Raw genomic sequence first — 56,285 nt, 5'->3', positions numbered from 1 at the left:
GCCGCCCTTGCCGATCACCATGCCCTTATGGGACTCCCGCTCGCAGATGATGTTGGCGTCGATATCGAAGCCGCCGTCCTCTCGCTCTTTCATGCGCTCGACCGTGACGGCGACGCCGTGCGGCACCTCGTCGCGGAGTAAGCGCAGGGTCTGCTCCCGGATCAGCTCGCCCGCGAGTTCCCGCATCGGCGCCTCGGTCACGGTGTCCTCGCTGTAGAAGAACGGTCCCTCCGGCAGATAGCGGTACAGGGTGTCGAGCAAGAGCTCTATGTTCTCGCTCTTTAAGGCCGCGACCGCGACCAGATCCTTCGGACGGCAAAAGTCCTCATAGGCCTTGACCTGCGCGGCGAGCCGCGCCTTGTCGGTGATCTTGTCGATTTTGTTGACCGCGAGAATCAGCGGCTGACGGCACTTTTTAAGCCGCTCGGCAAGTTCCCGCTCCGCAGCCCCTATGTGCTCGCTCACATCGACAATCCAGAGAATCACATCCGCCTCTTCGATGGTCTTCTCGGCGACGCCGACCATGAAACGCCCGAGCTTATTTTTCGCGCGTGTCAGTCCCGGCGTGTCCTCGAACACAATCTGTCCGCGCTCATCCGTGTAGACGGTGCGAATCTGATTCCGCGTGGTCTGCGCCTTCTCCGAGGTAATCGCGATTTTCTGCCCGATCAGATGATTCATGAGGGTCGACTTCCCGACATTCGGGCGCCCGATCAGCGCGACAAATCCTGCTTTCATGCCCCTGTCTCCTCGCTCTCCTTGGCAAAGAGCTGCGGAATCTCCGTAAAGAAGTCCTCCGCCCGCTCGATTGCGCCCTCGTTTCCAATCACGCACTTTGCCTCGTATTTCAGCGCCTCCCGTACCAGCGGCGCAAGCGCCCGTATGTCCTTCGGGGTCGCCGAGAGCACTTCCGCGCGCTCCTTGGCAAACATTTCATCCGTCACCTTCGAGTAATATGCAGAGAGCGCCAGAAGGCCGCTGAGCTGCGGCGTGCGCGGCGTATCCATCTCGCCGACGGCGCCGATGATGGCCTTGGTCATCTCTCTCTCGTCCGCCTCGTACCGCTCGAGATAGGCAGGTGTGCCCTCGTAGACCTTGTCGGTCTCCTCGAGCTTCGGATCTCGGTAGGAGCTGAAGACCACGCTGCCGCCGCGTCCGAAGCGGACCGCGCAGCCGTAGGCCCCGCCCTTCGAGCGGATCTCATTCCAGAGATAACCGTAGCTCAGCATGGTCTGGGCAATGCGGAGCGCACCCGTGTAACGGAAGCCGCCCGTGCGGAAATTGCCGACCCGCGCCACATAGTTTACGCGGGAAGCCGAGCGAAAGCCCTCGCGCCGGATATCTTCCACGAGACGGAAGCGGCTTTCGCCCTTGCCGCCCGCCGGATAGCGCTCTCCGAGCGTTCTAAGCAGCGGCAACAGCGCCTCCTTGCCCGCCTCCTCCGCGGTCAGATGCACAAGCAGGCGACCGCGCACGACAGTCTCTCGAAGGAGTTTTTGCGCGCGCTCACAGAAAGCGCGGCGCGCGGACTCTGCCGAGAGGCGCTCTAAGAAGCGGTAGTAGGCGATGCCCCGTGTCACATCCCGGAAGAGACCGTTTTCGCTGAAATAGGAGGCCGCGCGGTTTGCCGCGGCGACATCGCCCGCGGAGAGGAGCGTGTCCTTTAAGCCCGCGCGAATTTCGCCGATCAGATTGCGGATTCTCGCCTCGTCCGTAAAGAGTGTCTGCAGGAGCTGCTCGTTGACAAGATTCAGCGCCTGTTCCGCCTTTTCCGTCAGGAACTTGACCGAAGCCGAGAAAATTCTCCGGTCGCCCTGAAAATCCGCAAGGTCCGGGTAGTTGTCAATGCCGAATTGAATGCCGCCGGTGTGAAGATTGACAAGCGTCGAGAGTTCGGTGTAGCTGTGGGCCTCCGTGCTCAGATAGCCGAGCAGATCCTTGATTAACGCGAGCGCCGAGAGATCTTCGACCGGTAAATCGCTCACGTCAAAGTCGAGGCGGAGATAGTCGATGCCTGTCGTGTTCCGCGCCGCGTAGTGGAAGGGCATCTCGCCGAGCGTACCCATCTCGTAGCAAAGCGGTGTGTTTTCCGCAGCGAGATCTTCGCGGGACAGCATCGGAATCGTCCGGAGTGCCGCCTCGCTGTCCGGCGCATCCTGGTAAACCTTCATCTCTTTGCCGAAGCGAACCAGCGCCTCTCTCTCTTCCGCTGTCATGGCCGCCTTGACGGCCGCGAGCTTTTCGGCATCCTCGGCCTCGCGCTTTGCCGTGAGACCGCGCACCGGATAGAGCTCTGCGACCGCGTAATCCTCGTTGTTGAGGAGCTGCTCCCGGATCAGCTGCTCAAAGTAGTTATCTCCCACTTTGCCGCGGAGTGCGTCAAAGAGACCCGCAAACTTTAAGTGCAGGCAGGGATCGCCGTCGTAAATCCAGCTTTCAAAGCTCTGCAGGCCGTACATCAGGCCCTTCGGATAGGAACCGAAATTCGCCTCGCGCGCGCGGAACTCGGCCATATTGATTGCCGCGAGCAGCATCTCGTGGTCAAGTCCGTCTTCCGCAAGCTCTGTGAGCAGTTCCCGGACGCGGCACACGAAAGCGTCCTTCTGCTCGCGTCTTAAGTGCTTCGCCGTAATCTGGAAATAGGGTTCGCGGATGCCGTTTGCATAGCCGCCGTAGACATCATCCCCGAAGCCCTCCTCAATCAGCCTGTCGTGCAGGATGGCACCGGACGCCTTTAAGAGCACATAGTCGAGCGCCTGAAACGCATTGTAAGGCACCGGCTCGAGCTGTCCGCCGACACGGATGTTCAGCGAGACATAGGCCGCATTCTCTTCGCTCTCGGCATCGCCGATCGAATACGGACGCGATACCGAGACCGGCGCGGCGAGCGGCTTCGGCACCGGAACGGCCGAGTCGATTGCGAGACGCTCGTACTTCGAGAGATAGTTTTCATCGAGAAAACGGAGACGCTCCGCCATGTCGAGGTCACCGTAGAGGTAGATAAAGGCATTGCTCGGGTGGTAATAACGGCGGTGAAAATCGAGATACGCCTCGTAGGTCAGATCCGGAATGAAATCGGGATCGCCGCCGGATTCCTCGGCATAGGGGTGTCCCGGGAACAGCGCTTCATTGACCGCGCGCGCCATCACCTCATCCGGGTCCGAATACACGCCTTTCATCTCATTGTAGACGACGCCGTTCCGGCTGAGTTTTCCGTCTTCGCTCTCCAGTTCGTATCTCCAGCCCTCCTGCCGGAAAATCTTCTCCTCTTTGTAGAACAGCGGGTGGAAGACCGCGTCGAGATAGACATCCATCAGGTTCTCAAAGTCCTTCGGGTTGCAGCTCGCAACCGGGTAGACCGTGCGGTCCGGGTAGGTCATCGCATTCAGGAAGGTGTTGAGTGAGCCCTTCACAAGCTCCATGAACGGCTCTTTGACCGGATACTTCTCCGAGCCGCAGAGCACGGTGTGCTCGATAATGTGGGCGACGCCGGTCGAATCCTGCGACGGCGTCCGGAAGCCGATTGTAAAGACCTTGTTCGGATCATCCGCGAGCAGGAGAAACACGCGCGCGCCGGTCTTCTTGTGCGAGAGCACCACGCCGTCCGCGTGCAGTTCTTTCATGTCGGTGATTTGCCGGATCTCATAGGCATCCAGCCGCTTCAAGGCTTCCAGCTGTTCTTCCCGGTTCCGTTTTGCTGTCATATAAGCTCCTCTCTATATGTATGTCGTTTACAGGCGTCCCAGAAACTTATCCTTTAAGAGCGCGATGCTCTCTCGCGCGAGATAGTGCAAGAAAAGCACAGGGTCGCTCGGCGCGGAAATGCCGAGCGCCTGTATGCCGAACTGCTTTTTTAAGATTGCGGAAGCCCGGTAGAGATGAAACTCCGAGCTGACGATGCCAAGCGATACCGGCTCCGGTGAGACCAGCAAAAAGCTCTCGCCGCGCAGGTCGAAAAAGCAGGGATTGCTCTCGTTGCGGAGGCGATAGAGCAGCGCATGGCTGTATACAATGTTCTCGTAGGTGTTCTTCGACTGCATCTCAAGGAGCAGTCGGTAGCGCGGAATGCCATGCTGTTCCAGGTAGGCAGCCATTGCCTCGGCCTCGCTCCGCTGCCCCCGCCGATCGTGACCGCCGCTCAGCACGAAACTGGTGTCCGGCGATTCTTCGGCAAAGCGGAGCGCTGCGTCGAGGCGCTGTCGGAGCGTTTTGGAGAGCGTCCCGTCCGGTTTCAGTCCCGCACCGAGCACAATCGCATACTCGGGACTTCCCTTTTCCTTGGGATGCATGCCGGACGCAATCACGATGCCGGCCGCCATGAGCACAACCATGCCGAGAAGGCTGAGGGTATGCACAAAAGTCAGAATAAACAGCGAGACTCTCTCCGGGCTTTTCGCGTGCAGGTAGCGAAGCAGCGCATTCACAAGGCACACGCCCGCAAAGAAGAGCCAGATCCAGCTGCCGGACAGAAGCTGTTTTGCGTAGATCAGGAGAACCACGAAGTAAACCGCCGAGAAGCCCGCGGCACTCAGAAAAAAGGCGGTCATTTCGCGGTCTCCGTGCGGAGCAATTCGCCGACGGCCGGTACCGCCGAGAAGCGGACTGCGAGCGCCTCTTTGGGATGCGGCGCGCTCTCGACCGAGAGCCCCTCGTGATTCCGGATTTCCAGCACGGTCAGCAGCTCGTTGCTGCCGTCAAAGCACATGCGCTCAATCCGGTCTCCGACCGAAAATTTATTTTTCTGTTCAAAGTGTGCGTAGCCCTCGGCATCGACCGCTGCAATTTTTCCGAGATAGGTGTAGTTCCGCACATAAGTGTTGCTGTCGTAGATCTGCGCCTCTTCGTTCGGTTTTCCGAAGAAAAAGCCCGTCGTGTACTCCCGATACGTGCACTTTCCGATTTCCTCCCGATACGATTCGAGATTCGCCGCATATTTTTCCGGGCTCTCGAGGTAGTCGTCGATGGCACGGCGATACGCGCGCGCCGTGACGGCCGCATAGAGCGCGGTCTTCATCCTGCCCTCAATTTTAAAGCTGTCAATTCCGCTCTCGATGAGTTCCGGAATGTGGTCTATCATGCAGAGGTCCTTCGAGTTAAAGAGGAAGGTCCCTCTCTCGTTCTCAAAGACCGGCATGGACTCGCCCGGGCGTTTCTCCTCGGTCACGCTGTACTGCCAGCGGCAGGGATGCGTGCACTCGCCGTGGTTTGCGTCCCGCCCCGCCATGAAGCTCGAAAGCAGGCAGCGCCCCGAATAGGAAATACACATGGCGCCGTGCACAAAGGTCTCAATCTCCATCTCCGCCGGGATTTTTTCCCGGATTTCGCGTATCTCCGCGAGCGAGAGCTCTCTGGCCGTCACAACGCGACTCGCGCCGAGGTCCCGCCAGAAGAGGAAAGTCCCGTAGTTTGTGTTGTTCGCCTGGGTACTCACATGCAACTCAATGCCGGGACAGAGGCGCTTTGCGAGCATAAAGAGCGCCGGGTCCGAGACGATGATCGCATCCGGTCTGAGTTCCGAAAGCTCTTGAAAATACCGCTCTGCCTCGTTTAAGTCGTTGTTGTGCGCGAGGATATTTGCGGTCACATACACTCGCTTTCCTCTCTCGTGCGCAAAGCGGAGCCCCTCCGCCATCTCTTCCGGGCTGAAATTCTTTGCGTTCGCGCGGAGCCCGAAGGCCTCGCCGCCGATATAGACCGCATCCGCCCCATAGTCAAAGGCTGTCTTCAGAACTTCCAGACTGCCGGCCGGCAGCAAAAGTTCCGGTTGCTTCCTCTTCTCTCTGCTCAAATGTCTTCTCCTTTACACTGAATGCAAGTCCGTCGCCGATCGGCAGAACGGATGTCCGGATGCCCTCCGTCCGGCAGAGCTGTTCCAGGTAGGCGCGCATCCGGCTGTGAATGGTCCGGTCGCGCCGGTCAATCACAAAGCGGGACTCTGCCGTGTCGCCGCCCTGCAGTACATTGTCGGAGAGCAGCGTGCCGCCGGGGGAAAGCACCCGAAGGAGCTCGGGGAGCCACTTCACATACTGCCCCTTCGCGGCGTCCAGAAACAGGAAGTCATAGGACGCGTCCGGCTGTTCTCGCAGCACCTGAAACGCATCGCCTTCGATCAGCGTGATGCGCCCCGCCCCGTAGCGCGCTATGTTTTCCTTCGCGCAGGCAATGCGCGGTGCATAGTTCTCCACCGTCGTGATATGCGCGGACGGCGGCAGCTCTTCTGCCATGACCAGTGCAGAATAGCCCACCGCCGTTCCCAGTTCCAGCACCCGAAGCGGCCTAAGCCCTGCGAGCAGCGCGCGGAGAAAACCCTCGCTGTCCCGCCGTATGACGGGTACATCCGCCGCCTCCGCCGCCCGCCGGAGTTCTTCCAGATAGCGCCGGTTGCCGGGGTCCAGATAGTCCAGATAAGCCCGGACGCGCTCTGCTATCATCATTTTCCGCTCCTCCGCTTCTCGGGCGCGGTCGATAAAAGTTCCAGCATCTCATCAATGGTCTCGGAGGTGTTCAGACGGTACTCGCCCGCGCGCACCTTTCTTCCGAGAAACAGAGACTGCACCCGGAAAGCCCAGGTGTCCCGGATGAGACCGAGCTCCTTTAACTGCTTCGCCGTCTCCTCGGTACTCTGCCCCTCCGGAATCCGCACTTCAATGTCACGCCCCGGCGCGGCCTCGACGCTCTGCTGGTAGAAGACATCGTGCCCGAAGCGATATGCCGCAAAAACACCCCTGAAAAGCACAAAAAGCAGGCAGGCGGTAATTAATAACCGCACTGCCATGCCCAATGCCTCAGAAGACAGATGATTCAGTTTTTCTGTATTCTGCCGCACTTTCAACGTCCCGCTCTCCTCTTTCGCAAGTTCAGTTGACGCCGAGGATAATCGGCAGGATCACCGGGGTGCGCTTCATCTTCTTCCAGAAGAAATCGCTGAGCTCATCCCGCACGACATTCTTTAATTTGCTCCAGTCGTTGACGCCTGCGTCGAGGCTGTCGGTCACGGCTGTCACAGCCCGCTCTCTCGCCTCTGCCATCAAATCCTCGGAGTCCTTGACATAGACAAAGCCCCGTGACACAATTTCCGGTCCCGCGAGCAGCTGATTCGAGCCGCGCTGCAGACCTATGGTCACTATCATAATACCATTCTGGGCGAGATTCTGTCTATCGCGCAGCACGACGTTTCCGACATCGCCGACGCCGAGACCGTCCACGAGGATGCCGCCCGCCTGCACATGGCCCGTAATCTTGCAGCTGTCACCGGTCAGTGTCACGACATCGCCGGTCGACATGAAGAGAATATTTTCCTTCGGCACACCGACTGCCTCCGCAATCTCGACCTGCGCCTTTCTGTGCCGGTACTCACCGTGCACCGGCAGCGCAAACTTCGGGCGGAGCAGGGAGTACATGAGCTTGATCTCCTCCGCGCAGGCGTGGCCGGAGACATGCGTGTCCTGAAAAATGACATCCGCACCCTTGATCGAGAGCTCGTTGATGACCTTGTCGACCGCCTTCTCGTTGCCCGGAATCGGGTGGGAGCTCATGATGACCACATCGTTCGGGCTGATTGCGACCTTGCGGTGCATGCCGCTCGCCATGCGGGAGAGCGCTGCCATGCTCTCGCCCTGGGAACCCGTCGTGATGAGAACCGTCTTCTCCGGCGGGTAGTTCTTCAGCTGGTCGATTTCAATCAGCGTGCCCTCCGGAATCTTGATATAGCCGAGCTCGTTCGCAATGCCGATGACATTGACCATCGACCTGCCCTCGACCACGACTTTTCTGCCGTACTTGTAGGCGGAGTTAATGACCTGCTGCACGCGGTCCACATTCGACGCGAAGGTCGCAACGATGATGCGGTTCTTTTGGTGCTCCGCAAAGATGAGATCAAAGGTGCGGCCGACTGTCTTCTCGGACATCGTAAAGCCCGGGCGGATTGCGTTGGTCGAGTCGCAGAGCATCGCGAGCATGCCGCGTTTGCCGAGTTCCGCCATGCGCTGCAAATCCGCCGCCTCGCCGAAGACCGGCGTGTAATCGATTTTAAAGTCGCCGGTGTGGAAGATGACCCCCGCCGGGCTGAAAATCGCGAGTGCCGAGCTGTCCGAAATCGAGTGGTTCGTCTTGATGAACTCGACATTGAAATCGCCGAACGGAACGGTATCGCCGTGCTTCACGACAAAGAGTTTTGCCGAGTCCAGAAGCCTGTGCTCCTCGAGCTTATGGCGAATCAGCGCGATTGTCAGCTTGGTCGAATAGACCGGCACATTCAGCTCTTTTAAGATATAGGGCAGGGCGCCGATGTGGTCCTCGTGACCGTGCGTAATCACAAAGCCCTTGACCTTGCTCCGGTTCTCCTTCAGATAGCTGATGTCCGGAATCACACAGTCAATGCCGAGCATATCCTCGCTCGGAAAGGCGATGCCGCAGTCCACGACGATAATCGTGTCGTTACACTCAAAGGCCGTGATGTTCATGCCGATCTGCTCGAGACCGCCGAGCGGAATGATCTTGACCTTTGCCTTCGGGTCGAGGTGAATGTTGTGCGCCTTCGGGAGCTTGGCGCGCTTTAAGAGCTCCGCGAGCTGTCCGGTCGGCGCTTTCTTCCGGGGATTGCGGCGCGGGGCGCGCTTTTCTTTCTGCTCTGCCTTTTCCGCTGCCTTACCGGAGGCTGCGCTTCTCTCGCTCCCCGCTCTCTCGCCCTGCGGTTTTCTCCGCGGCTTCTTTAACGCGCGCGGCTTCTCGGCGCTCACAGCCTCCGCCGCGCTCTCATCGCTCTGCGGCTTCTCGCTGCGGCGGCGACGCGGGCGCTTCGGCTTTTCCGCCGCCGCGCTGTCAAAGACGCCTAAGCCCGCCTCTGCCGCCTCCTGTCTAAGCGCGCGGCTCTTTTCGGACAGGCGCTTAAAAAAATGCATGGGATTCTTTTCCTGTTCACTCAAATTCTTACCTCTCTCTTTCTGTTTTTTAATCTATGCTTGTCTCTTCTCACTTACAAATCACACCGGATAACACCGGGATTTTTATTCACCGAGGAGATCGATATCCGCGCCCTCATCTTCCAGTATGGTCTGAAAGATCTCGAGCATATAGCCGGCTTCCTCTTCGTTCTCCACAAATTCGTAGACTGCCTCGGCATCGTCCGCGCCGGACACATCCTTTAAAAGATAGCAAGCGCCGTCTTCGTCCGCTTCCTCACTGTCCACCGCAAGGATATAGGAGCAGCCGTTCAATCTGGTCTCCTCCAGAATATACAAGGTCACTTCCTCGCCGTTTTCATCTCTCACCACCAGCGACGCCGCCCGGAATGCCTCGGGCTCTCTCTTCTCTTCTTCCATCGTTCTCCTGCCTTTCTCTCCGTTTCAGCGCGCCTCCGGGTGCGCGTCCATGTAGTCCTGCAAAATGATTGCGGCGGCAAGTCTGTCGAGATACTGTTTTCTCTCTGCCCGCGGAATGCCGCGCTCCGCAAGACGCTCATCCGCCTCCGCCGTCGTGAGCCATTCGTCCTGCCAGACCACCGGCAGTCCCGTCCGCTGTTCCAGTTTCTCCTTAAATTGAGCACAAAAAGCGACCCGCTCTCCCTCGGAACCGTCGAGATGTGAGGGGTGTCCGAGCACAATGCGGGTGATGCCGCGCTCGGCGACAAGCACCTCGATGCGCTGCAGGGTCTTCCGGAGCTTCTTCTCCGAGTCCCTCCATATGGTTTCCAGCGGCTGTGCCGCAAGACCGAGTCCGTCGCTCACGGCAACGCCCACCGTCTTTGCGCCATAGTCCAATCCCATCAATGGCAAGTATTTTTCCTCCTGCACACCAAAAGCGCTGATACGGAATGCTCCGTATCAGTGCAGAGGTGCATGATTCATTTTCCGACCGAGCCCATAACGGTCCTTCACGCGGCTTTTATCACAAATGATGCAATCTGAAGTGTCAGTGCCGATCAATCTTATGTCTGATGTAGTAGCTCAGCAGGAGCTCCAAAATATCATCGCGCTCAACCTTCATGATTAAACTGCGCGCATTTTTATGGCTTGTGATATAAGTGGGATCTCCGCTCATCACATAACCCACAATCTGGTTGACCGGATTGTATCCTTTTTCAGACAGCGCCGTATAAACCAGTTCCAACACCTGGTCTACATCCATTTTATTCTCCTGAACTGTCTGAAAAAACTGTGTGTCGTGCAAGTTTTCATTCATGATATGCTTTCCTCTCAATTACTGTCCATTCTATCTGATTTGAAAAGAATCCACAAGGGCAAAAGCTTTACGTTTTGCTTACATTTGTCAGTAGAAGTATTTCGGAATTGAGAAATTTTTCTGCCGTCCCGCGGTACAGACAGTTCACCGCGCAATCGCCGCCGAGCGCAGAAAGCGGCGCCGCCAGTTTCACATATTCACGGCTGTTGCCGATGAGATATGCCTGTCCGTCGATTGTCACGGTTTCCTCGGAGAGCAGCTCCTGTGCGGTGCCGAGGCGGGATGTTCGAAATTCCCGCTGCCGTCCGAGATTCAACGCCTGTAAACGGGCTGCACGCCTCTTCTTCACAGCGCCCGGCACCTGCTCCGGCATTGCGGCCGCTCTGGTTCCCTCCCGCTTCGAGTAGGGGAAAATGTGCGTCTCGTAAAACCGTATTTCCTCGATAAACGAAAAGCTCTCCGAGAACTCCTCTTCGCTTTCCCCGGGAAAACCGACAATCACATCCGTGGTCATCGCAGCGTCCGGGAACGCCGCACGAAGCGCCTGTACCCCCGCTCTGAATTCCTCCGCGGTATAGCGGCGCCCCATACGACGCAAGGTCGCATTGCTCCCGCTCTGGAGAGACAGATGAAAATGCGGGCAGAAATGCCGTAAAGACGCGAGTCCCGCGGCAAATGCCGGCGTCGCGATTTTTGGCTCGAGCGAGCCGATGCGAAGTCGCTCAATGCCCTCGACACCGTCGAGGAGCGTCAGGAGCTCGAGGAGATTTGCCGCGCCGTCACCGAAATCCTCTCGCTCCGCCGCATTTTTAAAATCGCGTCCGTAGGAGGAGAGATGAATGCCGGTCAGCACGAGCTCCCGCACCCCGCTTGCCGCGAGGCGCTCTGCCTCTCTCCGCACGTCTCCCGGGCGGCGCGAGCGTATGTTTCCGCGGAGAAACGGGATGATGCAGTAAGAACAGTACTGGTTGCAGCCGTCCTGCACCTTTAAAAAAGCGCGCGTGTGCCCCTCGCTCCGGTTTGCTGCGAGGTCCTCATACTGTGTTGCCTCGCGCATATCCCCGACCGCAAAGGGCGCCTCGAGCTTGTCGGCGAAATAGGCTTCCAGAATGCGGACCAGATTCTTTTTCTCCTGATTGCCGAGCACCAGATCCACGCTGCCGTCTTCTTTCAGGCTCTCTGCCGCCGCCTGCGCGTAACAGCCCGCCGCAACGACGACCGCCCCGGGATTGAGCGTCTTCGCGCGGTGTAACATTTGCCGCGATTTCCGGTCGGCGATATTCGTGACCGAGCAGGTGTTGATGATATAGACATCCGCCGCCTCCTCAAACGAGCGGAGTTCATAACCCGCCTGCAGGAGAGCCTGCTCCATTGCCTCGGTCTCATAGGCGTTTACCTTACATCCCAGCGTGTGAAATGCCGCTGTTCTCATCTTATTCTCCTTCCTCATCTTGACTTTACACGGTCTTCCCCATAAGATGAAAGCACTACGCTATTACATCTCTAAAAGGAGGCTCTGCCATGAAAACCGTCAAGATTTCCCTAGACTCCATCGAGAAAGTGAAGTCCTTCGTCAATACCATTGCACGCTTTGATGCCGACTTTGATCTGGTGTCCGGCCGCTATGTGATCGACGCTAAGTCGATCATGGGCATTTTCAGCCTGGATCTCTCGAAGCCGATTAGCCTGAATATCCACGGCAACGAGTCGATGGACAATATCGTAGAGGCGCTGAAGCCTTATATTGTCGAGTGAGTTCTGCCTGAGAAAGAGAAAGCCGCACAACTTGTGCGGCTTTTTTCATGCCCGATTTACGCCTCGCAGAGAACCGTTTCCTCTGTGCGGAGCGCTGTTTCCACCAGTTCTTCGATCCGCTCTGCGAGTTTCTCCTCCGACTTCTTGATGCGCGATAACTCGGGATTCGTGACCGGATGTTTCGCGACAAAAATCGTACAACAGTCTTCAAACGGCAGAATCGAAGTCTCGTAACTTCCCATCTTTTCCGCGCGCTCAATGATCTCCTGCTTGTCAAAGCCGATCAGCGGACGGAACACCGGCAGCGTGCAGACCTCATTGGTCGAGAGCAGCGACGGCACCGTCTGGCTCGCAACCTGGCCTATGCTTTCACCGGTGACGAGCGCCATGCCCTTGTTCTTCTTCGCGATGGTCTCCGCAATGCGCATCATATAGCGGCGCATGATAATCGTTAGTTCCTCGCGCGGGCACTTCTCGTAGATATAGAGCTGAATGTCTGTAAAGTTCACGATGTGCAGGCGCACTGGCCCCGCATAGCGCGCCAGAATGCGCGCGAGGTCCACGACCTTCTGCTTGGCACGCTCCGAGGTATAGGGCGGCGCGTGAAAGTACGTCGCCTCGAGCTGTACGCCGCGCTTTGCGATCATATAGCCCGCGACCGGCGAATCGATACCGCCCGAGAGCAGAAGCATCGCGTGCCCCGCCGTGCCGACCGGCATGCCGCCGGGTCCCGGAATCGAGAGCGCATAGAGCAGTATCCCCTCGTTCCGGATTTCGAGATTCAGTCGAATCTCGGGATTTCTGACATCGACATGCAGATTCGGGCAGGCATCCAGCAGCACCGCGCCGAGCGATGCGCTGATTTCCTCGGAAGTACCCGGGTAGTTCTTGTCAATGCGACGCGTAAAGACTTTGAAACTCTTTGCCTCGCCCGCCGTAATTTCCCGCAGAAAACGCACCGCTTCGGCCGCAATCGCGTCCTCGCCCCGCTCCGTGAGACGGAGCACCGGGCAAATCGAAACCACGCCGAAGACCCGCTGTAGCGCCGCAATCGTATCTTCGTAGTCATAGGCGCCGTCCATGTCGACATAAATACGGCCGTGCTCCTTTACGATGTGAAAGGCAGTGCCGAGCGGCTTCAGGGCAAGGCCGAGCTGCCGCACCAGGGCGTCCTCGAACTTATAGCGGTTTTTACCCTTGACACCGATCTCGCCGTATTTGATCAAAAAAGACTTGTATTCCATCCTCTGTTCCTCACCGTCTGAATTTCCGGAGTTCCGGCACAAGCCGCCGGAAGACCTCTGAAAAGCGCTCTGCCTCCGCCTCGGTATTTTCCGCGGAGAAACTCAGGCGTATCGTCGCGTCCAAAAGCTGTTTGGGAAGTCCGATGCTCCGCAGCGTCGCGGAAATACCCGGGTGATTCGAGGCACAGGCGGAGCCGCTCGACACAAAAATCCCCTCGGCCTCGAGCGCGTGCAGCAGCACCTCGGCGCGGACCCCCTCGACCGAGAGGCTTACAATCTGCGGCGCGGAGTCCATGCCCGGCGCGCTGTTTGCGCTGACGCCCGGGATTTCGCGTGCCGCCTCGAGAATCCGGTTCTTGATTGCAAGCAGGCGCTCCCGCTTTGCAAAGAAGTCCGAATAAGCCTCCCGCGCGGCCTCTCCCATCCCCGCAATGCCCGGCGCATTCAGCGTGCCGCTTCGAAGGCCGCCCTGCTGGCCGCCGCCGAAACTCACGGGTTTTAACGAGACGCGGCGATTCTTATAGAGAAAGCCGACCCCCTTCGGTCCCGCAATCTTATGGCTACTCGCGCTCAGGAGGTCGATGCCGAGGCGCTTCGGATAAATCTCGAATTTCCCGTAGGCCTGCACGGCGTCCGTGTGAAAATAGCAGTCCGGATTCAGACGGTGCACGAGCTCCGCCGCCGCCGCAACCGGCTGAATCGTACCGATCTCATTGTTCACATACATGAGCGAGACCAGTATCGTGTCCTTCCGGACGGCAGCTTCCAGATCCGCGAGCGAGATTTTTCCGGCTGCATCGACCGGCAATACCGTCACCGAAAAATCCTGCTCCTCGAGAAAACGCATGGCTTCGAGCACCGCCGGGTGTTCGACCGCACTCGTGATGAGATGCCGCCCGTAGCCCTTTCTGCTGCGCGCCGTCCCGAGAATCGCGAGATTGTCGGACTCCGTGCCGCCCGAAGTAAAAATAAGTTCCGCCGGTTCTGCCTTCAGGGTCTTTGCAATTTGTTCCGCGGCCGTCCGAACCGCCGCCTCCGCGCGGACGCCCGCGAGATGCAGAGAGGACGGGTTGCCGTAGTCTTTTCGCGACACCCAATCCGCAATCTCCGCCGCCGCATTCCCGAGGCGTGTCGTCGCCGCATTGTCAAAATATATTTCCATCAATCTTCCTCTGTCTCCGCCATCAGAAGGGAGAGAACCACAAGGCCGGCCGTCTCCGTCCGGAGTATGCGTTTTCCGAGCGTAACGGCCGTGAAGCCGCGCTCCTCGGCCGCCGCCACCTCAGTCTCCTCAAAGCCCCCTTCCGGGCCTATCATCACGGCAATGCGCTGTCCGGGCTTTGCCGAGCGGATCAGCGCTCTGGTCTCTGCAATACCCTCCGCCCGCTCATAGGGGAGAAGGCGAAGTTCGGTCCCCTCTTCTTCTGCCTGTGCGAGCGCATCCGCAAAGCGGAGCGGCAAAGTAACTTCCGGAATGAGGCTCCGCCCCGCCTGTTTGGCCGCTGCCTCCGCGATGGCCTGCCAGCGCTTCTGCTTGGCTGCCGCCTTCTTCTCATCGAGACGCACGACCGAGCGGTGCATTGCGACCGGAACCACGCGCGCTGCGCCGAGCTCCACCGCCTTTTGCACAATGAACTCCATCTTTTCGCCCTTCGGGAGTCCCTGGTAGAGCGTAATCGATACCGGGAGTTCCCTCGTCTCCTGCCTGCCCTCCAGAATGCGGAGTTGTACAGCCTCCGTCCCGATCTCCGCAATTTCGCAGAGATAGTCCCAGTCGCCGCCCGCATTGACCATGATCTTTTCGCCAGGCTTCATCCGGAGCACCGCGCCGATATGCCGCACATCACTGCCGAGAATCACCGCGCTGTCCTCCGAAAGCTGTTCGGGTGCGATAAAAAAGTGATACATCTCAGGCCTTTCTCCGCGCGACGACGCTCGACCACTCGCCCTGGCGGTTTACTTCGAGCACCTCAAAGTGCGGATTCACCGCAATCGCCGCGCGCACTTCCTCTTCCTTTTCGTCGATGATGCCGGAGGTGATGAAGATACCGCCGATTTTTAAGTGCCGCCAGACTTCTTTCTCGAGCAGCAGAATCACGGGTGCGAGTATATTCGCGAGCGCGATGTCGTAGCACGCCTCGCCGGCCGCCGCCTGTACGGCAGGGTCATCGATCAGGTTGCCGCAGACGACCGTGAAGTCTTCGGGATTCAGGTCATTGCTCGAAAGGTTCTCCGCAACGGCTTCAAGCGCGTTGTCGTCGAGATCGGTCGCAAAAATCCGGGCAGCCCCGAGCTTCTTTGCCGCGATGCCGAGAATGCCGCTGCCCGTGCCGACATCCAGAACGCGGATATCATTGACGCCCGCCGCCTGCATGAGCTTCATGTAGCGGTTTAAGGCGCGGATGCAGAGCTGCGTGGTCTCATGCGCGCCAGTGCCGAACGCCGTGCCCGGGTCAATCTGGATGCAGGTGAGTCCCGCGCTCTCCGCCGGCACCTGCTCCCAGGTCGGCTTAATCAGAATGTCATCGACCACAAAGGGGTGAAAGAAGGTCTTCCAGTTGTTAATCCAGTCCTTGTCCTCGGTGAGACTCTCCGCAATCCGCGCTTCGCCGAGATCGGTGAACTGCGACAGTTCCTCGAGTCCCTCGCGGACACGGCAGAGCATCGCCTCTTCACCGCTGCCCGGCTCCAGATAAAAGCTCACGCGCGCTGTCCCGTCGTCCGGCGGCAGTTCCGGCAGAATGTCGATGAACATGCCCTTGGTGTCCCGCTCCGAGAGCGGCGCATTATCCTCAATCTCGATGCCCTCAATGCCGAGTTCCGCGAGCGTCGCGCTCACCAGATCCACTGCCTCTTCTGTGGTATACAGCGTATACTTTTTCCATCGCATGGGCGTTTTCCCTCCTGGCTCTGATATCGTTTAATCATAGCACAGCGCACTATGTTTGTAAAAGCGGGCTTCCGCAAAGCAAAAAAGGGCGGCTGCCCCGCGGCATCCCGCCGCCGGAACAGTCACCCTTCCGGTCACTCGTCGTTAGGAGAACAAGCCCTTCTTTTTGCCGTCGCCCCGCATTGCCTCGTCGAAGTTCTTTAAGGCCTCGCGCTGCTTTGCATTCAGCTTGGTCGGCACCTCGACGACGAGCGTCACATAGTGGTCGCCCCTCACCTTCGGATTCCGGAGTGAGGGCACTCCCTTGCCGCTCAGGCGCACGCGCGTGTCGGTCTGCGTTCCCGCCTTGACCGTGTACTCGACTTCGCCGTCCACAGTCTTAATCCGGATCGGGCCGCCGAGCGCCGCCGTCGCGAACGAAATCGGCACCGTCGAGAAAATATTCGTGTCCTGGCGCTTAAAGATCGGGTGCGGACTCACAATGCACTCGACCAGAAGATCGCCGCGCTCGCCGCCGTTCACGCCCGGCTCGCCGCCGTGCGGCATTCTGACCGAGAGACCGTTGTCGATGCCGGCCGGAATGCTGACCTCAAAACTCTTCCGGATGCGCTTATAGCCCGTGCCGTTGCAGGACGTGCACTTCTCCTTTACCACCTTGCCGCTGCCGTGGCAGGTCGGACAGGTCTGCACATTCTGCATCGTGCCGAACATGGTCTGGCTCATCTTGACAATCTTGCCCTGCCCCTTACAGGTCGGACAGGTCTCGGGCGAGGTGCCCGGCTTTGCGCCGCTGCCCTTACAGGTCTCGCACTCTTCCTTGTAGTCGATTGTGATTTTCTTCTTACAGCCGAAGATTGCCTCTTCGAAGGTAAGCCGTACGGTCGCGCGAACATTTGCCCCGCGCATCGGCGCATTGGCCGCCTGGCGCTGCGCGCCTCTGCCGCCGCCGAAAAAGCTGCCGAAAATATCGCCGCCGAACATGTCGCCGAAGATATCGCCGAAGTCGGCCGCATTGCCTTCGTAGAAACCGCCGCCGCTGCCGCCGCCGCCCATGCGCGGGTCAAAGGCAGCGTGTCCGAACTGATCGTACTGTGCCCGCTTCTTAGGATCGCTCAGAACGGAATAAGCTTCGTTGATTTCCTTAAAAGCCGCCTCCGCCTGCTTGTCGCCGGGATTCGCATCCGGATGATACTTCTTCGCGAGCATCCGATATGCCTTTTTCAGCGCCGCATCGTCCGCGTCCTTCGAAACCCCAAGCACCTCATAATAATCGCGCTTCTGTTCTGCCATCCTGATCCTTTCTCAAACGGACACGCGAGAGCCCTGCTCCCGCGTGCCATCCGTTTTCTTTAGACTTCCTTGAAATCGCCGTCCACAACACCGTCATCCGGCTTGGAGCCGCCGTTGTCCGCGGCACCCTGGCCCGCCTGGCTCTGCTGTGCGTTCTCATAGACCTTCTGGAAGAGCTGCTGCGCGCTTGCCATCAGCTTCTCCTTGTTTGCCTTGATGTCTGCGACCTGCTCATCCGTCATCGCCTCCGCCGGTGCGCGGTTCACAGCCTCCTTGAGTGCGCTGAGGTCTGCCTCAACCGCCGCCTTGTCGCTGTCGCTGAGCTTCTCACCGACCTCCTGGATTGCCTTCTCGGTCTGGAAGATCAGAGAGTCGGCGTCATTTCTCTCGTCAATTGCCTCTTTCTTCTTCTTGTCCTGTGCCTCGAACTCGGAAGCTTCCCGGACTGCCTTGTCAATGTCCTCCTGAGACATGTTGGAACCGGAAGTAATCGTGATGTGCTGCTCCTTGCCGGTGCCGAGATCCTTTGCGGAGACATTCACGATACCGTTTGCATCGATGTCGAAGGTGACCTCAATCTGCGGGACACCTCTCTTTGCCGGCAGGATGCCGTCCAGACGGAACTGGCCGAGGCTCTTGTTGTCGCGTGCAAACTCACGCTCACCCTGTACCACATGGATGTCGACAGCCGACTGGTTGTCCTCTGCGGTCGAGAAGACCTGGCTCTTCTTGGTCGGGATGGTCGTGTTTCTCTCAATCAGCTTGGTCGCAATGCCGCCCATGGTCTCAATCGAGAGGGAGAGCGGGGTGACATCGAGCAGCAGCACATCGCTTGCGCTCGAATCGCCCGCGAGCTTGCCGCCCTGCACCGCTGCGCCGATGGCAACGCACTCATCCGGATTCAGGGTCTTCGAGGGCTCCATGCCGGTGAGCTGCTTTACCTTCTCCTGCGCGTTCAGCATACGCGTGGAACCGCCTACCAGAAGAACCTTGCCGAGGTCTGCGTTCGTGATGCCGGCATCGCGCATTGCATTCTGCACCGGAATGACGGTGCGCTCAATGAGATCTGCCGTGAGCTCGTCAAACTTTGCGCGGGTCAGGGTCATTGCAAGGTGCTGCGGGCCCTCTGCGGTCGCCGTGATGAACGGAAGGTTAATCTCCGTCGTCGTCGCGGTCGAGAGCTCCTTCTTTGCCTTCTCCGCCGCTTCTTTCAGTCTCTGCAGCGCCATCTTGTCCTTGCCGAGATCCACGCCGACCTGCTTCTTGAACTCGGCAATCATCCACTCGGTAATCTTGTTGTCGAAGTCGTCGCCGCCGAGGTGCGTGTCGCCGTTGGTCGCGAGCACTTCGATGACGCCCTCGCCGATGTCGATGATCGAGACATCGAAGGTACCGCCGCCGAGGTCGTAGACCATAATCTTCTGCTCTTTGTCATTGTCGAGGCCGTAAGCGAGCGCCGCCGCCGTCGGCTCGTTGATGATACGCTTGACTTCAAGGCCCGCAATCTTGCCTGCGTCCTTGGTTGCCTGACGCTGCGCGTCGTTAAAGTACGCCGGAACCGTGATGACCGCCTCGCTGACCTTCTCACCGAGGTAGCTCTCCGCATCCGCCTTCAGCTTCTGCAGAATCATCGCCGAAATCTCCTGCGGCGTGTAGCTCTTGCCGTCGATGGTCACCTTGTAGTCCGTGCCCATGTGGCGCTTAATCGAAGCAATCGTGCGGTCCGCGTTCGTGACTGCCTGGCGCTTTGCCGGCTCGCCGACCAGACGCTCGCCGGTCTTTGTGAATGCGACCACGGACGGTGTGGTTCTGGCTCCCTCGCTGTTCGGGATCACGACCGGCTTACCGCCCTCCATGACTGCCACACAGCTGTTGGTTGTACCAAGGTCAATACCGATAATCTTACTCATTGTTTCTCCTCCTAAAATCAGCTCGTATATAAAAATCAGTTTCCTGTTGTATTCCGATTTAGTTTGCGACCTTCACCATGCTGTGGCGAAGTACGCTGTCCTTGTAGAGATACCCTTTCTGTAACTCCTCCGAGACGACATTCTCGCCGAGCGCCTCATTGTCCTCGTGCATCACCGCATTGTGATACGCCGGGTCAAAGGGCTTACCCTTCGCGTCAATCGCCTCGACGCCCGCCTCCTTCAGATTCTTCAAGAGCTGGCGGTATATCATGTCCATGCCCTCGGCATAGGCCTTGATGCTGCTGTCCTCACTCTCCGGAACCTGCGCGACGCTGCGCTCAAAATTGTCGATGACCGGCAAAAACTTCTCGAGCACCGACTTGGCACCGAGATCAAACATCTGTGCCTTTTCGCGCTCGCTCCGCTTGCGGAAATTTTCAAACTCCGCGAGCGTCCGCTTCAGACGGTCGTTCAGAGCTTCGATTTCTGCCTGTGCTGCGCTGCGCTGCCCGTCTTCGGCAGCCTCTTGGCCGGAAGCGGTCGCAGCGGTCTCTGCCGTTTCTTTTGCCTTGTCTTCCGCTTCGAATTCCGCCGCAGCAGCGGCAGCTCCCATCGCAGCGCGCTCCTCGGCGCTCTGCCGCTCCTCTCTCTCCCGCTCGTGTCTGTGCTTATCCTTAGCCATCGTCTCCTCCGAAATTCTCATCCATTTCACGCATCAGACTGTGCAACATCCTCAGCACCTTCTCATAATCCATGCGCTTGGGTCCCACGATACCGATGGTACCGCAAAGGCCGCCGCCCAGATCATAACGGGCTGTGACTATGCTGCAATCATTCATCTCAGGCACCGGAGATTCCTCTCCGATAAACACCTGAATGTTATCTTTCTCCTCTCCCGTCTGCGCCGCCGCATCCGCCACAATGCGCTTCAAGCGGTTCTTCTCCTCAAAGGTCCGGATGATGCGTTTTGCGCCGCCGCCGTCGGTGAGCTCCGGATACCGGAACACATTGGTCGCGCCGCTGGTATAAATCTGCAACTCTTCTTCCTCCGAGAGCATGCGCCGGAGTTCATCGAGAAGATAGGCGACGAACTCTTTGTTGTCCCCTGCCTCCGCGAGCAGCTTCTGCATAACGCCTTCCTCCGCCTCCTGAATGCTGACGCCGTTTAAGCGCGTATTCAGCAGAATATTGAGTTGCAGGAGCTCCGCATCACCGATCGGCTGCCGCAAGGTCAAAATGCGGTTGCTGATCAGATTGCCCTCGAGTACCAGAACAACCAAAAGGCGGTTCTCATCCATTCTGGAGAGTTGCAACAGCTTGATGCGCGCCCGGCTCGTGTCGGGACCGCTGATGACCGCTGCGTAATTGGTATGGTCCGCGGCAATGCGTGCCATTCTGCGGAGCACCAGCTCGAGGCGATCTACCCGCGCAACAAACCGGCGCTTCATGGCTTCGACCTCATTCTCGGTTTCCCGCAGAATCTCATTGACATAGAAGCGATACCCCTGATCGGAGGGAATACGCCCCGCCGAAGTGTGCGGCTGCAGAAGATAACCCATCTCCTCCAGATCGTACATCTCATTGCGTATGGTCGCACTGCTCAGCGCGCAGCCGGGAAGTTTTGAAATCGTACGGGAGCCGACCGGCTCGCCGGTCTCCATGTAGTTTTTGATCACTGCATTCAGTATCATGACTTTTCTGTCATCCAGCTCCATGATTTCCTCCTTCCCGTTGTTAGCACTCATTTGATTAGAGTGCTAACACCTGCTGTCGTTACTATAGCTGTTTTGCAAGTCCCTGTCAAGCGGGATTCAAAATTTTTTTAGAGAAATTCTCTGCCGCTCTTTCCGCTCGCTTTCCTCTGCCGCACCGGCCGCGCCGCGCGCTTCCGGCGCCGCAAGGCTCTCTGCCCCCCCCCCCTTTGTCCTATGCGTTTCCCGCACACGATTTTCTTGCGCGTTTCCCGTCTCCCATGCTATATTCTAAATTGCAGGCAGAAAAGTAACATCTCTGTAACATTTTGACGTGAAAGGAGACCTTGCATGCGACTTTTGACAAAGTTTTCCGCCCTCGGGCTCAGTATCCTGCTCGCACTCGCCGCAGCCAAGCCTGCCGCGGCCGCAGTCGTGCAAAACAACGCAACCTCCAACAGCCGGACCGAAGAAGTGACCGCTGTCATCGAGGCGCCGAGCGAGGCGCCGGAGACCGCCGTCCCGCTCCCGCCCGTCCGGAACGAGCGCTCGCTTGGCACCTTTAAGACCACGGGCTATTCCAATCCGAACGGCTCCCTCTGCGCCGACGGCTCGGTGCCGAAGGCCGCGCACACGGTCGCATCCGACTGGGGCGTGCTGCCGCGCGGCAGTAAGATCCGCTTTGCGGGCAGCGACACCATCTACACGGTCGAAGACAACGGTGTCCGCGGCCAGACTGTCGACGTCTACTACGCGACGACCGCCGAGGCCTGGGCACACGGTGTCCAGTACCGCGAGGTGTACCTGATTCTCGAGTGAGTCCCCCGCTGTTTTAATTTTAATTGACAGTCCCCCCCTCCTCTGTTTAGAATAAAGTTGTAGTTCTTACAGAATTCTTAAGAGGATACAGAACCATGCACAAACATATGAATGCCATTCAGCGGGCGTGCATCTTTCTTCTGACCCTGCTTCTGTTTCTCGTGCCGCTCAGCGCGCTGGGCGAGCCGAAAGCAGAGCCGGCCCCGGAAGCCGCTGCGGCCGAGACAGGCAGCACTGCCTTTGTCTCGCCGACAGACACTCCCTCCGCGAGCGCTGTCTTCACGGACAGCACGGTGATGGGAGATGTGCAGCACGCCGAAGAAAATCTGAGCGACCAGATTGATGTACCTGCGCTCAACGATGCTCGCGTCGCGGCGCAAAACGCGCTGATTGAGACCCGGACCAATAAAGACCGCGCCTGGCTCAGCCTGAAGCAGGAAGAACAGGCCAAGGCCGAGGCAGCCCAGCGCGCCGCCGAAGAAGCCGCGCGCGCCGCGAGTGAGGCGGCCAGAGAGCGCGCCGAGGCGGAGTCCCGCGAGGCGGCAAAAAAAGCCGCGGCAAAAAAGAACAGCGACAAGCAGAGCAAGACCACAGCCGCCGCAAACCACAGCACGAGCGTCAAGAGCGCCAAAAAAGAGAGCGGCCGGAACGGCAAAAGCCTCGGTGTCTTCAAGCTCACCGCCTACTGCCCCTGCTACGAGTGTTCCAAGGGATGGGGGCGCATGACCAGCTCGGGCAAGATTGCACAGGCCAATCACACGATTGCAACCGATCCCGCCGTGATCCCGGAGGGCACGCGCGTTGTCATCAACGGCACCGTCTATGTCGCCGAGGATGTCGGCAGCGGTGTCGCCGGCAAGCACATCGATATCTTCATGGAGAGTCACTCGAGCGCGCTGAACTTCGGCGTGCAGTACGCGGAAGTCTATCTCGCGGATTAAAAAAAACGCAGGGCGAAAATTCGCCCTGCGTTTTTTTCCGCAACTCTCGCGGCCTCAGAATTCCAGCTTGCAGTCGTGACCGCTCTCCCGGTCCAGAATAATGCCGATCAGGCGCAGCGCGGTCTCATCGCCGAGCGCCTCCCGGCTCACATCGAAATCCTTCCAGTAAAGATGAATCCGCTGCCCGTAGGCATGCTTTCCGAAGCCGCCCCGCAAAATGTCGTCAAACGCCGAGAGATTGTGTCCGGTCTTTTGCTTCCCGTCGGTCAGAACCCGGTCAATCTCCGCATAGAATGTTTCCAAATCCCGGACATGTTTCCCCTCAATCGTAAAGGTCGGCACACTCAGCGCCTCCGTGAGGAGCGGCAGGGCCTTTTCGAACTTGACGCCGTACCAGTGCGCGCTGTCTCCCTCGGTCGCGCGTATGCTCGCGACCACAAAGCGCGCGGCGAGCTTTGTCGCCTCGAAAGCGCTCTTCCCCCGCAGCATGGCGCCGGTAAATGCCGCGGCAAAGCAGTCGCCGGTTCCGTGGCTGCTTCGCGGCACGCGCGGGGTAAAGTCGTAGCGGAGGTCACCGCTCGCGCTGTCATAGACTACATTGCCGATGCGCCCTTCCTCGTAGGAAATACCTTTCAGAATCACATGTTTTGCGCCGAGCGCCGCAAGTTTCCCGAGGAGTTCCCGGATTTCCGCTTCGCTCTGCAGCCCTTCGCGGTATTCGGTGCCGGTCAGCAGGCAGGCCTCTGTGAGGTTCGGGAGAATATAATCCGCTCCGCCGCAGAGTTTCGCCATCTCTTCGACAAAGGCGAGATCAAAGCCGGTGTAGAGAGCGCCGTTGTCCGCCATCGCGGGATCCACAATTCGGAGGCCGCCGGGCGCGAGGAGTGTGTCCATAATCTCCTGCACAATCGCAATCTGTCTCCGACTTCCGAGATAGCCCGTATAAATCGCATCAAAGACAATGTGCTCTTTCTTCCACTTTGCGGCGATTTCCGGCATATCCTCGGTCAGATCCCGGAAGGTAAAGCCGTGAAAATCGGCGCCGGTGTGATTGGAGAGCACCGCCGAGGGGAGAATGCAGGTCTCCACGCCGCAGGCCGAGACGATGGGCAGGGCCACGGTGAGCGAGCATTGTCCCACACAGGAAATGTCCTGTATTGTCAATATTTTCTTATCAGCTGCCATTGTAATGCCTCCTTTTGTTCGACTTGCTGAAAGTATAGCACAGAAAAACGGCAAAGAACAGCTTGCAAAGCATTAAACCCCGTAGTAAGATAGGTTTATATGTTAGATGAGAGGAGTTCCGTATGATGATTTCAACCCGGGGCCGCTATGCACTCCGCGTCATGATCGATCTCGCCGAGCACATCGGCAGTTCTTATATTCCCCTGAAGGACATTGCCGAGCGGCAGCAAATTTCCGAAAAATATCTGGAGTCCATTGTCAAAATTCTGGTCCGCAACGGCCTGCTCGATGCACTCCGCGGCAAAGGCGGCGGCTACCGCTTAAACCGCTCGCCCGCCGAGTACACGGTCGGCAGTATTCTCCGCCTCACCGAGGGCAGTCTTGCGCCGGTTGCCTGCCTCGAGGAAGAGGCCGCCTGCGAGCGCGCGACCTACTGTCGCACCCTACCCATGTGGCAGAAACTGGACCGCCTGGTCAATGACTTTTTCGACGGCTACACGCTCGCCGATCTCGCCGCGCCAAACCTCGCGGGCAATGATTTTGTCATCTGAGCGTTTCTCTTCACACCTCCGTGCCGCCCGGCGCGGGGGTATTTTCTTTTCCTCTCAACATACTGTTTCAAGGAAGATGTACGCGGAGAAAGACCTCGTATATCAAGGGCTTGAAGCGCTTTTTACCAACTCTTTTTGTCCACCCTTCATCTTGCTTCAAAGAAGATAAGAAACCTGCACCGCTTGATTCTGCCGACGTTACAGGGCTTTCTACCAACTCTTTTTGTCCGCTCATCCCGATTTTCTCTCGAAAAAGCGCGAAAAGGAGCCGCTTTGCCGGAAAACAGGCAAAACGGCTTCCTTGTGATTCACTTACATTCGAATTTTAATTAGTCCTGGAACAGCGGCGAAGAGAGATAGCGGTCACCGGAATCCGGCAACAGGACGACAATCGTCTTGCCCTCGGCCTCTTTCCGCTTTGCGAGCTGCACTGCCGCATAGAGCGCCGCACCCGAGGAAATGCCGGTCAGAATGCCCTCGGCTCTTCCGATCTCCCGTCCCTCGCGGAACGCATCCTCATTCGAGACCCGGATGACCTCGTCGTAAATCTTCGTATCAAGCGTATCCGGCACAAAGCCCGCGCCGAGTCCCTGGATTTTATGCGGGCCCGGCTGTCCGCCCGAGAGCACCGGCGAAGCGTCCGGCTCCACGGCAATCAGTTTGACCTCCGGCTTTTTGCTGCGGAGATAGCGGCCCACACCTGTCAGTGTACCGCCCGTACCGACGCCGGAGACAAAGTAATCGACCTCACCGTCGGTGTCTTCCCAGATTTCGGGACCCGTGGTCTTCTCATGCGTCGCCGGATTCGCGGGATTCACGAACTGTCCGGGAATAAAGCTGTTCGGAATCTCCTTTGCGAGCTCTTCCGCTTTGGCCATTGCGCCCTTCATGCCCTTGGCGCCCTCTGTCAGAACGAGCTCCGCGCCGTAGGCCTTCATGAGATTTCTGCGCTCCACGCTCATCGAGTCTGGCATCACAATGATAATGCGATAGCCTCTCGCCGCCGCGACCGAAGCGAGGCCGATGCCGGTATTACCGGAAGTCGGCTCAATGATGACCGAGCCCTTCTTCAGGACACCGCGCTGCTCCGCGTCGTCGAGCATGCCGCGGGCAATTCTGTCCTTCACGGAGCCTGCCGGGTTAAAGTACTCGAGCTTTGCGAGAATGCGCGCCTTTAAACCTTCCTCCGCCTCAATGTGCGTGAGCTCGAGGAGCGGGGTGTGTCCGATCAACTGGTCTGCAGAAGTATAAATTTTCGACATGAGAATACCTCCCTTTCGTCTGTTCGTCTCTGACAGCTATCCTACCCCCTTTTAACATATAAGTCAAGTAGGTTTAAGGATTAATTGCTCGAGAGCTTCGCGACGCGCGCCTGGATGTCCTCCCGGCTCGGGATACTCGCAATGCCGCCGGAGCGCTCCGTCGAGAGGCTCGCCGCCGTCGAGGCGAAGGTGCCGATGTTCTTTAACTCTTCCGCACTGAGTTCTGCGGCGTTCTTGCCGCTCTCCAGAATGCAGGCGAGTGCCGTGCCGCCGAAGATATCGCCCGCACCGGTCGTGTCAATCGGCGAGACCTGCGGTCCCGCACAGTAGGCGAACGCGCCGCTCCGGTTCTTCAGGTAGCTGCCCTTCGGCCCGAGCGTGACCATCGCGAGACTCACGCCGTAGACATTGAGGAGCTTCTCCGCGCCTTCTTCCGGCGTGCACCCCCAGAGAAAGTCCACCTCTTCGTCGCTGATCTTCACGACATCCGCGTGGGAAACCGCCCAGAGCATCTCCCGGCGCGCATCCTCAATCTCCCGCCAGAGCGGCAGGCGGAGATTCGGGTCGCAGGTGATGAGCTTACCCTTTGCCTTCGCATAGGCGACAGCCGCGCGCGTCGCCGAGCGCACCGGCTCATCGGTCAGCGAGAGCGTGCCGAAGTGAAAAGCCTTTGCCTGATCGATTAGCGAGAGCTTGATCTCCTCAAAGCGGAGCTGGGTGTCCGCGCCCGGCTTTCTCGCAAAGCTGAAAGCGCGGTCCCCCTCGCGGTTAAAGGTCACGAAGGCGAGGGTGGTGAAGACATTCTCGTCCTGCACGAGCCCGCTCACATCAATGCCGCAGCGCTCCAGGGTGCCGAGCAACATGACGCCGAAGGCATCCACGCCGACCTTGCCGATGATCGCCGTGCTGTGTCCCAGATTCCGAAGCGCCGCAAGGAAATTTGCCGGTGCACCGCCCGCGTGCGCTGCCATGGTCGGATAGCCTTCCACATCTTTGGATTTCTCCGCAAAATCAATCAACACTTCCCCGAGTGCCACAACTTCTGCCATGTCAAACCTCCTGTCTTTTCACTGCCCTTTGCAGTCTTTGCCTGATATCCGAAGTATAACATACCGAAGCCCTTCCTGCCTTGCGCGATTCTTACAATACTGCTAAACTATAGACATTTTCGCACCTGATTCTGCCGGAAAGGATGGTATGTATGACCGAAGCCAAACAGCAACTCCCCGAAAACAAGATGGGCACCATGCCGGTCGGAAAACTCATTTTTTCGATGTCGGTTCCGATGATGATTTCGATGATCGTCCAGGCACTCTATAATATAGTAGATTCGATTTTCGTCTCGATGATCAGCGAACAGGCACTGACCGCCGTGAGCCTCGCGTTCCCGCTGCAGTCGCTGATGATTGCCTTCAGCACCGGCATCGGCGTCGGCATCAACGCACACCTCTCCCGCGCGCTCGGCGAAAAAAAATTGCAGCGCGCAAACCGGACAGCCGCGAGCGGCCTGTTACTCGAGCTCTGCTTTGCGCTGCTCTTTGTGCTGACCGGCATCTTTCTCGCCGTGCCGTTTTTCCGCGCGCAGACCGCCGACCCTGAAATTTTCTCCTACGGTGTTCTCTACACGCGCATTGTCTGCTGCGGCTCTCTCGGCATCTTCGCGGAAATCACCTTTGAGCGCTTTTTGCAGTCGACCGGCCGCACCACACTCTCGATGTACTCCCAGCTCTCCGGCGCGCTCTTTAATCTCGTGATGGATCCGGTGCTGATCTTCGGCCTCTTCGGCGCGCCGAAACTCGGCATTGCGGGCGCCGCGCTCGCGACCGTGCTCGGCCAGCATCTCTCCGCACTTGTCGCGATTCTGCTGAACCAGACCAAAAATCCCGAAGTCAAGCTGCACGCAAAGTCCTTCGGTTTCTATCCGGAGCTCCTCGGACATATCCTCGCCGTCGGCATTCCGTCGACCATCATGCAGGCGCTCTCCTCCTTCATGGTCTATGCGATGAACCGGATTCTGATTAGCTTCACCGCGACCGCAACCGCGATCCTCGGCGTCTACTTTAAAATTTCGAGTCTCATCTTCATGCCGGTCTTCGGCCTGAATAACGGCACGGTGCCGATTCTCGCCTACAACTACGGGGCCGGCCATAAGCGCCGCATCCTGCGCGCCCTGAAAATCTCGGTTCTGACCGCGCTCGGCTTTATGACCTTCGGACTCCTGCTCTTTGAGCTCCTGCCGGACCTCTTTTTCCGCTTGTTTCATGCCTCGGCCAACATGCTGTCCCTCGGCATTCCGGCGCTCCGCATCATCGGGCTCTGCCTGCCCTTTGTCGGTTTCTCGATTGCGACAAGCTCGGCCTTCCAGGCCCTCGGCAAGGGCTACTACAGCATGCTGGTTTCGATTTGCCGCCAGCTCCTCTTCCTTCTGCCGACCGCCTATCTGCTCGCAAAGACCGGTGTGCTGCAGAATGTCTGGTGGTCCATTGTGATTGCGGAGGGCGCGGGGCTCTTTGTGAGTCTCTTCTTCCTGCTTCGCAGCCTGCAAAAAATAGTCGCCCCCATTCCGGATGACCATGTGCTGTGATTGCGGGACAAGTGAACCGACACGCACATTTGACTTAGAAAGCAGGTATTTCTTTGTTACAGAACAGTCTTCTCGGCATTCTGATTCCGTTTGCCGGCACCACGCTCGGCGCGGCCGCGGTCTTCTTTTTGAAAGAGACCCTGAGCCGAAACATTCAGCGGGCGCTGACCGGCTTTGCGGCCGGTGTCATGGTCGCCGCTTCCGTCTGGAGTCTCCTGATTCCCGCGCTCGAACAGAGCGCGGAAGGCGGGCTCGGCCATTTTGCCTTTCTGCCCGCCGCAATCGGCTTCTGGATCGGAACGCTCTTTCTCCTGCTCCTCGACAAACTGATTCCGCATCTCCACCTGTACGCGGAAAAGGCCGAGGGCAGAAAAAGCCGTATCTCCAAAACCGCGATGTTGCTCCTCGCCGTCACGATTCACAACATTCCCGAGGGCATGGCGGTCGGCATCGTCTATGCGGGCTTCCTAAGCGGCAGCGCAAATATCACGGCGAGTGCGGCACTCGCGCTCTCCCTCGGCATCGCGATTCAGAATTTTCCGGAGGGCGCCATCATCTCCCTCCCGCTGCTCTCCTCAGGGAGCAGTAAGCCCCGCGCCTTCTTCTACGGCCTGCTCTCGGGTGCCGTGGAGCCGCTTGCGGCGCTCGTTATGCTCGCCGCGACCGATTTCTTCATCCCGGCAATGCCCTATCTCCTGAGCTTTGCGGCCGGTGCGATGCTCTATGTGGTCGTCGAGGAATTAATCCCCGAAATGTCGGAAGGAGAGCACTCCGACATCGGGGTCCTCTCCTTCGCGCTCGGCTTTACTCTCATGATGGCGCTCGATGTGGCGCTCGGCTGAAGTAAAGCCGCCTGTATTTTATTTTGCGACATAGCTCTCCGGCTCGTAGAAAATAACCGTCGTGCCGCCGTTCTCAAAGGTGAACGGGACATGCAGAAGGTTTGAAAGCGCGGCATGTACCGCCGCCTGTCTCTCCTTCTCCACATAAAAGAGAAGAAAGCCGCCGCCGCCCGCGCCGAGCAGTTTGCCGCCGAGCGCGCCGGCTTTTTTTGCGTCCGCATAGAGCCGGTCAATCGAATCCGTCGAAATCTTCGCGCTGACACCGCGCTTTAACTGCCAGCTCGTGTCAAGCATGCGCCCGAACTCATTCAGGTCGCTCTCCTTATGAATCAGAATTTTCTCGGCCTCATCGACCAGCGCGCACATCTCTCTAAGTTCCGCGGTCTTATCCGAGAGGGCCTTCTTGGTCGCGGTCTGAATGTCCGAGGAAAAACGAGAAAAACCCGTAAAGAAGAGCATGAGATTCTCATTCAGCGCGCGCTTCCGCTCGGCGCTCACAATGACGGGGCTCACGCGGTAGCCGTCCTCGCTGAAGCGGATCACATTGAGACCGCCAAAGGCAGCTGCAATCTGATCCTGCCAGCCGCCGGCCTCTCCGCAGAGTTCCCGCTCGAGGTAGATGGCCTCATCCGCGAGGCGCTTCTTATCCGCATACTTGCCCTTCAGCGCATAGAAGGCATTTAACATCCCGACCGCAAAGCTCGAGCTCGTGCCGAGTCCCGAGCGCGCCGGGAGATCCGCCTCATAGGTTAAGCGCAACTCATGCATGTCGAGGAACTTCATCGCCTCGCGCACGGCCGGATGCTCAATGTCCTCGATTCGCGTCACGCGCTCCAGCTTTGAATACGAGAGCTCGGTGCTGTAGTCGAAGAATCGCGGCAGATGCCGGACATTGACATAGCAGTATTTGTCGAAACTGGTCGAGAGCACAGCGCCGCCGTGCTCTTTGAAGAATTCCGGCATGTCGGTTCCGCCGCCGAAAAACGACATGCGGAAGGGGGTTCTTGTGATAATCATGTCTCGTCTCCAACTGTAAGGCCGAGGGCGCGCGCTCTCGCCATGGCGCTCTCAATCACCTTGTCCATATCGTAATAGCGGTACTCGCCGAGGCGTCCGCCGAAAATCACGGGCTCCCGCGCGCCCATTTCCCGGTAGGCCTCGTAGAGCGCCTGATTCTTTGTGTCGTTGACCGGGTAATAGGGCTCCATGCCCGGTTTCCAGTCCGAAGGGTACTCGCGGGTGATTACGGTCTTTTGCTGCGTGCCGAAGACAAAGTGCTTGTGCTCGATGATGCGCGTATAGGAAATGTCTCGCTCGGTGTAGTTCACGACCGCGCAGCCCTGGTAGTTCTCCGTGTCGAGGGTCTCGGTCTCAAAGCGAAGCGAGCGATACTCGAGCGCGCCGAGCGCATAGTCAAAATACGCATCGATCGGTCCCGTGTAGACCACGGCATCGGCGCGCAGGTTCCACCCCTCTTTGTCCGCGAGATAATCTGTGTTTAAGAGAATATCCGCCTCCGAAAAGAGCGCCTGCACCAGCGCATCATACCCCTCCTCGGGAATGCCCTGGTAGCGGTCGTTGAAATAGTTGTTGTCATAGGTGAGGCGCACCGGCAACCGCCGTATGATAAACGCCGGAAGTTCCGTGCAGGCCTTGCCCCACTGCTTTTCCGTGTAGCCCTTGATGAGCTTCTCGTAAATGTCCCGTCCGACGAGCGAAATCGCCTGCTCCTCGAGGTTTTTCGGCTCGCCCGTAATCTCCGCGCGCTGCTCGTTCAGAATCGCGAGCGCCTCCGCAGGCGTCCGGATATTCCACATGCGCGAAAAGGTGTTCATGTTAAACGGGAGATTGTACATCTCCCCCTTGTAATTTGCGACCGGCGAATTCGTGAAGCGATTCATCGTGACAAAGCGGTTCACAAAATTCCAGACCTCGGCGTTCGAAGTGTGGAAGATGTGCGCGCCGTAGCGGTGCACTTGTATGCCCTCCACGGTGTCGCAGTGAATGTTGCCGCCGATGTGCGCGCGCTTTTCGAGCACCAGGCAACGCTTGCCCGCGCGGGCCGCCGCCTGTGCAAAGACAGCGTTAAAAAGCCCTGCGCCGACCAGGAGATAATCATAGTGTTTCTGCATAGTCCACAGTCCCTCCTCTGTCAAATCCTGTCCTCACGCCGATAGCGTAAAGAGGACAATACCGCCGAGAATCAGGGCGAGCGCCAGAAGTTTTCTCCTCGTAATCCGCTCGCCGAAGAACACGGCGCCGAAAATCAGCATGTAGAGATAGGCGCTCGCCTCCAGAATGGGGCCGAGGCTCAGCGGAATTTTCCGGTAGGCAATCACATCGATCAGCGTCGCCAGAAAAAAGAGCCCATAGGCAAAGATGACCTGCGGGTTTAAATACTCCTCTACGACGCTCCGATGCGGCCGCATCGCCGCTTTTTTGAGGAGCACCTGAGAGAGCGCCGCGATGAAGACCGCGCCGAGGTAAATTGCGAGGTGCAGCCAGGGGAGATTTCTCATGCTTCCCGCCCCCGCGCCGCGCCCGGCAGCGCATAGAGCACAATGCCGGCAATAATCAACGCCGCGCCAAAGAGTTTCCCGGCCGTCACGCGCTCACGGAAAAAGAGGCCGCCGAACACAAGTCCCCAGATAACGGTCGCCGCCTTATTCATGTAGGCGGTCGAGAGCGGCAGGCGCTTAATGATTTGCTGCCAGAAAATTGCGTAGAGCCCCAGAATCAGAATCACCGCGCCATAAAACAGCAGCCAGCGAAAGCTGCCGACCGGGTAGGAAGCCGCTGTCTTCGAGCAGAGGGCCGAGAGACTGTAAAAGAGCACGAGCGCATGCAGGGCGAGATAGATGCCGCCCTTCGAAGCCTGTCTCATTCCGCGAGTCCCTCGCGAATTGCTGTCGCCATATAGTCAATCATCTCCTCCGTCATGCCCGGATAGACACCGACCCAGAAGGTGTCGCGCATGATACGGTCGGTCTCCGTGAGTTCGCCGACAATGCGGTAGCCCTCGCCGCTTGCGCGGAGCGTGTCGAAACAGGGGTGCTTCGTCAGATTGCCCGCAAAGAGCATGCGAGTCTGCACGCCCTTCGACTCGATATAGCGCACCAGCTTCTCGCGGGACACGCCCTCCCGGCAGGTCAGAAGAAAGCCGAACCAGCTCGGGTCCGCATTCTCGCAGGGCTCCGGGAGTATCAGCTTGTCCGCCGCGGGAGAGAGCGCCGCGCGAAGGCGCTTAAAGTTTTCCTTCCGGCGCTCGACAAAGTGCGGAAACTTCTCAAGCTGCGCGCAGCCTATGCTCGCCTGCAAATCGGTCGCCTTCAGATTGAAGCCGAACTCCGAGTAGACATACTTGTGGTCATAGCCCTTCGGGAGTTCTCCGTACTGGCCGTCGAAGCGGTGACCGCAGAGATTGTCGACGCCCGAGGGGCAGCGGCAGTCCCGACCCCAGTCGCGCATGGAGCGGAGAATGTTGTGCAACACCACGTTCTTCGTGTAGACCGCGCCGCCCTCTCCCATGGTCATGTGGTGCGGCGGGTAAAAGCTCGAGGTGCCGATGTCGCCGACGGTACCCGTAAACCGGGTCTCCCCGTCCAGGGTATAGCGACTGCCGAGGGCATCGCAGTTGTCCTCGATGAGCCAGAGCCCGTGGGCGTCGCAAAACCGCTTGACCGCCTTTAAGTCAAAGGGATTGCCGAGCGTATGGGCAATCATCACGGCCTTGGTCTTCGGCGAGTAGGCCGCCTCGAGCTTCGTCACATCGATGTTGTACTGCGGAATGGTCACATCGACAAAGACCGGGACCGCCCCGTACTGCAACATCGGCGTGACCGTCGTCGGGAAGCCGCAGGCCACGGTGATGATCTCATCGCCGCGACGAACGCGCCGCTCGCCGAGCTTCGGAGAGGTCAATGCCATAAAGGCGAGCAGATTCGCGCTCGAGCCCGAGTTCACGAGCGACACAAAGGGGACGCCGAGATAGGCGCCGAGTTTCTTCTCAAAGAGATCCGTATAGCGCCCGGAGGTCAGCCAGAATTCAAGAACCGCATCGGCCGCGTTGACCATCTCCTTGTGGTCGTAGACGCGGGACGCATAGGAAATGCGGTCGCCCGGGTGAAAGTCCCTCTTCTTTTCGCGGAAACGCTCCGCATATTCTTCTACGAGCGCGAGAATTTCCTGTCGCGCCTCCTGTTCTGTCTTATCTTCAAACATGCAAGTTTCTCCTCACCATCGCTTCCAGGGCGCGTTGCCGCTCTCCCAGAGCTCTTCTAACTTTTTCTTTTCGCGCTGCGTGTCCATGCACTGCCAGAAGCCTCTGTGGTAATAGCCTACCAGCTCCCGGTCACGGCAAAGATCCCGGAAGGGTTCCTGCTCAAGCACGGTATCATCGCCCGCAATGTAATCGAAAACGCCCGGCTCAAAGACCATGAAGCCGCCGTTGATCACCGCGCCGTCGCTGTCGTCCTTCTCGCGGAAGGAGCGGATTTCCCCGTTGTCACCGACATCCAGCACACCCTTGGCCTGCCCGATGTTCACCATCGTGATGGTCGCGAGCCGCTTTTTCTCCCGATGAAAGGCGAGCAGCGCATTGAGATCCACATCCGAGACCCCATCACCGTAGGTCAGGAGGAAGGGCTCGTCCCCCACATAGTCGCGAATGCGCTTCACTCTGCCGCCCGTCATCGTGTGGAGGCCTGTGTCAATCAGCGTCACCTTCCAGGGCTCCGCATGCCGCTGCAGCACCTCCATGCTGTTGTTCGAGAGATCGAAGGTCACATCCGAGGTGTGCAGAAAATAATCCGCAAAATATTCCTTGACCACATACTGTTTGTAGCCGAGGCAAATCACAAAGTCGTGAAAGCCGTAGGAGGAATAGTATTTCATGATGTGCCAGAGTATCGGCTGCCCGCCAATCTCGATCATGGGCTTGGGCCGAAGATAACTCTCCTCCGTAATTCTGGTACCGAAGCCGCCTGCAAGAATGACTACCTTCATCGCGTTTCCTCCCTGTCTCAGACATGTAACGCTATCTTAACGCATTTTCGAAAACTTTTCTATGCTCTTAACTTATGCTACACTGATTTCAGTGCAAATGATACAGAAAAACGCTGGGAGGATAGCAAAATGGACGCTTGTATCAAAGAACTGTACCGCATCGGCATTGTTCCGGTTGTCGCAATCGAGGACGCGAACGACGCGCTGCCGCTCGCCGAGGCTCTCAAGAAAGGCGGTGTCTCCGCAATCGAGATTACCTTCCGGACCGCGGCTGCCGCAGAGGCCATCCGCACGCTGACCCGCGAGATGCCCGACATGACAGTCGGCGCCGGCACCGTTGTCACCAAAGCGCAGGCGGACGCCGCGATTGCGGCGGGCGCAAAATTCATCGTGAGCCCGGGCTTTCAGCCGGAACTTGTCGCCTATGTGCGGGAAAAGGGCATTGCCATGTGTCCCGGCACGGCGACGCCCGGCGAGATGGAACAGGCCATGTCGCTCGGCCTCGACGCCGTCAAGTTTTTCCCCGCCGAGCAGAACGGCGGCTCCGCAATGCTGAAGGCGCTCTCCGCGCCGTATGGGAATCTCCGCTTTATGCCGACCGGCGGCGTGACGCTTGAAAATCTGCAACGCTACTTTGCCCTGAAGCAGGTCTTTGCCTGCGGCGGCACCTGGCTCGCCAAAAAAGAAGATATCCGTGCACACGCCTTTGAGACCGTCACGGCGCGCACCCGCGCGGCTGTCCGTACCATGCTGAACTTTAAGATCAAGCATGTCGGCATCAACTCGAAGGACGACGCGGAAGCAAAACAGAATGCCTCGCTGATTGCCTCGATCTTTGATCTCGACTGCATCGAGACCCCGGTCTCCTTCTTCTCCGGCACCGCTGTCGAAGTCATGAAGTATCAGGGCAAGGGCTCTCTCGGCCATGTCGCGATCGGCACGGACAATGTGGACCGCGCCGAATACTACCTCGCAAAGCGCGGCGTTCGCTTTGACGAGTCTACGCGCAAGGTGGACAGCCTCGGCCGCAGCACCTTCCTCTATCTGGAGGGTGAGATCGGCGGATTTGCCTTCCATCTCATCGAAAACTGATGCGCCGCCTGACGCTCGGCATTCTGGCCCATGTCGACGCCGGCAAGACGACGCTCTCGGAGGCCCTGCTCGTCGCGGCGGGTGCGCTCCGCGCGCCGGGGCGTGTCGACTACGGCTCTGCCTTCCTTGACACCGATCCCGCGGAACAGCGGCGCGGCGTCACAATTTTCTCCAAACAGGCCTATTTTGAGACCGGCGACCTCGCCGTGACCCTGCTCGACACGCCGGGGCACGTTGACTTCTCGCCCGAAGCCGAGCGCGTTCTTCAGGTTCTGGATCTCGCGATTCTCGTCATCAGCGCGGTCGAGGGCGTGCAGAGTCATACGGTGACGCTCTGGCAGCTCCTGCGGCGCTACCGAGTCCCCTGTGTCGTCTTCTTCAATAAAACCGACCGGCCCTGCGCGTCAAAAGAGACGCTGCTGGCCGCCCTTCGCGCGCAGCTTGGCGGCGACTTCATCGATTTTTCCCGCCCGGCCGCTTCGCCGGCGCGCGCCGAGGAACTCTCGCTCCTCGACGAGCGTTTCCTAAACCGCTATCTCGAGGACGGCAACTGCCCGTCCGACGAAGAACTGGCGGCGCTCCTTCGGGCGCGCCGCTTTTTCCCGTGCTTCTTCGGCGCCGCCCTCCGCCAGCAGGGTGTGAAAGAACTGCTGGACGGCATCTCGGCGCTATTCGTGCCCCCCGCCTATCCGGCGGACTTCTCGGCGCGCGTCTTTAAAATCGCCGCGGATGAGAAGGGCGCGCGCCTCACATTTTTAAAGGTCACGGGCGGAACGCTCAGTTCCAAAATGCCGCTCCCGCCGCTCAATGAAAAAGCCGAGCAGCTTCGCCTCTACTCGGGGCGCTCCTATTCCCTCCTCAAGGAGGCACCCGCCGGCAGCATCATCGCGGTGACCGGTCTCGCGGAGAGTCTGGCCGGCATGGGGCTCGGCGCCGACCACAGCGAACACACGTTGCCTATTCTTACCCCTGTGCTCCGCTATCGTCTGATTTTACCGGAAGGTGCGCAGTGGAGCGAGTGGCTGCCGCGCTTTCGTTCTCTCGAAGAGGAAGAGCCGAGTCTCCGCTTCCGCTTTGACAGCGCTAACAGCGAACTGCAGGCATCCCTGATGGGCGAGATGCAGGTTGAAATCCTGAAAGAACTCTTTTTGCGCCGCTTTTCGCTCGCGGTCGAGTTCGAGCCGGCGGGCGTCAGCTACCGCGAGACCGTCACAAAAACCGCCGAGGGTGCCGGACACTTTGAACCGCTCCGCCACTATGCGGAAGTGCATCTCCTGCTGGAACCGCTTGCGCCGGGCAGCGGTCTGCAGACCGAGAGTGCGCTCACGCCGGAACAACTCCCCGTTCAGTACCAACAGCAGGTACTCCGCACGCTCGAAGAAGAGGAAATTCCGGGCATCCTGCTCGGCGCACCGCTCACAGATATCAAAATCACCCTGATTGCGGGACGCGCCCACGAGAAGCACACCGAGGGCGGCGACTTCCGGCAGGCGACCGTACGCGCACTCCGCGCGGGGCTCTATGCCGCCGCGCCCAAGGTGCTGGAACCCTGCTATGACTTTTCGCTGCAACTTCCGGCCGCCTCGCTCGGGCGCGCCCTCCATGACCTTGAGCGCATGGGCGCTTCCTTCGCGCTCGGCGAGGCCGGGAGCGCGGAGCGCGCCGAAGTGCACGGACAGGCGGCCGTCGCCGCCATGCAAAACTATGCCGCCGAACTCCGCCGATATACCAAAGGCGAAGCTTCGCTCTCCCTCTCCTTTGCGGGCTTTTTCCCCTGCCGGGACAGCGAGGCCGTGATTGCCGCGCGGGGCTACGATCCCGCGGCCGATCTCGCCTTTCCGGCCGACTCGGTCTTCTGCCGCCACGGGAGCGGCGAGACGGTTTCCTATGAGGAAGCGCCCCGCTACATGCACCTCCCCTACCGGCGCGATCGGAACGCCGCTGCGGAAGAAAACGGCGAAGACCCCCTCGTCCGCACAAAAAAAGAGAGCGCCCCGCTCTCTTTGGAAGAAATCGATGCGATTTTGGAACGCACCTTTTACCGGAACCGCCGCGAGGACAAAAAGCGCCCGGAGGCGAAACGCCGGGAGGCAAGCGAGGCAGCAAAAGAGCGCGCTTACCGCGCGCTCCGCACCGCCGCGCCAAGGAAGCGGTTTCTCCTGGTCGACGGCTACAATATTATTTTTGCGTTTCCCGAGCTCCGCGCCCTCGCGGAAGAAAACATCGACAGCGCGCGGCTTGCGCTCCTCGACCTTCTCTCCGACTACCAGGGCTTTACCGGCGTCACCCTGATTGTGGTCTTCGACGCCTATCGGCGGAAGGATCACAAGGAGGAACGCTATCCCTGGCACAATCTGTTTGTCGTCTACACCAAGACCGCCCAGACCGCGGACAGCTATATCGAGAGCTTTTCGGGGCGCCACGCGGCGACCGACAGCGTGACCGTCGCGACCTCGGACGGTCTCGAGCAGATCATTGTGCGGAGCCAGGGGGCTCTCCTGCTCTCGGCGAGCGAGCTCCGCGAAGAGATGCTCCGCGCCCACGGCGAGGGACTTTCCGCCCCCGCAATGACGGAGGCGGCCCCCAAAAACCGCCCCTTTGCGGACAAGCTCAGGCGCCCAGAATCCAGTGAAGAAGCGCCGTAAACGGCAGGCGGTTGCCGACCAGAATGCAGACTGCCGCGAGCGGAAGCGCTGTCAGGGCATCGATTACGACATGCTGCTTCGTAAAGAGCGTCGAAACCACGATGCCGAGCGCGACCGGTGCCGCAATCGCTGCGACGGCGAACGGCAGGCCGGGCGTTGCGCCGACAAAGTGTAACACGAGATAGCACATCGAGCAGTGCATACTCGGCGCGCAGTTGACGCCCTTATAGCTCCCCCGGAACACAAGCCGCATAGCCTGTCCCGAAACAGTATCCGGCGCCTCGGGGCGCGCAAAACTCGTCGGGTAGGCGAGGTAGCAAAAAAGGCTCAGCGCGATGTCCAGAAGAATTGCCGTCTGGTAGCGCGCATAGGCCATCGGATCCGCCGCAAAAAGAGCGAGCGGAAACAAAAGGATTAACGGAAACCAGAGCACATAGATATAGACAAAGGCGGGCACGAACGGTATGTGTCCGTCTATTTTTTTTGCCACATTGTGCGGCTTCCCCTCAAAGACCTCGACGCCGAAGTACAAAAGAGTCTGCAGGCCGAGAAGCAGGATCTCGGCGAGCAGAACCTTGATTCGAATTCCCATGACTCAGCGCTCCTCCCGGAAATACGAGAGACCAAGGCTCGCCGGCGGCTGATCCTCCGGCCGGTTTCTCCGACCCGTCTGAATCAGAACCAGAATGGTCGCGAGATAGGGCAACATCTTAAAAAGCTCCTGCGCCGAGCGATTCAGGCCCGGAATGTAGAGATACAGAATATAGAGACCGCCGAAGAGGAAGGAACCCCAAATTGCCTTTCTCGCGTTCCAGACCGAGAGGATGACCAGAGCGACGGCGAGCCAGCCGCGGTCGCCGAAGCCGTCGTTCGCCCAAGTGCCGCCGAGATATTCCATCACAAAGCAGAGACCGCCGAGTCCGGCGAGTGCAGCTCCGACCACGGTCGAGACATATTTCACGCGGTTCACATCGACCCCGGCAGCATCCGCCGCGGCCGGATCCTCACCGACTGCCCGGATTTCGAGTCCCTTCCGGGTGCCTGTCAACAGGAAGGCGAGGCAGAGCGACAACGCAATCGAGAGGTAGGTCAAAAAGCCGAAGGAAAAGAAGGCCTTGCCGACAAACGGCAGGCCCGAGAGGCCGGGCAGACTCTGCCGGTACGCCGCTGCCGTGAGCTTCGTGGAAATCTGCCCCACGCCGCCCGCGAGCTGTGAGAGCGAGCCGCCGAAGAAATTGCCGAAGCCGACGCCGAAAGTGGTCAGCGAGAGACCCACGACATTCTGGTTCGCGCGGAGCGTGACCGTCAGGAAGCTGTACAAAAGTCCCGCGAGCATTGAGACAAGCAGCGCCGCGCAGAGAGACACCAGCAGACCAAACAGCCCGGACGCGCGGTCGCCCGCCGCTCTCTCATAGAAAAAGGCCGCAATCAGCCCCGAGACACCGCCCATATACATGATACCCGGAATGCCGAGGTTTAAATTGCCCGCCTTCTCGGTCAGAATTTCCCCGTTCGCGCCGTAGAGAATCGGGACGCCCTGCAGGATGGCGCGCTGCAAAAAAGTGGAAAGCAAATTCATTTCGTCGCTCCTCTCTTTCGAAGTGTCAGTCGGTAGCGGACAAAGAACTCACAGCCGATCAGGAAAAAGAGCACGATTCCCGTGATGATGTCCGAAAAGTTCTGGTTTAACTTAAACTGCGTCGCAATCTGAATGGCACCCTGCTGCATGAAGCAGAGAAGAATCGCGGTCAGCGCCATGAAGAGCGGATTGAAATTCGCCATCCAGGCGACCAGAATCGCCGTGAAGCCGCGCCCGTTTGCCGTGCTGACGGAGAGCGTGTGCCCCGCGCCGCCCACAATCACCGCGCCCGCGAGACCGCAGATTGCGCCGGAAATCGCCATGGTCCGAAGCATGACGCGCTGCACCGAAATGCCCGCATAGCGCGCCGTGTTTTGGCTCGCGCCGACCACCGAAATCTCAAAACCCTGCTTGGTGCGCGTCAGATAGAGGTGCATGAGCACCGTCACGAGGAGGATGATGCAGAGGCCGAAGATATACTGACTGCCCGCAAACCCTGTGCCGCCGATGCGCGGAAACCAACCCGCGCGCGTCGCCTGGTTGATTGTGCCGATGCTGTTCGAGCCCTTCGGGTTCTCCCAGAAACAGATGGCAAAGGTCACCAGCTGCAGGGCGACATAGTTCATCATGAGCGTGAACAAGGTCTCGTTCGTGTGATAGCGCGCCTTGCAGTAAGCGGGAACGAGGCCCCAGACCATGCCGAAGAGCATGCTGCAGACGAGCATCAAGAGGAGGAGCAGCGCATTCGGCAGTTTTCCGCCGAGGAGTATCATGAGTCCGGCACTCGCAATACCGCCGACCAGAATCTGTCCCTCCGCGCCGATGTTCCAGAAGCGCATGCGGAAGGCCGGCGTGAGACCGACCGCGATTAAGAGCAGAATGCCGCTCTCCCGTATCGTAACCCAGAGGCGCCGCGGGTTTCCGACCGCGCCGGTGACCAGTGCCTCATAGACCCCGAGCGGGTTCACCCCGGTCACGAGCACAATGACTGCCGCGCAGGTCACGAGCGCGAGCAGCAGCGCAATCAGATGAATCAGCGCAAGCTTCCCGAAAGAGATATAGCCGCGCTTATGCATTTGAAACAGTGGTTCCCGACTCTGTCTCATGTCTCGCTCTCCTCTCCGCCCATCATTCTTCTTCCCAGTTCTTCCTTGCTCGCCGTGCGCGCATCCAGAATCCCGGCACTCTTACCGCCCTGCAGCACGAGAATGCGGTCGCAGAGTTCCAGAAGCACATCCAGATCCTCGCCGACGCAAATCACGGCGCTGCCTTTCTTTTTCTGCTCGTTCAGGAGCTGATAAATCATGTAGGAGGAGTGAATGTCGAGGCCGCGCACCGGGTAGGCAGCCATCACGACCTTGGGGCTTCCGAGTATCTCTCTGCCGACCAGCACCTTCTGGACATTGCCGCCCGAGAGCCGCCTGATTGGGGTCGCCGTGCCGGGCGTCGCGACCGAAAGCTCTTCGACAATCTGCTCCGCCTGCTCCTTCGGTTTCTTCCGGTCGGTCACAAAGCTCGCGCCGCTCCGGTAGGAGCGGAGCATCACATTGTCCGTCAGATCCATGCTGCCGACCAGCCCCATGCCCAGTCTGTCCTCCGGCACAAAAGCGAGGCGCACGCCGAGCGCTTCGATGGCTGCCGGTGTCATGCCCTTTAAATCCTTCTCGCTCCCGTCGTCCTCCCCGTAACAGATTTCTCCGCTGTAGGGCACCAACCCCGCTATGGCCTCGAGAAGCTCCCGCTGGCCGTTTCCGGCGATGCCGGCAATGCCCAGAATCTCGCCGCCCTGTAGCGTGAGGCTCAGATTCGAGAGCACCGGGACGCCCTCTGCGTTCACGCAGGTGACGTTTTCGAGGCGAAGTCGTCTCGGGCCGTTTAAGGGCGCCGCACGGTCTATGCCGAGCTTCACCTTCTCGCCGACCATCATCTCGGTGAGCAGGGTCACATCCGCCTTTGCGGTCTCGACCGCGCCGATGTACTGTCCCTTTCTAAGCACCGCAACGCGGTCCGAAAGCGCAAGCACCTCCGTCAGCTTGTGCGTGATAATCAGAATCGACTTGCCGTCTTCCCGCATCTTCCGGAGAATCGCAAAGAGGCGCTCGGTCTCCTGCGGGGTCAGCACGGCGGTCGGCTCATCGAGAATCAGGATGTCCGCGCCGCGGTACAGAACCTTCATAATCTCGACGGTCTGCTTCTCGGAGACCGAGAGCTCGTAGACCTTCTGCTTCGGATTCAGCCGAAAGCCGTAGCGCTCCGCGAGTTCCGCGAGGCGCTGCTCCGCTGCCTTCAGGTCGTATTTGCCGCCCCGCTCGCCGAGGATGATATTCTCGGCCGCACTGAACACCGGAATCAGCTTGAAGTGCTGGTGTATCATGCCGATGCCGAGCCGGAACGCATCCTTCGGGGACTGAATGCTCGCAACCTCGCCGTTTACTTTGATCTGTCCGCTGTCCGGAAAATAAATGCCCGAGAGCATATTCATGAGCGTCGTCTTGCCGCTCCCGTTTTCCCCGAGGAGCGCCAGTATCTCTCCCTTCTTCAGCGAAAAGCTCACGCGGTCGCTCGCCGTGACTTCGCCGAAGCGCTTGGTAATCTCGCAAAACTCAATTGCGTTTTCTGCCACAGTTTCCTCCTAAAAGCCGCTGGCTTTGAATCAAAAAGCCTCCTGCCGTCGCAGGGGGCTTTTTGTGGGTCTTTCCTGGATTAGTTTGCGGTCGCCTCGATGCCATCGACAATCAAGTCAAAGCTCGGAGAAGAGCGGTACTCCGACTCGTGGAAGTAACCGTCCGAGACCAGCTCCTGGCCGTTCGGCGCATAGCTCGTAACTTCCTTGCCGTTCACCGTGAAGGTCTTGGTGTCGAAGACATGCAGGGCTCCGTCCTTAATCTTCTGCTCCACTTCCTTCAGTTTCTCCTCGGTGCCCGGTGCAGCCGCCGTGCCGAGCTTCGTGAGACGCACAGCATCCTGCGCAAAGCCCTCCGACCAATCCGTTGCAATCGGCTCACCGGAAAGCACGCTCTGAATCGCGTACTCGTAGTAAACTTCCCAGTTGTTGGTCGGCGAAGTGATTGCCGAATCCGGCGCAACACCGGTCATATCGATGTTATAGCCGACGCAGGGCACCTTCTCCTCTTCCGCAGCGGTCGGCGCGCCGGTCGTGTCAGCATGCTGGCTGATCAGCACGCAGCCGTCGGAAATGAGCTGCTTTGCGGTCTCCGCCTCGACCGCCGGGTCGCCCCAGCTGTTCGTGTAGAGCACCTTCATCGTGGTCTCCGGGACCACGGACTTCGCGCCGAGGTAGAAAGCCGTATAGCCGGAGATTACCTCCGCATAGGGGTACGCGCCGACATAGCCGAGACGCGCCTGATCGGCCTTGATCTTGCCCTCGTCGATCATCTGCTTCAGCTTTAAGCCCGCCGCGACGCCGCTCACATAGCGCGCCTCGAAGATGTCGTCGAAGTAGTTGTGGAAGTTGCTGAGACCGGCACCGGCTGCCTGGTTGCCGCTCGCGTGACAAAAGGTAATCTCCGGGTGGTCCTTTGCGACCTCCAGCATATAGCTCTCATAGCCGAAGCTCGTGCCGAAAATCAGCTGACAGCCCTGGTTTGCGAGATCCTCGGTCGCATCGAGCGAAGACTCGTCCTCGCGGATGTTGGTCTTCAGAATCAGCTGATCCTCGCTGAGACCCAGCGTCTTTGCCGCTTCCTTGAGCCCGTTGATGTGGCTTGCGCTGTAACCCTCGTTCTCATCACCGATTAACAGCATGCCGATTTTTAACTTCTCCTTCGGAACCACCGTCTGGGTCGAGCCGTCCGCTGTCGTCGTGCTCTCCGCCGCAGCCTTTGTCTCTGTCTTTGCACTGCTGCCGCAACCCGCCAGCAAGAGTGCTGCCGAAAGCAGCGCGCAAACCGCCTTTGCCGTCTTCTTCATACTGTTCCTCCCCGTACCTTCTATAATTATATGAATCACCGTGTTCCTTTTGTATACCACATTTTTACCGTGCGCTCAAGTCCTTCTCAATCGCTGACAATGGGCGTGCTGAGCCGCTTGGTCATCCAGACTTCCGGCGAGAGCAGGAAGAGGAGCGGGAAAATCTCGAGGCGTCCGAACAACATATCCACCGAGAGCACAAACTTCGAAAAATCCGAGAACGCGCTGAAGTTTCCGGTCGGCCCGACCATGCCGAGACCGGGCCCTATGTTGTTAAAGGTACAGATGACCGCCGAGAATGTCGTCTCGAAGCTCTTGCCGTCCAGAGACACCAGAACCACCGAGACAATCAGAATGCAGAGATAGGCCGCGAGAAAGGCCGTCGTCCCGAACATCACGCTATTGTCCACGCGGCGCTTGTCCATGCGCACCGAGCGCACGCGGCGCGGGTGAATCATCTGACACATCTGCAGTCTCAGATGTTTAAAGAGCAGCAACACACGCGATACCTTGAGGCCGCCGCCGGTCGAACCCGCCGAAGCGCCGATACACATGACGAGCAGCAGCATGTAGCGCGAGAATTCAGGCCACTTGTCAAAGTCCGCCGTGCAGTAGCCGGTCGTCGTCATGACCGAGGAGACCGAGAAGAAGCTGTCACGGAAGGCCTGCCCGAAATCGCCCGGATAAAACCCGCGGAACACATTGATTGCAATGAGCAGCGAAGCACCGAGCATGATAATCCAGTACCAGCGGAACTCCTCGTTGTGGAGCACATCCTTCCACTTCCGGGTCAGCATCAGATAGTAGACCGAGAAGTTGACACCGAAGAGCGCCATGAAGACACCGATTGTCATCTGCACAAGCTGGCTCGGATAGGCCGCGATAGAATTGTTCTTAATCGCAAAGCCACCCGTGCCCGCTGTGCCGAAAGTGTTCATGACGGCATCAAAAAGCGGCATGCCCTCGAAGAGCAGAATAATCACCATCAGGACGGTCATCGCAAAGTAGATGATGTAGGTAATCTTTGCGGTCGTCGAAATCTTGGGCACCAGCTTGCCGACCGAGGGGCCCGGACTCTCCGCCTTCATGAGCTGTAAGGGGCCGCCGTCGCCCTTTGCGAGCGGCAGAATCGCGAGCAGGAAGACCAGCACACCCATACCGCCGATCCAGTGCGTAAAACTTCGCCAGTAGAGCAGACCGTGCGACATGGCCTCGACATTCGTGAGGATACTCGAGCCCGTCGTCGTGAAACCGGACACCGTCTCAAACCAGCAGTCTATGTAGCGCGGAATCTCCCCGCTGATATAAAAGGGCAGCGCCCCAAACAGCGAGAGCACAATCCATCCGAGCGCACAGACCACAAACCCCTCGCTCATCGAAATGGAGCGGTGACTTCGGATGCAGGAGAGCAAGATTCCAGGAATCATGGTGATAATAACAGCAATGACAATCGCGCGCTCGCTCTCCGGTTCCCGGTAAGCAGCTGCTACTGCAATCGCCGGCAGAAGAAAAATCCCCTCCACAAGGAGAATATAACCTATGTATTTTCCAATCAAACGGTAATTCATGCCTCGCCTCCGCGATTTCGAAAGATATCCGTGAGGTTCGAGATCATCTGGCTTGCATTCGCAATGACCACAATCGAATCACCGTGCATCAGGCAGTCCTGACCGCCCGGAATAATGACCTTCTGGTTTCTGACGATGCCTGCAATCAGGATGGAAGACTTTAGAGGCAGTTCCATGATCGGCTTATTCACGAAGGGCGCATCCTCGGGAACGGTGAAGCCGAGCGACTCAATCGAACCGCCGCCAAGCGTATGGAGGGTCTCGACCGAACCCTCGCGCGACTGGCTCGCCGCGCGGGCGTAGCGCGTAATTTCATTGGCGGTCAGCACCTTCGGGCTCACAACCGCGCCGAGGTGCTCCTGCCCGAAGAGATTCACATACTCCGTCCGGTTCACCTTTGTGATGGTCTTCTTCGTGCCGATCGAGTGGGCATAAAGGGAAATCATGATGTTTTCCTCATCGATGCCGGTCAGCGGAACCACCGCGTCCATATTCGCAATGCCCTCTTCCGCGAGCACATGCTGGAGCGAGCCGTCGCCGTGGATGATGGCGGCGCCCGGCAACAGGTCCTCAAGTACCTCGCACTTTTTGAGATCCGTCTCCAAAATCGTCACATGCAAACCCGAGCGCAACAAGTCGGTCGCGAGGTAGCGGGCAATTGCGCTGCCGCCGATGATCATCACATTCTTCACATCAAGCGTCCGGATGCCGAAGCGGTGCAGAAGCGCGGGCAAATCCGCGGTCGCAGCCGCAAGGCCCAGCTTATCGCCGGCGCGGAGCTCGGTGGAGCCCGAGGGAACCAGCACCTCGCCGTTTCGTTCAATCGTACAAATCAATGCCTTTTTATCGAGAACGTTTGTGAGCTCCGAGAGCTTCCGCCCGGTGAGTTTTCCCTCCTCCGGGACAATGAGCTCGACCATCTCCGCGCGGCCGCCCGCAAACGAGTTCCGCGTGAGGAAGGTCGGAAACTGGAGCAGACGAAAAATTTCCTTCGCGCAGGTTTTCTCCGGATTGACCGAGACATTGATGCCGAAGCTGGTCTTTAAGAGGTTCATCTCCCGGTCGTATTCGGGGCTGCGGACACGCGCCACCGTATAGTTGCAGCCGAGTTTCTCCGCAACCAGCGCAGTCAGAAGATTCACCTCGTCGCTGTTGGTCACCGCAATCAAAAGGTCGGCGCTGTCCGCGCCCGCCTCCCGGAGAATCTCAATCGAGGCGCCGTTGCCCGGTACAACCGCGACGTCCAGCTTCTCCTGCATAAATTCAAGCCGCGCCGGATTGCTATCCACGACCACCACTTCATGCCCTTCCCGCGAGAGCTGCTGCACGAGAAGTTCGCCTATTTTTCCGTTACCTACCACAATAATCTTCATTATTTCGATAAACACCTTTCTTGGGGCTAAATAACTTTTCTATCATAGCACACTTTTTCGCGAAACATTGCCGCTTGCGTCTGAATTATTTTTGACTTTCTCTTGTCAACGCACTTTCCTCTCGCTATAATAGTGCTTGTGTTTTTAATAGACACAAGTCTATTAAATGCCAAGCGTTCATTACCGGTGCAAATACCGGCTGTTATGTATAGAACAACACAAAAGGAACAAAGGAGTCTTGCAGTATGAACAGCAACAGAACAGTGCAGAGAAAACCGCTCCGCCGCGGTGGCAGACAGTTCGCAGCCCTCATCCTTGGCGCAAGTCTTGCGCTCAATCTCCCCGTCGCAGTGCAGGCCGAAGTCACGAGCGGCGTGCACCCGACTGTCGACGAGGCCTATTATGTGACTCTCGACAGCTACGGCAACCCGACCGATGCCGCCGTTGTGAAAAGTTATGCACTGAACGGCGCGACCGAGATTGTAGATCACGGAACCTATGACAGCGTCGAAAACCTGACGAACGGCGTGAAACCCGAAATCAACGGCGACACCGTCCGCTTCTCGCTCGGCGAGGGCGCGCCTTCACACTTCTATTTCGAGGGAAAGACACGCGCGCCGTTTGAGACCCTGCCCTTTCAAATTTCGATTCAGTATCTGCTGAACGGTGTGCCGACCGACGCCGCAAAACTCGCCGGCGAAAAAGGTGTGGTTGAGATGCATATCCGCGCTGTCCCGAATCCGGCGAGCAGCGAATACCAAAAAAATAACTGGTTTCTGACTGCTGCGGCTGTCTTCAATCAGAATGACATTCTCTCCCTCACGGCGCCGGACGCACAGATACAGACCGTCGGGAATCTGAAGACGGCCCTCTTCGTCTGGCTTCCGGGCGAGTCGCAGGAATATGTCCTCTCGGTCGGCGCGGAGGACTTCAAGTTTGACGGCTTCACCTTCCTGCTCGGCCCGGTCAATGCCTCCGGCCGTCTCGGCGACCTGAAAAAATTACAGGATGACAAACAAGACGTTCAGAAGTCCTGGGACAGTCTGAATGCCGCGAGCGATCGGCTCTTTGACGCGGCCGAGGGCATGCAGGGCAAGTTAAATCAGGCGGCAAACGGTCTCGACGGCCTGAATCAGGTTCGAAAAAACGTGCAGAGCCGCGAGAGCGAGTTCTACGGAAACCTTGACAACTTTCTCGGCAACATGGACGGACTTGACAGTGCGCTGGCACCTGCGAGCGGTCATCTGAATTCCGCGAATCAGACGGTCGGCGAACTACATGACAATCTCTCCGCGGTCAATGAAAGTCTGCTCACCCTGCAGCGGCATTTAAAGGAGAGCGAGAGCACGCTCAGTGCTCTGCAGAACAATATGGAGAGCTTTCAGGATGCAAGCGACGATTTGGACAGCGACAGCCGCAACATCAAAAACGATCTCCGGACACTTCGCTCTCTCAGTGAAGCCGGAAAGACCGGTGCGAATCAGAAAATAAGCGGCACTTTGCAACAGATGAGCGCACTCTACCAGGGGTACGCGCAGTACATGCAGGCGCACGGCCTGCAGCCCGTCGACGCGGGCGGTACCGGCAGCAATCGCATCCGGATTCGCGCAACCAATCTCGGCACAACCTCAAATGCCGGCGGTATCGACTACACCGCCGATGCCGAACTCACGCCGTCGCCGCAGTATCCGCAGGGCAGCTTCCAGGACTTTGCCGTTCAAAAACTCGCCTCGCTCGGCTATGACAGCGAGCAGATTGCCTATGCCCTTGCGCTCTGGAACCAAAGAGACACGGTACAGGCGGCAGCCGCGGGCGCAAACGAAGTCTACGGCAAGATCGATGCGCTCGGCAACGACCTCGATGCGCTCCGTCTCTCCTCGCTCTACGATGCCCTTTACGGCAGCAGTGCGACCGGAAGTCTGGCGGCCTCGGATGTAAAGAAGCTCTCCGCGGACATCCGGCAGAGCATCGATGCGCTCGACCGGGTCTATCGGACTGCGGACGGTTATCTGCCCGCCCTGCAGGCGACCCTCGGCGATGCCGCGACCCTCAGCGACACCGTACGCGCGGATACCGAGAGCCTCACGGCGCTGCTCCGCACCTCGCGCGATATTGTAAAGAGCAACAGCCCTGCGTTCCACCGGAGTGCCGACCTCGCACTCGATGCGAGCGCCTCGATTCTCCGTCAGAGCGCCTCGGCACTTGACAGCACCGACGCGATGCGGCAGGCGGCCGACAGCATCCGCGACTTAGTCGATCAAAAGTGGAACGAAAATACCGGCGAGAAGACCCGGCTCTTCTCGCTCGACGCCGCTGCGGCTCCCGAGTCGCTGACCTCCTCCGAGAATGCGGACGTGAGCTCTGTCTCTGTCATGCTCCGGAGCGCGGAAATTAAGACCGCCGCGCCGGACAGCCATGTGAAGGGTGCGACCGGGCAGAAGAAGACCGGGCTCTTTTCGCGCATCCGGAAAATGTTTGCGGACATCTGGCACGACCTGACCGGCTGGATGCACCGCTGAAACAGGAGGAACCGTTATGATTCACAAGTTGGCAAGACGCATCACCGGGAACCCGAAATTTGTTCTCTTTGTCGCCGCCTTACTCTTAATTCCGGCGCTGCTCGGTTATATCGGCACCCGGACAAACTACGATGTTCTCTCCTATCTTCCGGAGGATGTGCGCTCCGTGCAGGGCGAAAAGCTCCTCGAAGAGCCCTTTCAGGCCGCTGCGACCTCTATGGTCGTGGTCGAGGGCATGCCGCCGTCCTATACCGATGACTTACTGGAGAGCATCCGGAAGGTGCCGCATGTCAGCAATGCCTTTTGGCTTTCCGGCACGCTCGGCATCCAGGTGCCGACCGACATGCTCCCCGCAAAGCTCCGCGACAGCTTTTACGCGGGCGATGCGACTCTCATGATTGTTCAGTTCGACACCGCGCTCTCCGCCGACGAGACCATGGACGCGATTGTCGAAATCCGGAAGCTCACGAACGAGAAGTGCTTCGTTGCGGGCATGTCGGCCATGGTGGAGGACATCAAAGAACTCGTGATCTCGGAGCTGCCGATTTACACCGTCATCGCCGTCATTCTGATGCTGACCGTGTTGCTCTTAAGCTTCGAGTCCTATGTCATGCCCTTTTTGCTGCTCGCGAACATCGGCATGGCCATCCTCTACAATATGGGCAGCAACCTCTTCCTCGGCCAGATTTCTTATATCACCAAGGCGATTGCAGCCATCCTGCAACTCGGCGTGACCGTCGATTACTCGATTTTCCTCTATCACCGCTATGAGGAGGAAAAAGAAAAAAATCCGGACAAGCGGGAGGCCATGGCAAACGCAATCACAGCGGCTTTTACCTCACTCTCCGGCAGTTCGCTCACGACCATTGCGGGCTTCCTCGCGCTCTGCGCGATGCGCTTCACGATGGGACGCGACATGGGCATTGTCATGGCAAAAGGTGTCGTGATCGGCATTGTCTGCGTGATTATGATTCTGCCCTGCCTCTTCCTCGTCTTTGACGACGCGATTGAGAAGTATAAGCACAGATCCCTATTCCCGGATTTCACGGGCTTTAACCGCTGGCTGCTCCGCCACCGCCGCCTCTGGATTATCCTCTTTCTCTTCGCGCTGGTGCCCGCCTATTACTCGCAGAAAAATACCGACATCTACTACCAGATTTCCCGCTCCCTGCCTTCAAACCTCCCCTCTCTCCGCTCGAATGAGAAGTTGAAAGAGGACTTTCAAACGGCGACCGAGCATGTCGTAATTCTGGACCGCTCGGTGGACAACGGCAAGCTCGGAGAGATGGAGGATGCGCTGAAGGCCGTGCCCGGCATCAGCCATGTGGTCTCCTATCACAGTCTGACCGGCAGCGGTATTCCGGACTTTTTCCTCCCCGAACGGGTGCGGAAGATTTTTCTCTCCGACGACTACCAGCTTCTCATGATGACCTCGGACTTTGAGGCCGCGACCGATGAGACCAAGGAGCAGTTGGCCGAGATTCAGGAGATTGTGCACCGCTACGATCCGAACGCCTACCTGACCGGAGAAGCCGCGATGACCGAGGATCTGCGCGAGGTCTTTACCCGCGACAATATCATCACGAACTATCTCTCGATTCTCTCGATTTTCGTGATTGTCATGTTCGTATTCCGCTCTTTCACGGTACCGGCCGCCCTGATTCTCGCGATTGAGCTCGCAATCTACATTAACCAGGGACTGGTCTACTGGATGGGCGGCAGCATCTCCTTTATCGCGCCGATTTTAATCAGTGCAATTCAGCTCGGCGCAACCGTCGACTATGCGATCCTCGTGACCTCCCGCTTTCAGGAAGAGTTGCGAAGCGGCAAGGACCGCGAGGAGGCTGCGATTCTCGCCGGTGCCACGAGTGACGCCTCGATTATCACGAGTTCGCTCGGCATGTTCGCCGCGACAGTCGGCGTTGCCGTGGTGTCCAAGATGTACCTGATCAAAGAAGTGTGCATGTTGCTCGCGCGCGGCGCCCTGATTTCCGCCTTCATCGTCGCCTTCATGCTGCCCTGCATCCTCTATGTGCTGGAACCGCTCTTCCGGCGCACCAGCTTACACTGGGACAAACTCCCGGCGGCAAAGCAAAAACAACAGCGCAGCGAAGCGCAGGCAGAAGGGGCCGCAGCAAGCGCCGCCGCTCTCTGAGAGCTGCCGGAACAGCGCAAGGCTAAGCAGACAAAATATCAAAGAACCCCGGGGACCAGGCGGTCTCCGGGGTTCTTTGGCTGTATGGATATCACGCTTTGTCTCAGTCGTCTCTGTCCTGCTGGATAAAGTCGAGATGTTGCTTGTGCGCCTCGACCTCATTGGCACTCAGGAACAGATACTTCCGTATGCCGAAGAGCACTGCGAGCGCAATCACGCCGAGCAGCATATTGACACTGCTCTCGTGCGAGACCAGCAAATTCTTGGTCACCGCAAAAATCATGACCTCTATAATGGAGTCCATATCGTGGCGACAGAGCATCGTGATGAGCTCGAGACACATCAGAATATCCAACACAATCTGAATGAACTCCACAAACTGGCTGTGCGCATCCTTCGGCAGGTGGATCCGCAAATTCACCACCTGAAAAATGACCGCTGCGAAAATAAAGGCGGCAATCACAATCTCCGCCCACATCGCGGCCTGGAAAAAACGTCCCTGCACGCGGTGCAGCGCATGGTTCACTTTCGAATGTTTCTGATACATACAACCTCTGATTTCTCAATTTCGACTGTCGGTATCCGCCTCGCTGCCGTAGACCGCGACCTTCGCGCGCAAGTCATCCAGTCCGTAGGCAATCTGAAGCAGATCCTCCTCGGCAAAATCCTCGCCGAGCGTAAACAGGGTCCGGTAAAACGTCTCGTTGACCGGCGCATCCGTAACCTCTCTCTCGAGCGCACGGTGTACTGCGCCGGAAAGTTCCTGGAGGGTCGAGAGTATCATATACTTTAACGCGCGTACTTCCCGCTCGTCCTCCGCCCAGCTCTCCATGTGAAAGTCACCGGTCAGATCCGGCGCGCCCTCACAGTCGTTGCACTTCGGCGCCTGCAGGCGCTTCCGCATTTCTCTGACCTTTTCGGCTTCCGCCGCGAGTTCCTCCGCCGTCGCAACCGGCGAAGCGCTCAGCATGAGACCCGCAAAGAAAATGCGGTCCTTGTCGCTGATCATATTGAAACTGCCGGTTCCGCCGGTCCGAATCATGCCGACCAGCGCCTCGATGAGCGCCTGTCTCATACTGCCAAGCGTCTGTTCCGCCTTGGCCCAGACCGCCTGCGCGGCGCGCTGATCCTTTCTCGCAAATTCCATCTCTTTGTCCTCTCTTCTCAGCTGCGGCGCTGCCGCAGCACTTCGTAGGCTAGCACACCGGCCGCGACACTCGCATTCAGCGAGTCAATCTGACCGAGCATCGGAATCCGCGCCGTAAAATCGCACTTCTTCCGAACGAGTTCCGAGACGCCCTTGCCCTCGTTGCCGATGACTAAACCCAGCGGTCCCTTCAGATTCAGACTGTACATCTCTTCGCCGTCCATATCGGCCGCGACAAACCAGAGCCCTTCCTTTTTCAGCTCCTCGATGGTGCGCGCCATATTCGTGACCTTTGCGACCGGCGTGTAGTTCAGCGCCCCCGCCGAAGTCCGCGCGACGCTCGCCGTGAGCCCGACCGCGCGGTTCTTGTTGATGATCACGCCGTGCGCACCCACCTGGTTTGCGGTCCGGATAATCGCGCCGAGATTGTAGGGGTCCTCAATGCCGTCGAGCAGAATCAAAAACGGATCCTCGCCCTTTTCCCGCGCGCTTGCCAGAATGTCGCCGAGTTCCGCATAGCTGTAGCTCGCGACCATCGCAATCACACCCTGGTGTTTGCCGTCCTCGCTCATACGGTTCAGGCTCTCCTTGTCGGAGAACAGAATGCGACTCCCCTGTTTTTTTGCCTCCCGCACAATGCTCAGAATCGGGCCGTCCTTTAAACCTTCCTGCACATAGAGCTTGTCGACTGTCTTGCCCGCGCGGAATGCCTCCAGAACGGCATTCCGTCCTTCAATTGCGTTTTCGTTCATGCGCCTGTCTCTCCTCCTGCTCCAGCGCTTCGAGCCCGACTCCGACCAGGTCCCGGAAGCGCTCTTCCTTTCCGCTGAGCCGCCAGTAGCCGACCAGCGCCTCAAACGCAGTCGCAAAGCGGTAGTCAATCATGCTCGCATTTTTCGCCATGGTATTCGCGTGCGCATTCCGTCCCCGACGAAAGACACTGCTCTCCTCCCCGGTGAGCCTGGGCTCCAGATAGCGCGCGAGCTTTGCCTGCGTCTCTGCCTTCACATAGTGCACGGTCTGACCGTGCATGCGGTTCACCGGCTGGTTCCCCCGAGCCAGAATGCGCTCCCGGATATAGAGCTCATAGACCGCGTCGCCGAGATAGGCGAGCACCAGCGGCGAATACTGCGCCGCCCGGCTCACGCTCTCTTCCACTTGACGCCCTCTTTGGTGTCCTCAAGGAGGATACCCATCGCCGTGAGCTCGTTTCGGATTTCATCGGCGCGCGCAAAGTTCTTCTCCTTCCGCGCCGTCTGCCGCTCCGCAATCAAAGCCTCCACCCGGGCATCCAGATTCTCTTCCTTCCGCTCGGACAGCAGGCCCAGCACATCGAGAAGCCTCTCGAGAAGCTCTTTCACGCGGGTAATGTAGGTCTTCGAGCTCTCTTCCGTGACTGTGATATTGGCGCGCTTCACCATCTCGAAAATCACACTGATCGCATCCGCGGTGTTGAAGTCATCGTCCATCGCGGCCTCGAATTTTTCACGGAGCGTGTCAAAGGCCTTCAGCTCTTCTTCCTCCGCGCCCGTTAGCGCCTCGGTCTTTGCCGCCGACAGGCAGTCTCTGAGATGCTCCATCGCGGTCAGAATGCGGTCCAGGCTCGCCTTCGCGCCGTCCATCATCTCCCGCGAGAAGTTCAGCGGACTTCTGTAGTGCGCCGAGAGCATGAAGAAGCGGAGCACCTGGAGATCGTACTCCTCGCTGATCTGCCGCACAGTCTTAAAATTGCCGAGCGACTTCGACATCTTGACGTTGTCGATGTTCAGGAAGGCATTGTGCATCCAGTAGCGCACAAACTTCTTGCCGCTCACGGCCTCGGACTGCGCAATCTCGTTCTCGTGGTGCGGGAACACCAGATCCTCGCCGCCGCCGTGAATGTCGATTGTCTCGCCGAGGTACTTTTTGCTCATGACCGAGCACTCGATGTGCCAGCCCGGGCGTCCCTCACACCAAGGCGACTCCCAGTAGGGCTCGCCCTCCTTCTTCGGCTTCCAAAGCACAAAGTCGTTCGGATCCTCCTTGGCCTCCTCGCCGCGCACCTTGAGGGTGCGAAGTCCCGCCTGGTTCTCCTCGACATTTTTGTGGGAGAGCTTGCCGTAATCCGGGAAACTCTCGACCCGGTAGTAGACCGTGCCGTCCGCCGCGACATACGCGTGGCCGCCGTCAATCAGTTTCTGAATCATATCAATCATGCCGGAAATCTCTTCGGTCGCGCGCGGGTTATAGCTTGCCGGGCGCACATTCATGCCCGCCATATCCTTCTTGCACTCGGCAATGTAGCGCTCGGAAATCACAGAGGCGTCCACACCCTCCTCGTTGGCCGCCTTGATAATCTTGTCGTCCACATCGGTGAAGTTCGAGACAAAGTTCACCTCGTACCCCTTATACTCGAGATAGCGCCGCACCGTGTCAAAAAAGATCATGGGGCGCGCGTTGCCGATGTGAATGAGATTGTATACCGTCGGGCCGCAGACATACATTCTGACCTTACCCGGCTCAATGGTCTGAAACTCCTCTTTGTAACGCGTCATCGTATCGTAAATTTTCATTTTGTTCTCTCCGTCAACAGGCACACGGCGTGCGCCGCAATGCCCTCTCCTCTCCCTGTAAAGCCCATATGTTCCTCGGTGCTCGCCTTGACGCTCACAGCCCCTACCGGGAGCGAGAGCACCTCCGCAATTCGCGCGCGCATCGCGCCTATATGCGGCGCGAGCTTCGGCGCCTGGCAGACCACCGTGCTGTCAATGTTTCCGATTTCGTAGCCCGCGCCGCGAACCAAGTTCCCGACCGCCCGCAACAGTTCCGCGCTGTCCGCACCCTGATAAGCCGGATCGCTGTCCGGAAAGTGCGCGCCGATATCGCCGAGCGCCGCCGCGCCGAGCAGCGCGTCGGAAATCGCATGCAAAAGTACATCCGCGTCGCTGTGGCCGAGCAAGCCCTTCTCGTAGGGAATTTCAATGCCCCCGAGGATAAGCGGTCGCTCTACGACCAAGCGGTGTACATCATACCCCTGTCCGATTCTCATCTTCCTCTCCTCCCGCTCTCAACAGAGAAAGCGTATCTGCCGGTGCACACAGCGCACCGTAAACTCCTGCCTGCTCCCGCGCCCCTCGCCGTCCGTATGAAACGGCAGCGCTTCGTCGAGACAGAGATGAAACTCCCGACAACGGTACACCCGGACGCCCGCATAGGCTTCCGGCTGCAGACGCCGCGGCAGGAGCAGGAGCCGCGCCTGCTGCAGGCGGCTCTGCGTATTCAGCACCGAGACGGTCAGCTGACCGTCCGAGAGCGGCACCTGATTCGCGAGACGTATGCCGCCGGCCTCTGTCGGCTGCAACTGCGCGCTCAGCAAAAAGAGGTGCCCAAACTCGACCCGCTGACCGCTGTCCGTCTCAAAATAGCCCCGGGTACAGCGCGCGCGGAGCAGTGCGCGAAAGCCCTCTCTGCGCCGCGTGCCAAGCCAGAGCAGCCGCGAATGCCGCCCGCGGCGCTGTTCGAACGCATAGAGCCTGGACAGCCACTCCGCGTCAAAGCCGACGCCGCAACTCACGAGAAAGCGGTGATGCAGGGGCTCGTTGCCGCCGAACTCCACCACGCCGTAGTCGAGCGACCGCTCCTCGCGCGGCGAGAGAATGCGCTTTAAACAGCCGAGCGGCGTCACCGGGAGTTTTAACCCGCGCGCAAAGTCGGAGTCCCGCCCCACCGGAATAAAGCCGAAGCGAAGCCGCTCCGAGAGCCGCGCGCCGTCCAGCACCTCGTTCAACATGCCGTCGCCTCCCACGGCGACCAGGGTGAGTTCCGTGTCGCCCGGCGCTTCCGTGAGTTTTGCCGCCAGCTGCCTTGCCTCGCCGGTGCCTCCGGTCACATAAACCTGATATTCTGTTTTGGTGCGGAGCAGCCTCCGCTCGAGTTTCTTAAAGACGCGGTACCCGCGCTCGCCGCCCGCATTCGGATTTACCAAAAAAACCAGCATCGAAACGACCTCGCTCTCCGCCGTGTCCGGCCTTCGCAATCAGATACCTCATTCCCGGTTCCTTGCGCTTTGAGTATAACACAGAAAGTAGGGTGCTGGAAAAAATGCTAGATTGCAAGATCAAGTAGGACAGTCTGAAATAATTCCTCCGGCG

Annotated in this window: 53 protein-coding genes (1 of these 53 running past the window's edge); 10 read left to right on the top strand and 43 right to left on the bottom strand. The window is 58.6% G+C overall.

Annotated elements, in window-relative coordinates:
* The 11 genes from era to mtaB form a co-directional block, all read right to left on the bottom strand.
* A protein-coding gene (gene era / locus ACO4XG_RS04115; protein WP_308508189.1) for a GTPase Era crosses the window boundary here: on the bottom strand, positions 1-738 show its 5' portion. The gene continues 156 nt to the left of window position 1, outside the view; the window shows 738 of its 894 coding nt (coding positions 1-738); the start codon lies at positions 736-738; its stop codon lies beyond the left edge, outside the window.
* Positions 735-3,704 (bottom strand): insulinase family protein, encoded by a 2,970-nt coding sequence (locus ACO4XG_RS04110; protein ID WP_308508190.1) that lies wholly within the window; start codon positions 3,702-3,704, stop codon positions 735-737. The genes era and ACO4XG_RS04110 overlap by 4 nt, the downstream gene beginning before the upstream one ends.
* Positions 3,705-3,731: 27 nt before the next feature.
* Entirely contained in the window at positions 3,732-4,547 is an 816-nt protein-coding gene (locus tag ACO4XG_RS04105) for a YdcF family protein (RefSeq protein ID WP_308508191.1), read from the bottom strand.
* Positions 4,544-5,788 (bottom strand): peptidase U32 family protein, encoded by a 1,245-nt coding sequence (locus ACO4XG_RS04100; protein WP_308508192.1) that lies wholly within the window; start codon positions 5,786-5,788, stop codon positions 4,544-4,546. The genes ACO4XG_RS04105 and ACO4XG_RS04100 overlap by 4 nt, the downstream gene beginning before the upstream one ends.
* A complete protein-coding gene (locus ACO4XG_RS04095) occupies positions 5,712-6,434 on the bottom strand; it encodes an O-methyltransferase (RefSeq protein WP_308508193.1) in 723 nt (240 codons plus the stop codon). Before ACO4XG_RS04095 ends, ACO4XG_RS04100 begins: the two co-directional genes overlap by 77 nt.
* Positions 6,431-6,775 (bottom strand): endolytic transglycosylase MltG, encoded by a 345-nt coding sequence (locus ACO4XG_RS04090; RefSeq protein ID WP_308508194.1) that lies wholly within the window; start codon positions 6,773-6,775, stop codon positions 6,431-6,433. Before ACO4XG_RS04090 ends, ACO4XG_RS04095 begins: the two co-directional genes overlap by 4 nt.
* Before the next feature lie 82 nt (positions 6,776-6,857).
* Positions 6,858-8,924, bottom strand: a complete 2,067-nt coding sequence (locus ACO4XG_RS04085; protein WP_308508195.1) for an RNase J family beta-CASP ribonuclease — start codon at positions 8,922-8,924, stop codon at positions 6,858-6,860.
* A gap of 81 nt (positions 8,925-9,005) precedes the next feature.
* The gene (locus ACO4XG_RS04080; RefSeq protein ID WP_308508196.1) at positions 9,006-9,320 is read right to left on the bottom strand and encodes a DUF1292 domain-containing protein; all 315 of its coding nucleotides are present in this window, start codon (positions 9,318-9,320) and stop codon (positions 9,006-9,008) included.
* A 24-nt stretch (positions 9,321-9,344) separates the two neighbouring features.
* Positions 9,345-9,773 carry a Holliday junction resolvase RuvX gene (gene ruvX, locus ACO4XG_RS04075; RefSeq protein WP_308508197.1) on the bottom strand — a complete coding sequence of 143 codons (429 nt, stop codon included), beginning with the start codon at positions 9,771-9,773 and terminating at the stop codon, positions 9,345-9,347.
* A 136-nt stretch (positions 9,774-9,909) separates the two neighbouring features.
* Positions 9,910-10,179 carry an IreB family regulatory phosphoprotein gene (locus ACO4XG_RS04070; RefSeq protein WP_308508198.1) on the bottom strand — a complete coding sequence of 90 codons (270 nt, stop codon included), beginning with the start codon at positions 10,177-10,179 and terminating at the stop codon, positions 9,910-9,912.
* Between the two features lie 67 nt (positions 10,180-10,246).
* Entirely contained in the window at positions 10,247-11,611 is a 1,365-nt protein-coding gene (gene mtaB / locus ACO4XG_RS04065) for a tRNA (N(6)-L-threonylcarbamoyladenosine(37)-C(2))-methylthiotransferase MtaB (RefSeq protein ID WP_308508199.1), read from the bottom strand.
* Positions 11,612-11,700: 89 nt separating this feature from the next.
* Between mtaB and ACO4XG_RS04060 the strand changes: the two genes are divergently transcribed.
* The gene (locus ACO4XG_RS04060) at positions 11,701-11,934 is read left to right on the top strand and encodes an HPr family phosphocarrier protein (protein WP_308508200.1); all 234 of its coding nucleotides are present in this window, start codon (positions 11,701-11,703) and stop codon (positions 11,932-11,934) included.
* A gap of 56 nt (positions 11,935-11,990) precedes the next feature.
* Here ACO4XG_RS04060 and thiI read toward each other — a convergent pair whose 3' ends face one another.
* The 8 genes from thiI to hrcA all read right to left on the bottom strand — a co-directional run bounded on the left by thiI (position 11,991) and on the right by hrcA (position 20,983).
* Complete coding sequence (gene thiI, locus ACO4XG_RS04055; protein ID WP_308508201.1) at positions 11,991-13,178, bottom strand: tRNA uracil 4-sulfurtransferase ThiI; 1,188 nt, start codon at positions 13,176-13,178, stop codon at positions 11,991-11,993.
* Between the two features lie 10 nt (positions 13,179-13,188).
* On the bottom strand, positions 13,189-14,340 hold the full coding sequence (locus ACO4XG_RS04050) for a cysteine desulfurase family protein (RefSeq protein ID WP_308508202.1): 1,152 nt from the start codon (positions 14,338-14,340) through the stop codon (positions 13,189-13,191).
* Entirely contained in the window at positions 14,340-15,086 is a 747-nt protein-coding gene (locus ACO4XG_RS04045) for a 16S rRNA (uracil(1498)-N(3))-methyltransferase (RefSeq protein ID WP_308508203.1), read from the bottom strand. The genes ACO4XG_RS04050 and ACO4XG_RS04045 overlap by 1 nt, the downstream gene beginning before the upstream one ends.
* 1 nt (position 15,087) lies before the next feature.
* Positions 15,088-16,068, bottom strand: coding sequence for a 50S ribosomal protein L11 methyltransferase (gene prmA / locus ACO4XG_RS04040; RefSeq protein ID WP_308508204.1), 981 nt, complete (start codon positions 16,066-16,068; stop codon positions 15,088-15,090).
* Positions 16,069-16,212: 144 nt separating this feature from the next.
* The gene (gene dnaJ / locus ACO4XG_RS04035) at positions 16,213-17,358 is read right to left on the bottom strand and encodes a molecular chaperone DnaJ (RefSeq protein WP_308508205.1); all 1,146 of its coding nucleotides are present in this window, start codon (positions 17,356-17,358) and stop codon (positions 16,213-16,215) included.
* 59 nt (positions 17,359-17,417) lie between these two features.
* Positions 17,418-19,268 carry a molecular chaperone DnaK gene (gene dnaK, locus ACO4XG_RS04030; protein WP_308508206.1) on the bottom strand — a complete coding sequence of 617 codons (1,851 nt, stop codon included), beginning with the start codon at positions 19,266-19,268 and terminating at the stop codon, positions 17,418-17,420.
* Between the two features lie 58 nt (positions 19,269-19,326).
* Positions 19,327-19,950 (bottom strand): nucleotide exchange factor GrpE, encoded by a 624-nt coding sequence (grpE, locus tag ACO4XG_RS04025; protein WP_308508207.1) that lies wholly within the window; start codon positions 19,948-19,950, stop codon positions 19,327-19,329.
* Complete coding sequence (gene hrcA / locus ACO4XG_RS04020; protein ID WP_308508208.1) at positions 19,943-20,983, bottom strand: heat-inducible transcriptional repressor HrcA; 1,041 nt, start codon at positions 20,981-20,983, stop codon at positions 19,943-19,945. The genes grpE and hrcA overlap by 8 nt, the downstream gene beginning before the upstream one ends.
* Positions 20,984-21,310: 327 nt before the next feature.
* Here hrcA and ACO4XG_RS04015 point away from each other — a divergent pair, with 327 nt between their 5' ends.
* Together ACO4XG_RS04015 and ACO4XG_RS04010 are read left to right on the top strand one after the other, a co-directional pair.
* Positions 21,311-21,778: a 3D domain-containing protein gene (locus ACO4XG_RS04015; RefSeq protein WP_308508209.1), complete on the top strand. Its 468-nt coding sequence runs from the start codon at positions 21,311-21,313 to the stop codon at positions 21,776-21,778.
* A 95-nt stretch (positions 21,779-21,873) separates the two neighbouring features.
* Positions 21,874-22,719, top strand: a complete 846-nt coding sequence (locus ACO4XG_RS04010; protein WP_308508210.1) for a 3D domain-containing protein — start codon at positions 21,874-21,876, stop codon at positions 22,717-22,719.
* Between the two features lie 54 nt (positions 22,720-22,773).
* On the opposite strand, the gene ACO4XG_RS04005 is transcribed toward ACO4XG_RS04010, so the two are convergent.
* Complete coding sequence (locus ACO4XG_RS04005; RefSeq protein ID WP_308508211.1) at positions 22,774-23,904, bottom strand: pyridoxamine kinase; 1,131 nt, start codon at positions 23,902-23,904, stop codon at positions 22,774-22,776.
* A 122-nt stretch (positions 23,905-24,026) separates the two neighbouring features.
* Here ACO4XG_RS04005 and ACO4XG_RS04000 point away from each other — a divergent pair, with 122 nt between their 5' ends.
* Positions 24,027-24,455 carry an RrF2 family transcriptional regulator gene (locus tag ACO4XG_RS04000; protein ID WP_040799501.1) on the top strand — a complete coding sequence of 143 codons (429 nt, stop codon included), beginning with the start codon at positions 24,027-24,029 and terminating at the stop codon, positions 24,453-24,455.
* 67 nt (positions 24,456-24,522) lie between these two features.
* On the opposite strand, the gene ACO4XG_RS03995 is transcribed toward ACO4XG_RS04000, so the two are convergent.
* The 3 genes from ACO4XG_RS03995 to ACO4XG_RS03985 all read right to left on the bottom strand — a co-directional run bounded on the left by ACO4XG_RS03995 (position 24,523) and on the right by ACO4XG_RS03985 (position 26,766).
* A complete protein-coding gene (locus ACO4XG_RS03995) occupies positions 24,523-24,690 on the bottom strand; it encodes a hypothetical protein (protein ID WP_308508212.1) in 168 nt (55 codons plus the stop codon).
* Positions 24,691-24,784: 94 nt separating this feature from the next.
* Positions 24,785-25,717 (bottom strand): cysteine synthase A, encoded by a 933-nt coding sequence (gene cysK, locus ACO4XG_RS03990; protein ID WP_009532571.1) that lies wholly within the window; start codon positions 25,715-25,717, stop codon positions 24,785-24,787.
* Between the two features lie 80 nt (positions 25,718-25,797).
* Positions 25,798-26,766 (bottom strand): carbohydrate kinase family protein, encoded by a 969-nt coding sequence (locus tag ACO4XG_RS03985; RefSeq protein WP_308508213.1) that lies wholly within the window; start codon positions 26,764-26,766, stop codon positions 25,798-25,800.
* Between the two features lie 152 nt (positions 26,767-26,918).
* Here ACO4XG_RS03985 and ACO4XG_RS03980 point away from each other — a divergent pair, with 152 nt between their 5' ends.
* A complete protein-coding gene (locus ACO4XG_RS03980) occupies positions 26,919-28,301 on the top strand; it encodes an MATE family efflux transporter (protein ID WP_308508214.1) in 1,383 nt (460 codons plus the stop codon).
* Positions 28,302-28,354: 53 nt separating this feature from the next.
* A complete protein-coding gene (locus ACO4XG_RS03975) occupies positions 28,355-29,143 on the top strand; it encodes a ZIP family metal transporter (RefSeq protein WP_308508215.1) in 789 nt (262 codons plus the stop codon).
* An 18-nt stretch (positions 29,144-29,161) separates the two neighbouring features.
* On the opposite strand, the gene ACO4XG_RS03970 is transcribed toward ACO4XG_RS03975, so the two are convergent.
* Genes ACO4XG_RS03970 through rfbF form a run of 6 tightly spaced genes read right to left on the bottom strand, consistent with a single transcriptional unit; the run spans position 29,162 to position 34,147 of the window.
* Positions 29,162-30,160 (bottom strand): GHMP family kinase ATP-binding protein, encoded by a 999-nt coding sequence (locus tag ACO4XG_RS03970; RefSeq protein WP_308508216.1) that lies wholly within the window; start codon positions 30,158-30,160, stop codon positions 29,162-29,164.
* The gene (gene glf, locus ACO4XG_RS03965) at positions 30,157-31,275 is read right to left on the bottom strand and encodes a UDP-galactopyranose mutase (protein WP_308508217.1); all 1,119 of its coding nucleotides are present in this window, start codon (positions 31,273-31,275) and stop codon (positions 30,157-30,159) included. The genes ACO4XG_RS03970 and glf overlap by 4 nt, the downstream gene beginning before the upstream one ends.
* Before the next feature lie 33 nt (positions 31,276-31,308).
* The gene (locus ACO4XG_RS03960) at positions 31,309-31,662 is read right to left on the bottom strand and encodes a multidrug ABC transporter (protein ID WP_308508218.1); all 354 of its coding nucleotides are present in this window, start codon (positions 31,660-31,662) and stop codon (positions 31,309-31,311) included.
* On the bottom strand, positions 31,659-32,027 hold the full coding sequence (locus tag ACO4XG_RS03955) for an EamA family transporter (protein ID WP_308508219.1): 369 nt from the start codon (positions 32,025-32,027) through the stop codon (positions 31,659-31,661). The genes ACO4XG_RS03960 and ACO4XG_RS03955 overlap by 4 nt, the downstream gene beginning before the upstream one ends.
* Positions 32,024-33,364, bottom strand: coding sequence for a lipopolysaccharide biosynthesis protein RfbH (gene rfbH / locus ACO4XG_RS03950; protein ID WP_308508220.1), 1,341 nt, complete (start codon positions 33,362-33,364; stop codon positions 32,024-32,026). The genes ACO4XG_RS03955 and rfbH overlap by 4 nt, the downstream gene beginning before the upstream one ends.
* 12 nt (positions 33,365-33,376) lie before the next feature.
* Positions 33,377-34,147 (bottom strand): glucose-1-phosphate cytidylyltransferase, encoded by a 771-nt coding sequence (rfbF, locus tag ACO4XG_RS03945; RefSeq protein WP_308508221.1) that lies wholly within the window; start codon positions 34,145-34,147, stop codon positions 33,377-33,379.
* 129 nt (positions 34,148-34,276) lie between these two features.
* On the opposite strand from rfbF, the gene eda reads away from it, so the two are divergent.
* Entirely contained in the window at positions 34,277-35,239 is a 963-nt protein-coding gene (gene eda, locus ACO4XG_RS03940) for a bifunctional 4-hydroxy-2-oxoglutarate aldolase/2-dehydro-3-deoxy-phosphogluconate aldolase (protein WP_308508222.1), read from the top strand.
* On the top strand, positions 35,239-37,884 hold the full coding sequence (locus ACO4XG_RS03935; RefSeq protein ID WP_308508223.1) for an NYN domain-containing protein: 2,646 nt from the start codon (positions 35,239-35,241) through the stop codon (positions 37,882-37,884). Before eda ends, ACO4XG_RS03935 begins: the two co-directional genes overlap by 1 nt.
* Here the strand turns inward: ACO4XG_RS03935 and ACO4XG_RS03930 are convergent.
* The 7 genes from ACO4XG_RS03930 to trkA form a co-directional block, all read right to left on the bottom strand.
* On the bottom strand, positions 37,850-38,476 hold the full coding sequence (locus ACO4XG_RS03930; RefSeq protein WP_308508224.1) for a phosphatase PAP2 family protein: 627 nt from the start codon (positions 38,474-38,476) through the stop codon (positions 37,850-37,852). The genes ACO4XG_RS03935 and ACO4XG_RS03930 overlap by 35 nt on opposite strands.
* Before the next feature lie 3 nt (positions 38,477-38,479).
* Complete coding sequence (locus ACO4XG_RS03925; protein WP_308508225.1) at positions 38,480-39,463, bottom strand: ABC transporter permease; 984 nt, start codon at positions 39,461-39,463, stop codon at positions 38,480-38,482.
* Positions 39,460-40,569: an ABC transporter permease gene (locus ACO4XG_RS03920; RefSeq protein ID WP_308508226.1), complete on the bottom strand. Its 1,110-nt coding sequence runs from the start codon at positions 40,567-40,569 to the stop codon at positions 39,460-39,462. The genes ACO4XG_RS03925 and ACO4XG_RS03920 overlap by 4 nt, the downstream gene beginning before the upstream one ends.
* On the bottom strand, positions 40,566-42,086 hold the full coding sequence (locus ACO4XG_RS03915; RefSeq protein ID WP_308508227.1) for an ABC transporter ATP-binding protein: 1,521 nt from the start codon (positions 42,084-42,086) through the stop codon (positions 40,566-40,568). The genes ACO4XG_RS03920 and ACO4XG_RS03915 overlap by 4 nt, the downstream gene beginning before the upstream one ends.
* Before the next feature lie 80 nt (positions 42,087-42,166).
* The gene (locus tag ACO4XG_RS03910; RefSeq protein ID WP_308508228.1) at positions 42,167-43,393 is read right to left on the bottom strand and encodes a BMP family ABC transporter substrate-binding protein; all 1,227 of its coding nucleotides are present in this window, start codon (positions 43,391-43,393) and stop codon (positions 42,167-42,169) included.
* 86 nt (positions 43,394-43,479) lie between these two features.
* The gene (locus tag ACO4XG_RS03905; RefSeq protein WP_308508229.1) at positions 43,480-44,961 is read right to left on the bottom strand and encodes a TrkH family potassium uptake protein; all 1,482 of its coding nucleotides are present in this window, start codon (positions 44,959-44,961) and stop codon (positions 43,480-43,482) included.
* A complete protein-coding gene (gene trkA, locus ACO4XG_RS03900) occupies positions 44,958-46,334 on the bottom strand; it encodes a Trk system potassium transporter TrkA (RefSeq protein WP_308508230.1) in 1,377 nt (458 codons plus the stop codon). The genes ACO4XG_RS03905 and trkA overlap by 4 nt, the downstream gene beginning before the upstream one ends.
* Positions 46,335-46,579: 245 nt before the next feature.
* Here trkA and ACO4XG_RS03895 point away from each other — a divergent pair, with 245 nt between their 5' ends.
* The gene (locus ACO4XG_RS03895; RefSeq protein WP_308508231.1) at positions 46,580-48,853 is read left to right on the top strand and encodes a hypothetical protein; all 2,274 of its coding nucleotides are present in this window, start codon (positions 46,580-46,582) and stop codon (positions 48,851-48,853) included.
* A gap of 16 nt (positions 48,854-48,869) precedes the next feature.
* Entirely contained in the window at positions 48,870-51,008 is a 2,139-nt protein-coding gene (locus tag ACO4XG_RS03890) for an efflux RND transporter permease subunit (protein ID WP_308508232.1), read from the top strand.
* A 103-nt stretch (positions 51,009-51,111) separates the two neighbouring features.
* Here the strand turns inward: ACO4XG_RS03890 and ACO4XG_RS03885 are convergent, their stop codons facing one another.
* Genes ACO4XG_RS03885 through ACO4XG_RS03855 form a run of 7 tightly spaced genes read right to left on the bottom strand, consistent with a single transcriptional unit; the run spans position 51,112 to position 56,170 of the window.
* The gene (locus ACO4XG_RS03885) at positions 51,112-51,555 is read right to left on the bottom strand and encodes a hypothetical protein (protein WP_308508233.1); all 444 of its coding nucleotides are present in this window, start codon (positions 51,553-51,555) and stop codon (positions 51,112-51,114) included.
* A gap of 15 nt (positions 51,556-51,570) precedes the next feature.
* Positions 51,571-52,155: a hypothetical protein gene (locus ACO4XG_RS03880; protein WP_308508234.1), complete on the bottom strand. Its 585-nt coding sequence runs from the start codon at positions 52,153-52,155 to the stop codon at positions 51,571-51,573.
* Between the two features lie 17 nt (positions 52,156-52,172).
* Positions 52,173-52,907 carry a 23S rRNA (guanosine(2251)-2'-O)-methyltransferase RlmB gene (rlmB, locus tag ACO4XG_RS03875; RefSeq protein WP_308508235.1) on the bottom strand — a complete coding sequence of 245 codons (735 nt, stop codon included), beginning with the start codon at positions 52,905-52,907 and terminating at the stop codon, positions 52,173-52,175.
* Complete coding sequence (locus tag ACO4XG_RS03870; protein WP_308508236.1) at positions 52,888-53,313, bottom strand: Mini-ribonuclease 3; 426 nt, start codon at positions 53,311-53,313, stop codon at positions 52,888-52,890. Before ACO4XG_RS03870 ends, rlmB begins: the two co-directional genes overlap by 20 nt.
* Positions 53,298-54,707, bottom strand: a complete 1,410-nt coding sequence (gene cysS, locus ACO4XG_RS03865) for a cysteine--tRNA ligase (protein WP_308508237.1) — start codon at positions 54,705-54,707, stop codon at positions 53,298-53,300. Before cysS ends, ACO4XG_RS03870 begins: the two co-directional genes overlap by 16 nt.
* On the bottom strand, positions 54,704-55,183 hold the full coding sequence (gene ispF, locus ACO4XG_RS03860; RefSeq protein ID WP_308508238.1) for a 2-C-methyl-D-erythritol 2,4-cyclodiphosphate synthase: 480 nt from the start codon (positions 55,181-55,183) through the stop codon (positions 54,704-54,706). The genes cysS and ispF overlap by 4 nt, the downstream gene beginning before the upstream one ends.
* 18 nt (positions 55,184-55,201) lie before the next feature.
* A complete protein-coding gene (locus ACO4XG_RS03855; protein WP_308508239.1) occupies positions 55,202-56,170 on the bottom strand; it encodes a diacylglycerol/lipid kinase family protein in 969 nt (322 codons plus the stop codon).
* Between the last annotated feature and the right edge of the window lie 115 nt (positions 56,171-56,285).

The organism is Stomatobaculum sp. (genome assembly GCF_057248925.1).
This window is presented reverse-complemented; position numbering and strand designations above follow the sequence as displayed.

What these genes read in the sequence shown, in the direction of transcription:
- ACO4XG_RS04110 (WP_308508190.1), bottom strand. Translation starts at nt 3,704, where the DNA reads ATGACAGCAAAACGGAACCGGGAAGAACAGCTGGAAGCCTTGAAGCGG.
- ACO4XG_RS04105 (WP_308508191.1), bottom strand. Translation starts at nt 4,547, where the DNA reads ATGACCGCCTTTTTTCTGAGTGCCGCGGGCTTCTCGGCGGTTTACTTC.
- ACO4XG_RS04095 (WP_308508193.1), bottom strand. Translation starts at nt 6,434, where the DNA reads ATGATGATAGCAGAGCGCGTCCGGGCTTATCTGGACTATCTGGACCCC.
- ACO4XG_RS04090 (WP_308508194.1), bottom strand. Translation starts at nt 6,775, where the DNA reads ATGGCAGTGCGGTTATTAATTACCGCCTGCCTGCTTTTTGTGCTTTTC.
- ACO4XG_RS04080 (WP_308508196.1), bottom strand. Translation starts at nt 9,320, where the DNA reads ATGGAAGAAGAGAAGAGAGAGCCCGAGGCATTCCGGGCGGCGTCGCTG.
- ACO4XG_RS04070 (WP_308508198.1), bottom strand. Translation starts at nt 10,179, where the DNA reads ATGAATGAAAACTTGCACGACACACAGTTTTTTCAGACAGTTCAGGAG.
- mtaB (WP_308508199.1), bottom strand. Translation starts at nt 11,611, where the DNA reads ATGAGAACAGCGGCATTTCACACGCTGGGATGTAAGGTAAACGCCTAT.
- ACO4XG_RS04060 (WP_308508200.1), top strand. Translation starts at nt 11,701, where the DNA reads ATGAAAACCGTCAAGATTTCCCTAGACTCCATCGAGAAAGTGAAGTCC.
- thiI (WP_308508201.1), bottom strand. Translation starts at nt 13,178, where the DNA reads ATGGAATACAAGTCTTTTTTGATCAAATACGGCGAGATCGGTGTCAAG.
- ACO4XG_RS04050 (WP_308508202.1), bottom strand. Translation starts at nt 14,340, where the DNA reads ATGGAAATATATTTTGACAATGCGGCGACGACACGCCTCGGGAATGCG.
- ACO4XG_RS04045 (WP_308508203.1), bottom strand. Translation starts at nt 15,086, where the DNA reads ATGTATCACTTTTTTATCGCACCCGAACAGCTTTCGGAGGACAGCGCG.
- prmA (WP_308508204.1), bottom strand. Translation starts at nt 16,068, where the DNA reads ATGCGATGGAAAAAGTATACGCTGTATACCACAGAAGAGGCAGTGGAT.
- dnaJ (WP_308508205.1), bottom strand. Translation starts at nt 17,358, where the DNA reads ATGGCAGAACAGAAGCGCGATTATTATGAGGTGCTTGGGGTTTCGAAG.
- dnaK (WP_308508206.1), bottom strand. Translation starts at nt 19,268, where the DNA reads ATGAGTAAGATTATCGGTATTGACCTTGGTACAACCAACAGCTGTGTG.
- grpE (WP_308508207.1), bottom strand. Translation starts at nt 19,950, where the DNA reads ATGGCTAAGGATAAGCACAGACACGAGCGGGAGAGAGAGGAGCGGCAG.
- hrcA (WP_308508208.1), bottom strand. Translation starts at nt 20,983, where the DNA reads ATGGAGCTGGATGACAGAAAAGTCATGATACTGAATGCAGTGATCAAA.
- ACO4XG_RS04015 (WP_308508209.1), top strand. Translation starts at nt 21,311, where the DNA reads ATGCGACTTTTGACAAAGTTTTCCGCCCTCGGGCTCAGTATCCTGCTC.
- ACO4XG_RS04010 (WP_308508210.1), top strand. Translation starts at nt 21,874, where the DNA reads ATGCACAAACATATGAATGCCATTCAGCGGGCGTGCATCTTTCTTCTG.
- ACO4XG_RS04005 (WP_308508211.1), bottom strand. Translation starts at nt 23,904, where the DNA reads ATGGCAGCTGATAAGAAAATATTGACAATACAGGACATTTCCTGTGTG.
- ACO4XG_RS04000 (WP_040799501.1), top strand. Translation starts at nt 24,027, where the DNA reads ATGATGATTTCAACCCGGGGCCGCTATGCACTCCGCGTCATGATCGAT.
- ACO4XG_RS03995 (WP_308508212.1), bottom strand. Translation starts at nt 24,690, where the DNA reads ATGAGCGGACAAAAAGAGTTGGTAGAAAGCCCTGTAACGTCGGCAGAA.
- cysK (WP_009532571.1), bottom strand. Translation starts at nt 25,717, where the DNA reads ATGTCGAAAATTTATACTTCTGCAGACCAGTTGATCGGACACACCCCG.
- ACO4XG_RS03985 (WP_308508213.1), bottom strand. Translation starts at nt 26,766, where the DNA reads ATGGCAGAAGTTGTGGCACTCGGGGAAGTGTTGATTGATTTTGCGGAG.
- ACO4XG_RS03980 (WP_308508214.1), top strand. Translation starts at nt 26,919, where the DNA reads ATGACCGAAGCCAAACAGCAACTCCCCGAAAACAAGATGGGCACCATG.
- ACO4XG_RS03970 (WP_308508216.1), bottom strand. Translation starts at nt 30,160, where the DNA reads ATGATTATCACAAGAACCCCCTTCCGCATGTCGTTTTTCGGCGGCGGA.
- glf (WP_308508217.1), bottom strand. Translation starts at nt 31,275, where the DNA reads ATGCAGAAACACTATGATTATCTCCTGGTCGGCGCAGGGCTTTTTAAC.
- ACO4XG_RS03960 (WP_308508218.1), bottom strand. Translation starts at nt 31,662, where the DNA reads ATGAGAAATCTCCCCTGGCTGCACCTCGCAATTTACCTCGGCGCGGTC.
- ACO4XG_RS03955 (WP_308508219.1), bottom strand. Translation starts at nt 32,027, where the DNA reads ATGAGACAGGCTTCGAAGGGCGGCATCTATCTCGCCCTGCATGCGCTC.
- rfbH (WP_308508220.1), bottom strand. Translation starts at nt 33,364, where the DNA reads ATGTTTGAAGATAAGACAGAACAGGAGGCGCGACAGGAAATTCTCGCG.
- rfbF (WP_308508221.1), bottom strand. Translation starts at nt 34,147, where the DNA reads ATGAAGGTAGTCATTCTTGCAGGCGGCTTCGGTACCAGAATTACGGAG.
- eda (WP_308508222.1), top strand. Translation starts at nt 34,277, where the DNA reads ATGGACGCTTGTATCAAAGAACTGTACCGCATCGGCATTGTTCCGGTT.
- ACO4XG_RS03935 (WP_308508223.1), top strand. Translation starts at nt 35,239, where the DNA reads ATGCGCCGCCTGACGCTCGGCATTCTGGCCCATGTCGACGCCGGCAAG.
- ACO4XG_RS03930 (WP_308508224.1), bottom strand. Translation starts at nt 38,476, where the DNA reads ATGGGAATTCGAATCAAGGTTCTGCTCGCCGAGATCCTGCTTCTCGGC.
- ACO4XG_RS03925 (WP_308508225.1), bottom strand. Translation starts at nt 39,463, where the DNA reads ATGAATTTGCTTTCCACTTTTTTGCAGCGCGCCATCCTGCAGGGCGTC.
- ACO4XG_RS03920 (WP_308508226.1), bottom strand. Translation starts at nt 40,569, where the DNA reads ATGAGACAGAGTCGGGAACCACTGTTTCAAATGCATAAGCGCGGCTAT.
- ACO4XG_RS03910 (WP_308508228.1), bottom strand. Translation starts at nt 43,393, where the DNA reads ATGAAGAAGACGGCAAAGGCGGTTTGCGCGCTGCTTTCGGCAGCACTC.
- ACO4XG_RS03905 (WP_308508229.1), bottom strand. Translation starts at nt 44,961, where the DNA reads ATGAATTACCGTTTGATTGGAAAATACATAGGTTATATTCTCCTTGTG.
- trkA (WP_308508230.1), bottom strand. Translation starts at nt 46,334, where the DNA reads ATGAAGATTATTGTGGTAGGTAACGGAAAAATAGGCGAACTTCTCGTG.
- ACO4XG_RS03895 (WP_308508231.1), top strand. Translation starts at nt 46,580, where the DNA reads ATGAACAGCAACAGAACAGTGCAGAGAAAACCGCTCCGCCGCGGTGGC.
- ACO4XG_RS03890 (WP_308508232.1), top strand. Translation starts at nt 48,870, where the DNA reads ATGATTCACAAGTTGGCAAGACGCATCACCGGGAACCCGAAATTTGTT.
- ACO4XG_RS03885 (WP_308508233.1), bottom strand. Translation starts at nt 51,555, where the DNA reads ATGTATCAGAAACATTCGAAAGTGAACCATGCGCTGCACCGCGTGCAG.
- ACO4XG_RS03880 (WP_308508234.1), bottom strand. Translation starts at nt 52,155, where the DNA reads ATGGAATTTGCGAGAAAGGATCAGCGCGCCGCGCAGGCGGTCTGGGCC.
- rlmB (WP_308508235.1), bottom strand. Translation starts at nt 52,907, where the DNA reads ATGAACGAAAACGCAATTGAAGGACGGAATGCCGTTCTGGAGGCATTC.
- cysS (WP_308508237.1), bottom strand. Translation starts at nt 54,707, where the DNA reads ATGAAAATTTACGATACGATGACGCGTTACAAAGAGGAGTTTCAGACC.
- ispF (WP_308508238.1), bottom strand. Translation starts at nt 55,183, where the DNA reads ATGAGAATCGGACAGGGGTATGATGTACACCGCTTGGTCGTAGAGCGA.